The organism is Caldicellulosiruptor sp. DIB 104C (assembly GCF_028198085.1).
GTDB classification, from domain to species: Bacteria; Bacillota; Thermoanaerobacteria; order Caldicellulosiruptorales; family Caldicellulosiruptoraceae; genus Caldicellulosiruptor; species Caldicellulosiruptor saccharolyticus.
The window spans coordinates 2224517-2267397 of record NZ_CP116337.1 but is presented as its reverse complement, the minus strand read 5'-3'; the positions used below and the strand labels follow the sequence as shown (position 1 = coordinate 2267397).

36 protein-coding genes (1 of these 36 cut by a window edge) are annotated in these 42881 nt (G+C 36.2%); 30 read left to right on the top strand and 6 right to left on the bottom strand.

Going from position 1 to position 42881, the window contains the following annotated elements:
- The 27 genes from modA to PGC14_RS10970 all read left to right on the top strand — a co-directional run.
- Positions 1–647 (top strand): molybdate ABC transporter substrate-binding protein (gene modA, locus PGC14_RS11100; protein WP_271628946.1); only part of this gene is annotated, 647 nt, incomplete at its 5' end.
- 47 nt (positions 648–694) lie between these two features.
- Positions 695–1459 carry a molybdate ABC transporter permease subunit gene (locus tag PGC14_RS11095; RefSeq protein WP_271628945.1) on the top strand — a complete coding sequence of 255 codons (765 nt, stop codon included), beginning with the start codon at positions 695–697 and terminating at the stop codon, positions 1457–1459.
- A 36-nt stretch (positions 1460–1495) separates the two neighbouring features.
- On the top strand, positions 1496–2491 hold the full coding sequence (locus PGC14_RS11090; protein ID WP_271628944.1) for a pyruvate carboxyltransferase: 996 nt from the start codon (positions 1496–1498) through the stop codon (positions 2489–2491).
- A 227-nt stretch (positions 2492–2718) separates the two neighbouring features.
- Positions 2719–2931, top strand: coding sequence for a hypothetical protein (locus tag PGC14_RS11085; protein ID WP_271628943.1), 213 nt, complete (start codon positions 2719–2721; stop codon positions 2929–2931).
- 32 nt (positions 2932–2963) lie between these two features.
- Complete coding sequence (locus tag PGC14_RS11080; protein WP_271628942.1) at positions 2964–3989, top strand: type II TA system antitoxin MqsA family protein; 1026 nt, start codon at positions 2964–2966, stop codon at positions 3987–3989.
- A 187-nt stretch (positions 3990–4176) separates the two neighbouring features.
- A complete protein-coding gene (locus PGC14_RS11075) occupies positions 4177–5337 on the top strand; it encodes an ABC transporter substrate-binding protein (protein WP_422653045.1) in 1161 nt (386 codons plus the stop codon).
- A gap of 210 nt (positions 5338–5547) precedes the next feature.
- A complete protein-coding gene (locus tag PGC14_RS11070) occupies positions 5548–7647 on the top strand; it encodes a methyl-accepting chemotaxis protein (RefSeq protein WP_271629883.1) in 2100 nt (699 codons plus the stop codon).
- 178 nt (positions 7648–7825) lie between these two features.
- On the top strand, positions 7826–11221 hold the full coding sequence (locus tag PGC14_RS11065; protein ID WP_271628940.1) for an Ig-like domain-containing protein: 3396 nt from the start codon (positions 7826–7828) through the stop codon (positions 11219–11221).
- 104 nt (positions 11222–11325) lie between these two features.
- The gene (locus tag PGC14_RS11060; RefSeq protein ID WP_271628939.1) at positions 11326–13989 is read left to right on the top strand and encodes a hypothetical protein; all 2664 of its coding nucleotides are present in this window, start codon (positions 11326–11328) and stop codon (positions 13987–13989) included.
- Between the two features lie 26 nt (positions 13990–14015).
- Positions 14016–14987 (top strand): phosphohydrolase, encoded by a 972-nt coding sequence (locus tag PGC14_RS11055; protein ID WP_271628938.1) that lies wholly within the window; start codon positions 14016–14018, stop codon positions 14985–14987.
- Positions 14988–15011: 24 nt separating this feature from the next.
- Positions 15012–15575: a hypothetical protein gene (locus PGC14_RS11050; protein ID WP_127352763.1), complete on the top strand. Its 564-nt coding sequence runs from the start codon at positions 15012–15014 to the stop codon at positions 15573–15575.
- A gap of 215 nt (positions 15576–15790) precedes the next feature.
- On the top strand, positions 15791–16612 hold the full coding sequence (locus PGC14_RS11045) for a hypothetical protein (protein ID WP_271628937.1): 822 nt from the start codon (positions 15791–15793) through the stop codon (positions 16610–16612).
- 34 nt (positions 16613–16646) lie between these two features.
- Positions 16647–18644, top strand: coding sequence for an HlyD family efflux transporter periplasmic adaptor subunit (locus tag PGC14_RS11040; protein WP_271628936.1), 1998 nt, complete (start codon positions 16647–16649; stop codon positions 18642–18644).
- A 24-nt stretch (positions 18645–18668) separates the two neighbouring features.
- A complete protein-coding gene (locus PGC14_RS11035) occupies positions 18669–19346 on the top strand; it encodes an ABC transporter ATP-binding protein (RefSeq protein ID WP_271628935.1) in 678 nt (225 codons plus the stop codon).
- Between the two features lie 3 nt (positions 19347–19349).
- Positions 19350–20528 carry an ABC transporter permease gene (locus tag PGC14_RS11030; protein WP_271628934.1) on the top strand — a complete coding sequence of 393 codons (1179 nt, stop codon included), beginning with the start codon at positions 19350–19352 and terminating at the stop codon, positions 20526–20528.
- Between the two features lie 20 nt (positions 20529–20548).
- Positions 20549–23776, top strand: a complete 3228-nt coding sequence (locus PGC14_RS11025; protein ID WP_271628933.1) for an S-layer homology domain-containing protein — start codon at positions 20549–20551, stop codon at positions 23774–23776.
- Positions 23777–23914: 138 nt separating this feature from the next.
- Complete coding sequence (locus PGC14_RS11020) at positions 23915–24163, top strand: ribbon-helix-helix protein, CopG family (RefSeq protein ID WP_271628932.1); 249 nt, start codon at positions 23915–23917, stop codon at positions 24161–24163.
- A gap of 1073 nt (positions 24164–25236) precedes the next feature.
- Positions 25237–25992, top strand: coding sequence for a DeoR/GlpR family DNA-binding transcription regulator (locus PGC14_RS11015; RefSeq protein ID WP_271628931.1), 756 nt, complete (start codon positions 25237–25239; stop codon positions 25990–25992).
- 25 nt (positions 25993–26017) lie between these two features.
- Positions 26018–26950, top strand: a complete 933-nt coding sequence (pfkB, locus tag PGC14_RS11010) for a 1-phosphofructokinase (protein ID WP_011917940.1) — start codon at positions 26018–26020, stop codon at positions 26948–26950.
- A 4-nt stretch (positions 26951–26954) separates the two neighbouring features.
- The gene (locus PGC14_RS11005; RefSeq protein WP_011917939.1) at positions 26955–27404 is read left to right on the top strand and encodes a PTS sugar transporter subunit IIA; all 450 of its coding nucleotides are present in this window, start codon (positions 26955–26957) and stop codon (positions 27402–27404) included.
- Between the two features lie 18 nt (positions 27405–27422).
- Positions 27423–28784, top strand: coding sequence for a PTS fructose transporter subunit IIC (locus PGC14_RS11000; protein WP_271628930.1), 1362 nt, complete (start codon positions 27423–27425; stop codon positions 28782–28784).
- Positions 28785–28850: 66 nt separating this feature from the next.
- Positions 28851–29111 carry an HPr family phosphocarrier protein gene (locus tag PGC14_RS10995; RefSeq protein ID WP_011917937.1) on the top strand — a complete coding sequence of 87 codons (261 nt, stop codon included), beginning with the start codon at positions 28851–28853 and terminating at the stop codon, positions 29109–29111.
- 24 nt (positions 29112–29135) lie between these two features.
- On the top strand, positions 29136–30806 hold the full coding sequence (gene ptsP / locus PGC14_RS10990; RefSeq protein ID WP_039766686.1) for a phosphoenolpyruvate--protein phosphotransferase: 1671 nt from the start codon (positions 29136–29138) through the stop codon (positions 30804–30806).
- Positions 30807–30973: 167 nt separating this feature from the next.
- Complete coding sequence (locus PGC14_RS10985) at positions 30974–31939, top strand: acetylxylan esterase (RefSeq protein ID WP_011917935.1); 966 nt, start codon at positions 30974–30976, stop codon at positions 31937–31939.
- 144 nt (positions 31940–32083) lie between these two features.
- A complete protein-coding gene (locus PGC14_RS10980; RefSeq protein ID WP_271628929.1) occupies positions 32084–32869 on the top strand; it encodes an ABC transporter ATP-binding protein in 786 nt (261 codons plus the stop codon).
- Entirely contained in the window at positions 32859–34547 is a 1689-nt protein-coding gene (locus tag PGC14_RS10975) for a hypothetical protein (protein ID WP_271628928.1), read from the top strand. Before PGC14_RS10980 ends, PGC14_RS10975 begins: the two co-directional genes overlap by 11 nt.
- 67 nt (positions 34548–34614) lie before the next feature.
- Complete coding sequence (locus PGC14_RS10970; protein ID WP_271628927.1) at positions 34615–35412, top strand: CPBP family intramembrane glutamic endopeptidase; 798 nt, start codon at positions 34615–34617, stop codon at positions 35410–35412.
- A 71-nt stretch (positions 35413–35483) separates the two neighbouring features.
- Here the strand turns inward: PGC14_RS10970 and PGC14_RS10965 are convergent, their stop codons facing one another.
- The gene (locus PGC14_RS10965; RefSeq protein WP_271628926.1) at positions 35484–36632 is read right to left on the bottom strand and encodes a hypothetical protein; all 1149 of its coding nucleotides are present in this window, start codon (positions 36630–36632) and stop codon (positions 35484–35486) included.
- Positions 36633–36885: 253 nt separating this feature from the next.
- On the opposite strand from PGC14_RS10965, the gene PGC14_RS10960 reads away from it, so the two are divergent.
- Positions 36886–37161 (top strand): SHOCT domain-containing protein, encoded by a 276-nt coding sequence (locus PGC14_RS10960; RefSeq protein WP_422653028.1) that lies wholly within the window; start codon positions 36886–36888, stop codon positions 37159–37161.
- Positions 37162–37249: 88 nt separating this feature from the next.
- Here PGC14_RS10960 and rbr read toward each other — a convergent pair whose 3' ends face one another.
- The 5 genes from rbr to PGC14_RS10935 form a co-directional block, all read right to left on the bottom strand.
- Entirely contained in the window at positions 37250–37786 is a 537-nt protein-coding gene (gene rbr, locus PGC14_RS10955) for a rubrerythrin (protein WP_271628924.1), read from the bottom strand.
- A 23-nt stretch (positions 37787–37809) separates the two neighbouring features.
- The gene (locus tag PGC14_RS10950) at positions 37810–38220 is read right to left on the bottom strand and encodes a Fur family transcriptional regulator (protein WP_271628923.1); all 411 of its coding nucleotides are present in this window, start codon (positions 38218–38220) and stop codon (positions 37810–37812) included.
- 174 nt (positions 38221–38394) lie between these two features.
- On the bottom strand, positions 38395–40065 hold the full coding sequence (locus tag PGC14_RS10945) for a glycoside hydrolase family 13 protein (RefSeq protein ID WP_271629882.1): 1671 nt from the start codon (positions 40063–40065) through the stop codon (positions 38395–38397).
- A 149-nt stretch (positions 40066–40214) separates the two neighbouring features.
- Complete coding sequence (locus tag PGC14_RS10940) at positions 40215–40841, bottom strand: glycerol-3-phosphate acyltransferase (RefSeq protein WP_011917926.1); 627 nt, start codon at positions 40839–40841, stop codon at positions 40215–40217.
- Positions 40842–40843: 2 nt separating this feature from the next.
- Positions 40844–41941, bottom strand: coding sequence for a glycosyltransferase (locus tag PGC14_RS10935; protein ID WP_271628922.1), 1098 nt, complete (start codon positions 41939–41941; stop codon positions 40844–40846).
- Positions 41942–42304: 363 nt separating this feature from the next.
- Between PGC14_RS10935 and PGC14_RS10930 the strand changes: the two genes are divergently transcribed.
- The gene (locus PGC14_RS10930) at positions 42305–42550 is read left to right on the top strand and encodes a TM1266 family iron-only hydrogenase system putative regulator (RefSeq protein WP_039766711.1); all 246 of its coding nucleotides are present in this window, start codon (positions 42305–42307) and stop codon (positions 42548–42550) included.
- A gap of 21 nt (positions 42551–42571) precedes the next feature.
- A protein-coding gene (gene hydG / locus PGC14_RS10925; RefSeq protein ID WP_039766713.1) for a [FeFe] hydrogenase H-cluster radical SAM maturase HydG crosses the window boundary here: on the top strand, positions 42572–42881 show its start. 1124 nt of this gene lie beyond the right edge of the window; the window shows 310 of its 1434 coding nt (coding positions 1–310); its start codon is at positions 42572–42574; the stop codon falls past the right edge of the window.

Here is a 42881-nt window from a genome sequence, read left to right as displayed (position 1 = left end):
ATACTTTAGAAGCGGTTATAGAAAAAATAGCTGACCAGTTTGAAAAAGAGAAAAATTGCAAGATTGAAATGAATGTTGCAGGCACTCATGTACTTGTGACGCAGCTCAAAAGTGGCGCTTCTTGTGATGTATTCTTTTCTGCAGACAAAAGATACATTGATGAAATAAAAGGAAAGAGGTATATAAATAGCTACTTGACATTTGCTAAAACCATTCTTGCTATTGTCAGCTCATCGAAAAAGGTGAAAAGCTTTGAGGATATATCTAAAAAAGGTGTAAAGCTTTGCATAGCAGACCCTGTTTCACCAATTGGTATGTGGACACAACAGTTTCTAAACAAAGTAAAAAGCAAAGACCCTGCCCTGTACAAAAAGATTTTGCAAAATGTCATCTCACAAGAGTTTCAGATTACTGATGTTATCCAAAAAGTTAAGGCAATGCAGGCTGACGCAGGTGTTGTTTATTTCACAGATGCCATAAATTCAAAACTGGGTATTGTTTCTATTCCTGATGAGTACAATGTTCAGGCTTATCATTATGTTGGGGTAATCAAAACATCTGAGAAAAATAGGCTTGCAAAGGAGTTTATAAAGTTTTTAAGTTCAAAAAAAGTCAAAGCTATTTTAAAGTCAGCAGGATATGAATAGCAAAGAAAACCGATCAAGTTTCTTTTGTGAAAGCGTGTGAGCTTATTATGAAAAAGGTATTTATTCTTTCAGTTCCGTTTTTAATATTTTTGCTTTTACCTTTTTTAAATTTGCTTTTTGTTGTACCATACTCAAAACTTTTTAATATGATAACAAAAAAAGAGACCATCACAGCCTTTGGGCTTTCTTTTTTTACAGCCAGCATCTGCTGCATTTTAGCATTTTTAATAGGCACACCTTTTGCATACCTTCTTGCCAGTACAAAAAGAAGAATCGCTTTTCTTGAGCTGATAATAGACCTTCCAAACGTCCTGCCACCGATCTTGATGGGAGTGCTCTTGCTTCTTTTGTATGGCAAAGTCGGATTTGTAGGGAGAATACTTGACAAAGCTTCTCTTGAGATACCTTTTACCACCTTTGCAGTAATACTTGCTCAGCTTTTTGTTAGTATTGGATACTATTTGAAAGTAGCATACTCTTCGTTTTTGGCCATAGACAAACAGTTAAAAGAAGAAGGCTTCATTTTAGGGCTTGATGAGCTTGGAATTTTGTGGCGTGTGTACTTACCAGTTGCAAGAAAAGGGCTTGTGATAGGGATACTTGGCACGTTTTCAAGGGCGCTTGGCGAGTTTGGCGCAACAGTTGTCTTTGCGGGGAATGTCTTTGGAAAAACTCAAACAATCTCACTTTATTTGTACAAACTATATGTGCAAAATCAGGAGGAAACTTATTCTGTGAGTTTTGTGATGATAATAATTTCATATTTAATTCTTTACTTAACAAAGAAACTTTTGAACAACGTTGACTATTGAAAAACTTGACTATAAATCTGTTAGGATGTGAGAAAAATGGTAAGTGCAGCAAAAAAGAGTTTTCAAAATTTTGAAAAAGGCGCTCCTAATTACTTTAAAGAAATATTTCCATATGAGAGTATTCCAAGAGTTATATTTGATAGTATTTCTGTTCCCCTCAATATACCGTCAAAGCTATATGTAACAGACAGCACGTTCAGAGAAGGTCAGCAAGCTATTTCGTATATAGGAAAAGAAAATGTAGCAAAGATTTTCGAATATCTTCACTACATTGACAATGGCACTGGAACTATAAAATACTCCGAATTTTTTCTTTATACAAACTATCACAGACAGTGTGTTCAGGAATGCTTGAAAAAAAGATTCAAATTTCCAAAGGTAGTTGGGTGGGTGAGAAGTAAAAAAGAGGAACTAAAACTTGCAAAAGAGTTTGGACTTGATGAGGTAGGGATTTTAATGTCATGCTCAGACTATCACATCTACAAAAAGTTTCAAAAAACAAGGTCAGAAATTGCCGCCCAGTACATCGATGTTATACAAGAAGCCTTTTCACTTGGTATTACACCAAGAGTTCATCTTGAAGACATCACAAGATCAGATATTGAAAATTTTGTAATTCCACTTATGTTGGCAATTGAAGAGATGGCAAAAAAGTGTGACAAAAAGGTGTATTTTAAACTGTGCGACACTTTAGGGTTTGGTGTGCCATATGAGTATGCAAGCTTGCCACGAAGCGTTCCTAAAATTATTTACACAATTTCAAAGAGCACCAATATACCACCAGAGAGGCTTGAGTGGCATGGTCACAACGATTTTTACAAAGCTCAGAGCAATGCAGTCTGTGCGTGGCTATACGGTGCTTCAATGGTAAACTGCTCTATAAGAGGGATAGGTGAGAGGACTGGCATTGCAGCTTTAGAGGTTGCAATCTTGGACCTTGTCCAGATAAAAGCTGAAAATGCACCAAACTTAAATTTTGAGGCTTTAGATGAGCTTTTGGAGTTTACCTCAAGGTTTGAGGTTATGAAGTAAGCTTCATTATCTTATCCAAAGTTGAATATTGCCATCAAATAGTGGCAATAATAAAATTTATATGATATAATGAAAATGCAAAAAGTGTTTTTAAAGTTGCACGAAAGAGGGCGATTGAGATTGAAAAGCTAAAAGAAGAGGTTATCAAAAGTTATCTACTCGAAATTAAAAAACTAATAGTAGCAGGGAAATGGGGTTTTGTCAAAAGAGAGAAAAACATAAAATTCTTGAAAGAATGGGGTTTGCTAATAGACGATGTAAAGGACATATTGTTGGACCTTCAGCCAGGAGATTACGTCAAAGGACCAGAACAAGACCATCTTGATAATAAAGAAGGTGACATTTGGATTTTCAAAAACAACAGATACTTAGATGTTTGTAATATACATAAAACTAAGGTACAATCCACCAGAAGAAGTGGTGTGCATTTCTTTTCATGAGGATGAATCTCAAGAAAAGGGGGTGAAAAAGAATGATGAATAGGGCATATTGTCCGGAGTGTAAAAAGCATGTTGAAATTAAAGTTGAAAAAAATCTGGTTAGAGAATATAAAGGTGTGCAAGTCAATGTTGAAGAACATGTTCCGCATTGCAGTGAGTGTGATACTGAGTTGTTTGTGCCAGACATCGAAAACGAAAATCTAAAAAGGCTCTATCAACGCTATAGAGAGTTGACAGGCTTGATTACCCCTGAAGAAATCCAGAAGATAAGAGAAAAATATGGACTTTCTCAAAGAGAGCTGGGGCAGATACTTGGCTGGGGCAAGATGACAATAAACAGGTATGAAAGAGGAGCTTTGCCTTCTAAATCACATAGTGATATTCTTAAACTGATTTTAACATCTGAAGGGTTTTTCAAAGAAAAAGTGGAAGAAGCATTTAAATCTGGGAGAATAACTGAAAGAACATATCAAAAAACAATGGAGAAAATCAGAGACTCTCTTGCTGATTTGAAGAAAAAAATTATCTCTGCAGAGCTTGAACATCCAGAAGATATCTACAATGGATTCAGAAGGTTTGACTTTGAAAAGCTGGAGAATTTGATAAGCTACATTGCTGAAAAAGTTGAAAATTTATATTTGAGCAGTCTTAATAAGTTTTTATGGTATATTGATTTTATGCACTTTAAACGTTGTTTACGTTCAATAACTGGCTTAAGATACATCAAATATGCTTATGGGCCAGTGATTGAAAAATTCGCATACAAAGAAATAGCAGCATACCCAAGTGATAAATACACTATTGAGGAGTATGAGACTCCTGATGGAGCAATCCAAACAAAGATTAAGAGCAAAGGCAACTACGACTTATCAGTATTTACCCAAGAAGAATTGCAGACCATTAATATGGTCATTGATGCATTGAAAGATAAAACGTGCAGCGCTATTTCAGAGCTGTCTCACAAAGAAGTTGGATGGCAACAAACTCCGTTGCGTGAACTAATCTCATATGAGTACGCAAAGACAGTGAGTTTAGACAGTCAAGCACTACAGAAATAACATAGATTCCTGTTTCTAATATTCTTATTGACAAGTCTTGTTTGTTAAATTAAAATATTCTCAACACATATTATTAAGATATGCACAAAAGGGCAAAGGTGGTCTTTTGTAGAGGTTTTCCTTTGCCCTTTTTTGATACTGCAAAGTATATCTTAGGACGGGAGGATGGTTTTTCGTGAGAAAACTTATGCTCCAAAAAATTCTAATCATTGCATCTGCCTTAATTTTAATCTTAGGTTTATTTGCCTTTGCTTTTGCTTCAAGCTCAAAAACAGTAAGGCTTGGAGTAAATCTTGAGTTGTCTGGTGCTGTTGCACAGTACGGGCAGAGGACTTTAGAAGGCCTTAAGATGGCAGTTGAAGAGATTAATAAAAAGGGTGGAGTTTTAGGAAAGAAAATAGAGCTTGTTGTGTTTGATAACAAATCTGACAAGACAGAAGCGCTAAATATTGCAACAAGGCTTGCAACAAAAGAGAATGTTTTAGCCCTGTTAAGCCCTGTGACATCAGGTGCAACAAAATCTGCTTCAATTGCCGCAACAAGATACAGGGTTCCACTTGTATCAGCAACTGCCACAGATGATTCGGTCACAATTGACGAAAGAACGGGCAAGACAAAGGCATATGTATTTAGAATCTGCTTCAATGACTCATTCCAAGGAAGTGTTATGGCAAACTTTGCACTAAAAACTTTAAAACTAAAGACAGCGGCAATTATCTATGATGCCTCATCAGACTACAGCAAAGGACTTTACAAGAATTTTAAAGAGACATTTACAAAAGGTGGCGGAAAAGTGGTTGCCCAAGAGGCTTTTACAAAAGGTGAGCAAGATTTTAGTGGAATCTTGACAAAGATTAGAGACAAAAAGCCACAGGCTATATTTGTTCCTGTCTATTATGATGAGGCAGGGCTTATAATCAAGCAGGCAAGAGAGCTTGGAATGTGGATGCCAATTCTTGGCACAGACGGATTTGATGACCCAAAGGTTATTGAAAAAGCTGGCAAGAAATATGCAACAAACATCTTTTTCTCAACTCACTACTCATCACAGGATACAGACAAAAAGGTGCAAGACTTTGTCAGAAGATACAAGCAAAAATACAAGATTGAACCAAACACTCTTTCAGCTCTTGGATATGACTTGGGGTATTTTATGGCAGATGCAATAAAACGTGCAGGTTCTACAACTGACAGAGAAAAACTGAGAAGAGCCCTTGAGAATACTAAAAACTTTGTCGGCTTAACAGGCATTATTTCAATTGACTCAAAACACAACGCTAAAAAGTCTGCAGTGATAATTGAGATTAAAAATGGCGTGCATAGATTTAAACAGAAGTTAAATCCATAAGAAGTCCGTAAAAGAACCATATAAAATGCAAAAGGGGCTGGACAAAACTATTCTTTCTTCCAGCTCCTTTTTGTTTTCTTCTCTGATTTTTCAAAAATGATAGTTTAAAATTTAAACTCTCTTGACATTTTGCCTCTCAAATGATGTATAATCAAAAATATAATAAAATTAAAATTTTAGAAGGTGAGGAAATTGTCTAAAAAAGACCCAATGTCGTTTTTAAAAAGATTCGTATTTCAGCAGGGCCTTGCAAGAAAACTGAGTTTGCTTGTGGTGGGGATTTTGGTTATTCCTATTTTAATTATTGACATCATTTCGGTCAGGACTTCTGTAACTTCAGTAATAAACGAAAGTAAAAAGTCACATCTTGCTGCAACAGAGGCAAGCAGTCAGTATTTTCAACTAATCTTTGACACAGTCAGAGACCAAGCCCTGCAGCTTATGTCAAATGACGTCATTCAGAAGCTTTATTCAGAATCACGTCAGCTCACCTTAGAAGACTATGACAAGTACAAGCTGAAAACTGATGCTGATAAAATGATTCAAAACATATTTGTCACAAACATAATGCTCTCTGCAGCGTATATATTAGTAGACAAGGACAATTCTCTTCTTTACCCATATTTTTCTGCTGAGTATATAGATTTTAACAAGCTGAAATCGGCACGCTGGTACAAAAAGATTATGGAAGCAGATGGACCAGTATTTTTAGAAAATCACTATGAAGCATTAGATGAAGTAGCAAACCAAAAAAGCCAAACAATCCCACAATATGCTTTTTCAGTTGGCATGCCCTTTAAGGATATTTCATCATCCCAGACCTTGGGTGTTTTGATTTTGGATGTAAGCCTGCAGTGGCTAAGAAGTGCACTACAGTCCACAAATATCTCACAGCAGGGCGGTTATATGCTTGCAGTATCACCTGCTGGGAAGGTAATTTTGCCAAGCGAGTGGGAAACAACAAGAAAACTTACTCCAAATGCAAACACACCGTTTATTACCAAGATACTAAGTGAAGTTAAAGGTAAAAACACAAAAGGTACATTCCAAACAGTTTTTGATAACAAGCCATTTTTGGTTACATATTCACGCATTCCTGAGCAAGATTGGATAATAGTAAGTTTAGTTCCTGTTGAAGCGATGCTTGCATCTGCAAGCAGATTAGAGGTTATAATCATCATCCTTACAATAATATTTACAGTTGCAGCTCTTGTGATAGGAATTTATTTTGCTCTAAGGATTGTAAAAGATTTAGAAACTGTTACAAAGACATTTGCTATTGCTGAAAAGGGTGATTTGACAGTAAGTCTTAACATAAATAGAAATGACGAGATAGGCCTTCTTTCCCACAGCTTTAACAACATGGCAAAGAATATAAAAGCCTTGATTGAAAAAGGTGTAAATCTTAGCAAAGAGGTTAGCTCTGCAATCTCAACTCTTACCACAATTGCCTCCGAGACAGCTGCAGCATCAAATGAGGTTGCAAAAGCAATCTCAGAGATTGCAAAGGGTGCGTCAAATCAGGCAAAAGAAGCAACAAGCGTTGTGGAGACAGTTTCTAAGTTTGGAGAGAAAATTGACACAATTGTTTCATCCGCAAACCAAATGAGCACTCTTTCAAAGAACGTTGCACAGCTTTCGAACAAAGGAACAGAGGTGGTAAATACCTTAAATAATGTTACTCACGAAACTGTTCACATTACAAATACAATGATTCAAACAATCAATCAGCTTGCAGAGTATTCAAGGTCAATTGGGAAGATTATTCAGGTTTTAAGTGGAATTTCTGAGCAGACCAAACTTTTGGCTTTGAATGCTTCAATCGAGGCGGCAAAGGCAGGAGATGCTGGACGTGGCTTTGCTGTTGTTGCAAGCGAAATTAGAAAGCTTGCTGACCAGTCAAAAGAGTCAACAAGAGAAGTTGAGGATATGATAAAGAAGATTGTAACTCAAACAAAAGCTGCACAAGAGGTTGCAGATAAAGTAGAAAGTGTCATTGAGCAGCAAAATGGTGCTGTTGAGGATGTTGCTTCTGCATTTTCTAACATAAAAAGCGCAATGGATGAGCTTATAAAAGGAATTGAGAATATCACTGAGTCAATTTCTGCAATTGACAAAGAAAAAGATACTATTATTCACAGTATAGAAAATATCTCTGCTATTTCAGAGGAGACAGCAGCATCTTCACAAGAGGTTTCTGCATCGACACAGGAACAGCTTGCAGCAATAGAAGAACTTCGAGCCATGACAGAGCAGCTAAACAAACTTTCTCAAGATTTACAGGCAGCTATGCAGATATTCAAGGTTTAAAAAGTTTTTTGGGCTTTTGCAAAATTATTTCACCAATTTTACAGTTTGGTTACAAATGCTAAAGACCTATTGACTTATTAAAATGCTGTTGTTAAAATTTTAGCTGTAAGTGATGAGGCTATAAAAAAGCAAGAGCCTCATCACTAAAAAATCATACAAGGAGGTTTGGTGAGTAGTTATGAAAAAATTCAAAAGACTTATCGCTATTGTAACAGTATTGCTTTTTGCCCTATCAATAATTGCGCCTGCGTTTGCACAGGACGAAGCTACAACAGAAGAGACAGCTGGTTCTGTGTATGACCAGGCAGCAAAGATTCTCCAAGACAAAGGTATCTTGAAAGGTAATGAGCAAGGCGACCTGATGCTCGACAAGTCACTCACAAGAGCAGAGATCTTGGCAATGATTATCAGAGCAACAGGTCAAGAAGATGTTGTTAACGACTATGTTTATGCTGATGTTTATGCTGAACAATCATTCACAGATGTTCCAAAGGATCACTGGGCATTTGCATATGTTGAGGCAGGTAAAGACCTTGGCATTGTAAATGGCTACCCAAGTGGAACATTCAAGCCAGACCAACCGGTCAAATTTGAAGAGCTCTGTAAGATGCTTGTTGCTGCAAAAGGTGAGAGCCCAGCAGCTGGAACATGGCCAATCAACTATGTAAGAAAAGCTCTTGACCTTGGTTTCTTCAATGGTATTGAAGATGAAGTTGGAATCGGGACAGTTGTAATCAGAGGTCAAGCAGCGGTTGCATTCGCAAATGCATTCTTCCCACCAGAGAAGACAATAGTTGTGAAAGATGTTAAAGTTCTTGCAAATGATACAATTGAGGTTGCAGTTGATGTATACCTCAACAATGAGCCTGCAACACTTGAAGAAGGAGATGTAATTCCTCTTGATTTTGAGATCATGGATGCATCTGACGAGACAAAAACAGTAGCAGTAACTTTGATTGACACAGAAAAGTCTGATTTTGGTGCAGGCAAGATCGTTCTCAAGACAGCTGCTCAGACAGCAAATGCAACATACAAACTTTATTTCAAAGGCAAAGACACAGGTTTGAAGTTTGTAGCAGTTCCAGTACCACTTCAGGTTACAAAGGTTGAGGCTTTGAACTATGCAGAGTTGAAAGTTACATTTAATAAAGAGGTTGACAACACAACATATGCAACAACAAAGACAAATTACACAGTAAAAGTTGGGACAGCGACAGTTCCTGTTTCATATGTAACATTGGCATCTGACAAGAAGTCTGTGACATTGCTTCTTGCAAGTGCATTTACAAGTACAGATACAGTTACTGTAACAGTTTCAAAGGCTGTTGGAATGGATGCTGATTATACAACAACAATTACAAACTTTGTTGATACAACAGCACCAACAGTTGAGAGTGTAACTGGTGTAGGTCTTACAAAGATAATTGTTAAGTTCAGCGAAGCTGTAAAGAATGCTGATAATCCAGCAAACTATACTGTTGATGGAGCTTATACACCTGCAACAGTTCAGGTTGATGATGCTAAGAGAACAGCTACACTTACATTCTATAGCCCATTAACAGCAGGAACTCATACTATCCAGTTCAGCAGTAATATCAGAGACTATGCTGACTATGGTTTGGTAACACCAATTCAGAGTGTGCAGCTTTCAAGTGATTCAACAACGGTTTCAACACCAAGTGTTGTTGAAGCAACACAAACATATGTTAAGTTGAAATTTAATAAAGGAATTATTCAAGTTACAAGTGTATCAGTTTCACCAAGCGGTGCTCAGTATACAGGTTATTCAGTTGATGCAAATGACCCAACACTGGTTGAGCTTGACTTTGCAACAACAAATCCATTACCAGCATCCGGTGCAGTACTTACACTCAGTGTAGTTGACGTAACAGGGAATAGTGCTTCCAACCTTACAGTAACAGTTGTTCCAACTGTTGATGTAACAAGACCAACATATGTCAGCTACACAGTTGATAGCCAGAATACAATAAGAGTTACATTTAGCGAAGATGTATTGCCACAAGGAACATTCTCTTTGACAGAACCAGATGGAGAGGTTCTCAATCCAAGTTCAATTGCGTACTATGTAGACTCATATGGTACAACATATAAGAATCAGCTTGTTTTGACATTCCCAAGAAATATTGATACAGGAACATGTACACTCAGTATATCAGATGTAAAGGATACATCACCACTTGCAAATGTAATTGTATCGACTAATGTTTCAATCTCAATGCTTGACAAAACTGCTCCAACAGTTGCGTCAATTGTATACGATACATTGCCAATTTCAAAGCTTTACATCACATTTAGTGAAAGTGTTGACAGAGCAAGTGCATTAAATCCATCTAACTACACATTAGTATATTCAAGTGGTTCAACATCAGCGGTTTCCTCAATTTCAACAGCATACTTGTCACTCCTGAGCGATGGCAAGACAGTGCTTATTAACTTTGGTTCAAGCACACAGAGCAATGTAACAGGCGTAATGGTTGCAAATGTAGCAGACCTTGCAGGTAATAAAGCTGCTGCTTATGTAACAACATTGAAGGCATTACCAACAACAAGTCCATTGATTACATCTGCTGCACTTACTGCACAAAATCAAATTACGTTGTACTTGGATGGCAACTATGGTGGTAAACTTGCGTATATTTCACCTGCTGACTTTGTAATATACTACAACAGCAACGATGACCTCAGCAGCGCAGCAGATGATACTGTAGCAGCATATCCAATATCAGTATCTTATGACAGCAGTGCTAATACAATAACACTTACACTCAGCACAAACCTTGAAACAAATGCAAAGAAGAAAGATGCAAATGGTAATCTGAAGGATGTATATGTAAAACTAAATCCAAGCGGTGTTGTTACAAAAGATGTATTTGATAGAACAATTACAATGACAGCTTCTAACTTAGTTGTACTTGACAAGTGCGCACCAACTGTAACTGACGTTTCAGCAGGTTCACTTGGTGGTACAATCAAGATAACATTCAGCGAACCAATTGATGGAACACCAAATAATCTGTGGGTAACACTCTACAAAGATTCTTCAGTACAGCCATATACAAAGATTTCCAAGTCGGCTGATGGTACAGTGCTCTATGTTGGAACAAGTGATCCAAATGTAATTGGTGAGCTTCCTGCAGGAACATACAAGATTGTAATCAACGCAGGTTATATCAAAGACCTGGCAGGCAATACAATGAACTATGTTGCACCATATGAAGGAAAATACATTACAGCTGGTTCATCATCATCAAGCGGTGGTTCAACACAACCACCAGCTTCCAATCAACCAGTTATTACAGCTAAAGTTAAAGCATCACCTGTTGTATCTACAATCGGAATTGTAAATGTGTCTGTTGCAAATGCACCTGCAGATGCTGAAAAATACAGAGTATTTGATACTGCTGGTTCTGCGTTGACCGATATAGCTAATATTGGTTCTGACATAGCTATGTTCCCATACAAAGCACCTGGCACACAGGTAAAGGTTGTTCTTTACAAAGCTGACGGAACAACAGTTGTTGGTGAGTATATTGTTACTTTAGTACAATACTAAGGAGGTAAATAGACTGGCTGTATGGGGGATGTTTCCCTCATACAGCTGGTCTAATACCTAAATAGATAAAAAATTTATTGGAAAAGGGAGGTTCGAAGCATATTATGATTAAAAAAGCAAGAAGGTTTTCCAGGGTAGTTGCTGCAATAACTGTGTTGGTGTTTGTCTTAAGCACAGTGGCTTTTGCAGCAATACCAAACGGTACTCTTGTTGTTGGAAACAAAGCGTATGATTTGAACTATGTAGTAAATCCTGCAAACGAGAATGAAATTCGTCAGGCAATAACTACATCTGGAAATCAGATTTACTTTAAAGGTTATGACGGTAAATGGGTGGATTTGAACAATCAACCAGTAAGCTCCTCAGTAATACCAGCGGTAACTTACAAGGATAAAAATGGAAATACAACTCAATATGCAGCTGGGGATACAGATGTTTCTAATGAATTTTCATTAAAAATGTCAGCACTAAAAACACAACTTGTTGCAGATGGTGCAGATAATACTATTGTAAGTGTTGCTGTTTACAAAGGAGCTGAGCTTGATCAAAACTTTAAAGGAACTGTAAGATTTACTTCTTTGAAAGGTGCAACATTTGCAAAAAGCTTAGTTGCATTTGATAAAGGAATTGCATCAGTACAATTGACATCAATATCGTCAGCAACAGTTATACATGATACCATTATAGCTGCTATTGCTGATGCTGAAAACCAAGAATATATAGGAAAAACTGCACAGATAAGCATTGATTATGTTCCTGCATCGGCATCACAAGAGGTAGGTGAAAAGGTATTTATAACATATGCTGAAAGTGATAGAGCAAGTGATGTTTTTGTTCAATTTAACAAGCCATTTGATTTTACTAAGTTATATCAAGATTGGATAGTTAATGGTACAATAAAAGTTAATGGAAATAATCCTGTTGACATAATAAAAATTGATGATAGAACAGTTAAGTTAGTTTTGGACGAAGATCATGCATTAACAGACAACTCTCAAATAACAGTTTCTGGTATAAGCAGTGGAGTAAATGGGGCATTAATAGATGGATCTTATACATTTAATTTAGTAGATGCAAAGGCGCCAGAAGCAGTTGGCGTTACAAATCCTGATTATAGGACTATTGTAGCAGAATTTACAGAACCTGTTTCAATGACTGAAGCTGAAAAGGTGGCAAACTGGGTTTTGAATGGTCATCAATTGACATCAGCTGATGTTGCATTTATAAAAGTTGGAAGAGATGTAAATAATGATGGTGTTATAAAAGCAATTGATGTAGTATCGTATGATATAACAACTCACACTGATAATAGAAACTTTGTAACTATACAATTAACACCAACGGGAATGAGTTATTTAAAAGAGGCAGGCAAGGTTAATTTGTTGCAAGCATACAATATAATAGACTATGCAGGATTGACAGATGTAACAGGTCAAAACAAAGCAACAACACAGGAATTCACATTTACTACACCTCAACCGCCTGCAGCACCAACAATTTCAGATGTTGTAATGGATTCGCCAGAGCAGTTTAGAGTAAAATTCTCTACAGAGGTTCAAAAGAAAGATACTAATGGAACACCACTTGATGCAAATGATTTCAAATTTGAGTATCAAAATGGCGTAGATGCTAATAACAACCCTGTGTGGGTTACAGTTAACCTTGAAAATACTCCAACGCATGTAAATGACACAACAAATGGTATCTTTGCAGTTGTAACTCCTTTAAGCAATAAAGAGTATCTTATCGAACTTGAAGTTGATTGGACAAAGATATTGAATACTCTAGCAACAAATCATAATTACTATACACCAAATTATAATAAAGTGAAAATAACTGCATTAAAATCTAATATTGAGAACTTATTAGGTGTTGATATGGCTGAAGATCAATCAAAGACTGTAACAATGACACTTGATGCTCAATCACCAACAATTGCAGATGCAAAACAGATAATTATTAATAATATTCCGCAACAAGCATTTTATGTAAAAATGAGCGAACCAGTACAAATGAACACTGGCAATAGTGCAAAAGATACAAAAGAACTAACACCATCACAAACACAAGAGGCAGGTACTGGGATACCGACACCAACATTCCAGTTTGTAAGCGAAGATTTAACAAAAACGATTGATGGTGAATTGGGTAATCCAATAAATGATTCTGATACTGAATTTGTAGTTGTTCCAAAACAAACATTAGATGCTGGTAAGTGGACTATCTACATCAGGTCAATTTCAGATGATGTGGGTAATACTTCAGCAACAGTTAGCTATGTATTGCAAGTTCAAGGAGTTTCTTCACCAACTGGAGAAGCAAAGATTATCTGGGCTGATGCACATGATAATGTAGATACTGATGCTACTCCTGACGGAATTGCTGATTATGATATTGTTCACATTCAATTTGGAACTATAATGAGCTACGACGCGTTGAAGACAAACATTTATACAATAAACGGAAAGGTGTTACCTCAAGGTACAATGATTACATCAGAGATCCAACCTTATATGGATTTGAATAATGATGGAACACTTGATCAAAATGACTTGTGTGGAACAAGGGTAACAATTTGGTTGCCGAAGAATTTCCTTGGTAACATTAGTGATACTCCAGTTAATACTACCGACTATGATAATAGTAAACATACACCTGATATCCTTAATGTAAGCAAGACTTTGACTGATGAAAATGGTAATGCAATTAGTGGTCTAACAGAGGTTCAATTAACATATGTACTATCTGGATATTCAATAAAACACTAATTGTTCTTTCTTTAGCAAACATAAGGGTGGGTATTATTCATACCCACCCTTATGTTTTATGGCTTTATAATAAGACTCTGTATTTAGCAACTCAAACAGAGATAGGGGATTATATTCATGAGATAGGAGAGAGATTCAGAAAACTCTACGGTAAAGAGTATGATATTACTCCTGAGCTGATTTGTTCTATATACAAAGGAGAAAATATAGAAAATCCTGATTTCATGTTTCTAAGAAAGTTTATGGACAGTGAATTAGACTGTGACAAGATGGATTATCTTTTACGAGATTCACTTTACTGTGGAGTAAGCTATGGAAAGTTTGATTTAGAAAGGTTAGTAAACACTCTTACTATTTGGAAGAATGATGAAGGCATACTTCATCTTGCTATTGAAAAAGGCGGAATGCATGCTTTTGAAGAGTTTGTTCTGGCTCGATATTTTATGTTTACACAAGTTTACTTTCACAAAACTCGAAGGTTCTTGGATAATATGCTTTTTTCTTTTTTGAAGTCTGTTTTGAAAGAGGGTAAATATCCCAAAGATATTAGCGAATTTTTAGAATATGACGATGTAGCTATCTGTGAACTTATCAGAGAAAAGAGCAAAGAAAATGAATGCGCAGAAAGACTTTTAAAGAGAAAGATAATGAGCTGTATTTATGAAACACCGCCTCATGCTAACAAAGATCAAGAATCTATTTATAATTTGATAAAAAACAGTCTCATACAAAAAATTGGCAAAGAAAATCTTCTTTTTGATTCGGCTGACAAAATGATTCATCAGATACCTGTAAAATATGAACTTGATAGTGAAAAAGCAATCCCTATAATAGACGAGAAAAACAAAGAAGTGATGTCTATAAGTATTGCTTCAGAGGTTATAAAAAAGATGACTGAACCAATAAATATAAAAAGGATATATGTTACTGAGGATAAAAAGGAAGAAGCAGAGGAAATAGTAAATGAAATACAGAATATGATGAAACGTTCAAATTAAAAAGGGGAGGGAGGTACCTACATTATGAAAGAAAATAGAGACCTGATATTGTGGTATTTGATAAAAGAGTTTACTAAACATTGCTCACGTACAGGAAACAAAGTAGGTAAGAAGTTTTTGCAAAAAGTGGTGTATTTGCTGCAGAGAAAGGGATTAAACCTTAACTATAATTTTTCGATTCACTATTATGGTCCGTACAGTAGCCAGTTAGAATATGATATACACAGATTAGAAATGAATAGATTAGTACGAATTGATCCAAAAGATGGATACACTCATGAAATAATTCCTGAAGAAGTATCTGATGATGAAAAATATTTGAGCCATCATGATATAGAGATGATAGACTCAAAAGAGATTAAAGATTTAATAAAAAACTTGTCGAGCTTTAACGCTTCTGAATTGGAGTTAATTGCAACAGTGGATTACGTGATAAATCAACTAAAAATTCGAGGGACTGATGAGCTTAATAAAAAAGAAATTATAGAAAAAGTGAAAAGGTTAAAAGGCAATAAATACACCGAGAAAAAAATAGAGGAAGCCATTAAGTTTTTAGAAGAAAACGGTTTTGTAAAAATAGAGGGTTAGACTGATGAAAAAGATAATGTTATTATCTTCGCTAAATTTTTCTGGTTATGACTAAAAGCGAGGTGGGTATTTAGCCCACCTTTTTTATTTTCCTCATTTCACAATTTCCACATTTCATTAAAATTTGTTTATAAAAATTTAAAAATTTATTCACAAATTATTGCTAATATATTTTAAAGAGGAAAAATCTTCATAGAAGGAGGCAGAAATAGAAAATGAGAATGCCAAAAAGCCTAAAAGCTTATATGTCCCTTATGTTAATATTGACTTTTATAATTGCAGTGTTGATCTTACCATGGAATATATCATATGCCCAATCGAACAGTGCTCAAAATTCCCAGCCAGATTTAATTGGCGTTGTAAAAAGTATCTCTGGCAGTAAAATCACAATCTACATCGCAAAGCTCTCTTCTCAAAGCGATGGTAGAGGATTTGGAAGAGGTAGAATTGAGCTGACTAACAAGACACAGACAATCACAGTTTCAAGCAAAACATCAATCGTAACAAGAGTATTTCAAAATGGTCAGATAACAGAGAAGAAGTTATCCACAAAGGACTTAAAGGCAAACAACATCTTGTACATCTGGTATGCAGATAGCAAAAAGAAAACCATCTCAAGAATTCTTGTCCAGGGTACATACAACCCGTATCAGACACCAGAAGCTATTGGTATTGTCAAAAAAGTTGAGTCAAACAAAATAACCATAACAGTTGCAACAATACAAAGACCACAGCCAAGGCAAAACACATCAAACAATCAACCTCAGCAAAGAATGGCTTCTCAAGTACCTCAAGGTGGAATTAGCAGAGACATGATGAATCTAAAGCTATCAAACCAGACAAAAACAATAGCAATTTCAAAGTCAACAGTAATTGTTACAAGAACATTTCAAAATGGTCAGATGACAGAAAAAAAGCTGACAGTCAAGGATTTAAAAGCAAACAACATTGTCTACATCTGGTATTCTGACAGTAAAAAAACAACTGCAAAAAGGATTATGGTTATGGGAACATACAGCCAGAGCAGTTCAAAGTAAAAAAGCAGAAAAGTGTGAAAGGAAGGGTGTGCATATGGCATTTAAAATTAAATCATTAAAAACTCCAAAGATTAAGATTGGGTTTAAAAACAAAGCTGCAAAAAGGATTATAGTTTCTATATTAGTTGTAGCCATATTAGCGGCAGGTGGGTTTGGTATTTACAAGTTCATTCAGGGCAAAAAGGATCAAACGCAAACAGTTCAGCAGAGAACGGCAAGAGTGACGCGAGGAGACATAACTGTCACCGTTTCGGGCTCTGGGCCGATTGAGTCTGCTCAGAGTGTTGATTTGACATCTACTGTCAGCTCAACAATAACAAGAGTCAACTTTAACGATGGCGACACAGTCAAAAAAGGAGATATCATATTTGAGCTTGAAAGCCAGGATGCAAAGGACAGGATTGATTCAATTAAGAGCCAGATTGAGGATGTAAGCTCTTCAATTGCAGATGTTCAGGAGAGCATCAAAAACCTTGTTATCACCGCACCCATTTCAGGGTATGTTAAAAATCTGAATGCTCAAGAAGGAGACAGGGTTTCAAAAGGTTCAACCGTTTTGACAATAATTGATACATCAAAGCTGAAAGTTACATTACCATTTTCAGCAGCGCTTTTCGGCAAGGTCAAGATGGGTGCGCCAGCAGTTGTTTACATTCCTGATATTTCCCAGTCAATCCAGGGCACAGTAAGCTATCTTGGGAACACAACTTACACAAATGACTACGGTGGCAAAGTTTTTGATGTTGAAATAACAATCTCAAACCCCGGTGCACTGCAAGAAGGCATGAAAGCAAGTGCTGAGATTAAAGCAGGAAATGATGTGTATCTTAGCACACAGGATTCAACCTTGGAGTATGTAAACAAAGAAAATGTCAGGGCAAAGGTTGATGGTGAGGTTGAGGAGATTTTTGCAAGAAATAACCAGTTTGTTGAAAAAGGTACAGTCTTATTAAAGCTTTCAAACGATGACCTGTCAAAGCAACTCAAGAACTATCAGACACAACTTAAAAACTTGCAGGAGCAGCTAAAAGAGGCAGAGAGTAATTTAGAAAACTACTACATCAAAGCACCATTTGATGGAGTTGTAACCAATATAAACTTTAAAAAGGGTGATAGTATAAAACCAGGAGAAACTCTTGCAACTGTATTTGATAACAAAAATTTAGTATTTAGGGTTGACATAGATGAGCTTGATATTGCTAAAATAAAAGTAGGACAAAAAGTAAATATAACAGTTGATGCACTGCCGCAGACACAGACAGATCCGCTGACAGGAAAAGTAGCCAAAATCCCGCTTGAGGGAACAACCCAGAACGGTGTTACAACATACTCTGTTACAATTTCTATTGACAGTCCAAAAGACCTTAAAATTGGCATGAACGCAAACGCAGAAATAATAGTAAACCAGAAACAAGATATTTTGATGGTGCCGCTTGAAGCTGTCCAGAAATTCGGCAACAGGTACTTTGTGTTTGTAAAAAGCTCAAGTCAAAATAGCTCTCAAGAAGGGCAAAGTGGCGGATTTTTCCCACAGAGAGGTTTTGGAAATAGTCAGCAAAGTCAAAGCTCAAAACAGGACTTACAAAACTGGCCACAAAGGCAGCAGCAAGAAGGAAGCAGCACACAAAATACGCAGCAGTCGGCAAACAGCCAGTCAAGAGGTTCATGGTCACAAAATAGCCAGGGTACAAGCAGTTTTTCCCAGCAGCGAGCAAGAAGGATGGCAAGTTTGCTGGGGAGCAGCTACTACAAAGGCGCAGTTTTGCGACCTGTTGAGGTTGGTATAAACAATGACTCATACATCGAGATTGTAAGCGGACTTAGCGAAGGCGATATCGTTGTCCTGCCACCACTTTCAACAGGCTCAACAAGGACACAGACGCAAACTCGGCAGGGATTTAACATAATGGGCGGGTTTGGCGGACCAGGTGGTGGAATGCCAGGCGAGTTCAGACAGTTCAGACAAAACCGAGGTGGCACCGGCACAAGGAATCAGTCATCTGGTTCTCAGGGGAGTAACACAAACAGGTAATTAAAAAGAAGGTGAAAGCTTGCTATGATTGAACTTTATGATATTTACAAAATCTACAAGATGGGCGAGAATGAGGTGTATGCTTTAAACGGTGTTAGCTTGAAAATCAACCCTCACGAGTTTGTTGCAATAGTTGGACCATCCGGCTCAGGAAAATCAACTCTTATGAACATCATAGGCTGTCTTGACACACCAACATCTGGCACATACATACTGGATGGTCATGAAGTCAGCAGGCTAAATGACAACCAGCTTGCAGAGATTCGAAACAGCAAGATAGGCTTTGTATTTCAAAACTTTAACTTAATACCACAGCTCACAGCTCTTGAAAATGTTGAGCTTCCTTTAATCTACAAAGGGACTCCAGCATCAACACGTCACAAGCTTGCCAAAGAAGCTCTTGCAAGGGTTGGCTTGGAACATAGAATGCATCACAGACCAAGAGAGCTATCTGGCGGTCAGCAGCAGAGAGTTGCAATTGCAAGGGCGCTTGTCACAAGCCCGGCAATAATTCTTGCTGATGAGCCAACAGGAAACTTGGACTCAAAATCAGGTGCTGAAATAATGCAAATATTTAAGGAACTTCATGCACAGGGTAGTACAATTGTTTTAATTACACACGACAACAACATAGCAGCTCAGGCAAGAAGAATTGTGCGGATTCAGGACGGTCAAATAATAGAGGACAAGGAGGTGAGCTGACAGGTGGCTCAGTTTGCTTTGGCTTTCAAGATGGCAATAAAGAGCATCCTTTCAAATAAGCTAAGGTCTTTTCTTACTATGCTTGGTGTCATCATCGGTATCTGGGCGGTGATTGCAGTTGTTGGGCTTGCCCAGGGAAGCACCAAAAGCATAACAGACAGGCTTCAAAGGCTTGGGACAAATCTAATACAGATAAATATTACAGGAAGAAACAGCAACAGAAATGTCACGTATGAAGAGCTTCAGCAGTTTGCCGAGCAGCACCAAGACGACATTGAGGCAATAGCTCCAACTGTATCGAGCTCTGTCACGCTCAAGTATGGGACAAACACCCACGATACAACCCTGGTTGGAACAACAGCAGACTACAGCCTTGTGAGAGATGTCAACGTCAGCCGCGGAAGGTTTATTTTGCCCATTGATGTGGACTACCGTCAAAAGGTTGCGCTTGTTGGGACGTACATCGTAAAGGATTTGTTCAACGGACAAAACCCTATAGGGCAAAAGATAAAGATAAACGGGCAGATATTCACAGTTGTTGGTGTTTTAGAAGAGCGTGCAAATTCACAGGAGCAGTCAGACGATGACCAGGTGATAGTCCCTGTAACAGTTGCACAAAGGCTTACACGAAACGCAATAATCCGAAACTTTGCAATAAAAATCACAGATGGCAACAGAAGCGAAGCTGTGATGAACTATCTCAACGATTTTCTCATGAAGATTTATAACAACTCTACAGCTTTTAGAGTTTTCAACACAGCCCAGCTACTTGACACCTTAAACAGTGTGACCCAGACACTCACACTCATGCTTGCCGGGATTGCTGCAATTTCGCTGATTGTTGGTGGAATTGGCATCATGAATATCATGCTTGTGTCTGTGACAGAGAGAACAAGAGAGATTGGAATCAGAAAAGCAATCGGCGCAAAGAGAAGAAACATACTTGTTCAGTTTTTGATAGAGGCATCTGTTGTGACAGGGCTTGGTGGAATAATCGGGATTATTTTGGGTTATGTAACAATCAATTTGATGTCAAAGCTGAATGTTGCAACAGCAATATTTTCGATACCGTGGGCAATATTGGCATTTACAATATCACTTGCAATAGGCATTGTGTTTGGACTGTTCCCAGCATCAAAAGCATCGCGCCTCAACCCGATAGAAGCGCTAAGATACGAATAAAACTGGAGGGGATATGAAAGATGAGAAAAAAGTTTTTGACAGCCATTTTACTACTTGGTTTTGTGCTTATAAATTTTAGTTTGTCATCTGCTTTCGCTGCATACAAGGATATTCCAGCAAATGCAAGCTACAAACAGGCTGTAGAGAAGTTAAATAAGCTTGGAATTCTTGTTTACAAGGACTATTTCAAGCCAAATGCTGCTGTCTTACGCGGTGAGTTTGCAGCTGCGATTGTCAAGATCTCAAACGCAGAGGATGAGGCAAACCTTCAGAAAGGGTATTCACAGTATCCTGATATAAAGCCGGCTACTGCGCTTTGCGGATATGTCAATTGGGCAGTAAAGAAGAAATACATGACACCAATGGCAGACGGCAGATTTAATCCAAACGGCCCGATTACCTTTGCCCAGGCAACAACTGCTATTGTAAGGATGCTTGGGTACTCTGACTCAGACCTTTCTGGCATCTGGCCACAAAACTACATTGACAAAGCATCTGAGCTTGGGCTTATAAAAGGAATAAACCTTTCTGCTTCGCAAAAGGTTCCGCGCTGGGCTGTAGCATTGATGTTATCAAGGCTTCTTGACACTGAGGTCAAAAGCGGTGGAAATCAAGCTCAATCTACCCAGTCAGCTTTAAGTGGAGTATCAGCATCAAACCAAAGCAGCAGCGGCATAAAATTTTCTGAATATGTTGGGCTTTACAAATCGTATGTTGTACTCGATACTGGCAAGACATCATCAAAGCTTCTTCCAAATGAGGTTTTGACAGATAGCGGAGTGCTTGTGAATGCAACAAAAACGCAACTTGAAGTTGGGAAAAAGTACATGCTTCAGGTTGATAGCAATAAAATCACGAAAGTGTTTGGCACAGAAAACTACTCTTTCCAGATTGTCAGCACAAAGGTAAGCAGCAAGACTGTATATTACAAGGAAAGTGGAAAGACAAAATCAATAACTTTGCCCTCTTCGGCAACATACTATTACAACGGCTTAAAGCAGAGCTATGATGCAATTGAAAATGTTCTAAAACCGAACCAGAAAATAAGCTTTATATATTCTGAAGATAGGAGCAAAGTGGACTTTGTTGTAATTTCCGACATATATGCACAAGAGATTTATGGAAACTACGATGAGGTTTTGATTTTGGCAACTCCCAAAACATCATCGGCACTGGATGCAAACCAGGTTCAGACAGACAAGGGAATATACTTTGTTGCATCTTCGATAAAACCTGAAAACCTTGAAATTGGAGCAAAGTATGGAGTGTATATAAAAGATGATACAATCACAGTAGCTTTGCAAAAGGTATGGGTATCTGACAAGTTTACCATCAAAAATATAGATGATTACACACTTGATGTTGAGCAAAACGGCAAGACACAGAAGATTCAGCTATCAAGCAAACCTGTATATTACTATCAGGGGACAAAACAGAGCTATGAAAATCTGCCAAGCATTTTAAAAGAAGACCAGATACTTTATGTATCAAAAGACCCTGACACAGGCAAGGTTATGGCATATGTTATTCAAGACCCATACGGTACACAGTACGGGAATTATATTGAGGCAATAGTTTTGCAGGATGCACTTTTAAACTCAAGCCTTGAGACCAACCAGGTTATGACTGACAAGGGCATCTTTTACCTTCCATCTGCTGATACAAAGCTTGAAATAGGTGCAAAGTACGGACTTTATGTTAAAAACGATAAGATAACTCTTGTTGTAAGGAAGTTGAATAATACTCAGCAATATGAGGTAACAGATGTTGTAGGTGATACTAACATCAAGCTAAAAGGTACTCAGGGGCAGGAGAACATTATTCTGCCTCAAAAGCCGGTTTATTATTACAATGGTGCAAAAACAAACTACCTTGAGCTCAAGAATGTGCTAAAAGTGGGTCAGAAAATCTATTTTGGTTTTGCAAAGGATGGCAAGACATACGAATACGTTGTAATTCAGGACCCATACTCTCTTGAGTATGGCACATACACAGAGGTCATAGTGATGGCAGATAGCATTTCGTCGAGCAAGCTTGCAACAAACGAGGTTCTAACAGACAAGGGCATATATGTTGTGGGAAGATCTGCAGGAAAGCTTTCTGTTGGTGCAAAGTATGGTGTGTACATCAAAGATGATACAATCACCAAGGTTGTGAAAAAGCTTAACAACGTGGAGTCAGCGGAGATCACGGGAGTGGTTAGTGATACAAATGTAAAGCTCAAAAAAGGAAGCAGTGAAAATACCATGTTTCTTCCTCAAAAACCTACGTACTATTACAATGGAAATAAGCTCAGCTATGACCAGCTAAAGAGCATTCTCAAAACAGGTCAGAAAATCTATTTTGGCTACAACCAGACAGGAAGTTCGTATGAGTATGCAATCATCCAGGACCCATATTATGATGAGTATGGAACATACATGGAAGTTATTGTAATGGGAACAAGTAAGGTAACAAAAGGTCTTGCAGAAAATGAAGTTTTAACAGACAAGGGCATTTTGACCCTGCCGTCAAACCAGAACGCAAGCTTAGAGCTTGGCGCAAAATATGGGCTTTATGTTGATTCAGATAACGATATAACGTTTATATACAAGAAGTTCAACTCAACAGATGGCATGACAGTTGTGTATGCTCTTGGAAGCAAAGTAACAGTGGATAAAGGTGGAACACAGGTTGAGATGACTCTGCCACAGAACATAACCTACTACTATAACGGCACAAAGATTGACTACTCACAGGTGCTTCAGAAGATGCAAAGGGCAACATCGCTTGTGTTTGGGATATCAACACAAAAGAGAGGGTACGACTACTGTGTAATATTTGACCCGGTATACAGCAAGCCATACCTTGCAAACGAGCAGACATATCTGACCTTAAAAGCAGGTGATTTGGATATAAGTGGTAGCAGTAAAGTTATAAAAGACGGGGATGTTGTGGATTACAGCTATATTCAGAAAAACGATGTTGTCTACGCTGTGACAGACATCTGGGGCGGCAACAAGTTCATACTTGTTGTAGATGATAAGGTTGAGGGTTATATCAAGAGCTACCAGCCAACAAGGTTCACACCAAAGTCTATTGTTGTGAGCGTATATGACCAGGCGTCAGGAAAGCTTGTAGACAAGACATACGAGGTGAGCGAAGACTTTGACCCATTTGTGCTTCTTTCTGACACCTTCAAAGTTGGTCAGAGAGTGTACCTCATCTTAGGGTACGATGGCAAAGTTGTGAGCATGGTAAATCCATAAAAAAATATTTATTTAACTGGCTTATGGTAAAAGGGACTGTTCCAAATTTTTTGGCACAGTCCCTTGTTTTTATTTTAAGAAAATTTTTTCAATGCAGTATACTATTAAGTAGATAAATTAATCTACGAGGTGATGATTATGGCAAATAAAACGACAACAATAAGAGTGGATGTTGAAACATATAAAAGTTTAAAGAAACTTTCAGAGCAGCTCAATCAACCAATGCAAAAAATAATTCAGGAAGCCCTTGCAGAATACAAAAGGAAAATTTTACTTTCAGCTACTGCTGAAGCTTTTGCAGTTCTTAAAGAAAACAGTAAGCTGTGGCAGGAAGAAGTTGAAGAAAGACAACTGTGGGAAAATACATTGCAGGATGGGATTGAATAATGAGTGCAAGAAGAGGAGAAATATGGATGGTTTGGGTGAGAAGGTAGCATAGAAAAGATAAAGCCATTGTCATATTCAATTTTAAATCGGGTTTCCTCTTTTTGGAGGGTCAAAAATTCATCGTATGTGTAATATTCATATTTGTTTAAAAAGCTTGTTTCCAACTTATACCCACCTTTGCTCAAAACACAAACTTTTCTCTTTAATAATTGTACCACAAACTTTTTACTCTGTACCATATTAGAAAATTGGCTTGATAAGCCTTTATACTTAAACAAGGCGTATAGATTTTGTTGCAAAAAAACAATTAAAAAAGGATTAGAACCGACCTGAGTATATTTGAAAAATACTTTGCCCTGACAGGTAAAATTGTGTATAAGAAAAAGGGAAAACATGGCAGGAAAAGCAAACTTTAGGAAGTGAAAAATTTTTTAAATTTGCAGAAGATAAGATACTGAAAAAGATAGGCTACTTTTTTGTCTTGAAGCCTGCGAATATTTACACTAAGATATTTTCTAATATAACTTCTAATTGAGCAAAAAGCTGTTTTATTATAAGTCGAGAAAATTGGGGAAAATCTAGGCAATTTAAAGAAAAATATAGTTTATGCCAGAAAATTGGCGAAATAATATATCAAAAAACGATTTTGACATTCTAAAAATACAGGATAAAATTTGCATAGAAATTTCCAGGGACAAGTTAACATAAAAAGAGGTTTTTGTTAGTATGTTCTTATATGTTTTTTAATATTGACAAGATTATAATTTAATGGAAAGTTGACCTAATACGGAAATAATACAAATTCAAGGGCCGCTAAGCGTGAGCAGCGGTCCTTTTTAATTTGCACAATTAATTTATTCTATCTTTAGAGTTTTTTTGATAGACACCTTATACAATATTAGTTCGCTTATTTTGTTCAAATTTTACGTTTCTCTATGTAGTCTGCCAAAAATTTTTGTTTAAAATAGCTTGACAAGAAAACTTTCATATCCTATAATAAAATCAATCACAAATGAGCATATTAAGTCACAAATAATCATAAAAAATGAGCATAATTGAGAAAAGGTGATACTATGTTTGCAGAAGAGAGAAAAAGCAAAATAGCCCAGATGATAAAAGAGGGAAAGAGTGTTAAAGTAAATGAGCTGGCTAAACTATTTGGTGTGTCAGAGTCAACAATCAGAAGGGATTTGAATGAGCTTGAGAGTCTTGGGATTGTCAAAAGGACTCATGGTGGGGCAGTAAACAATTTTGCAACTACGTTTGAGCTATCATTTGCTGAAAAAGAGGACAGATTCGCAAAAGAAAAAGAATATATAGGAAAGCTTGCTGCAAAATATATTGAGGATGGAGATACTATAATCTTAGATTCAGGAACTACAACTCAATACATAGCAAGGAATATAAAAGCAAAAAATGTAATAGTAATAACAAATTCGGTTAATATAGCAAATGAACTTTCAAACAGAGAGGATATTGAAGTAATTGTTACAGGTGGGGTGATAAGATCAAAGACAAAAGCTTTGGTTGGAGATATTACTCAAAGTACTTTAAAGCAGTTCAGATGCGACAAGGCATTTATTGCTGCAAATGGTGTATCTATTGAGTTTGGTGTTACAACTCCCACTCATTTAGAGGCAGCTGTAAAAAGAACGATGATAGAAAATGCAAAAGAGGTGTTCTTAGTTGCAGATAGCTCAAAATTTGGGCAAGTCACATTTGCTCTCATTTGTCCAGTTGACAGATTAAATTATATTATTACTGACAAAATGGATGAAAAGCAAAAACAGGAATTTAAGGCGCTTGGGGTTGAGGTTATTACTGAGTAAAAATTTTGCAAGGTGGTAGATAAAATTGATATACACTGTTACATTAAATCCTGCAGTTGATATGACAATATACATCGATAGGCTTGAAAAAGGACAGGTAAATAGAAGCAACCACTATATGATTGATGCCGGCGGCAAAGGGATAAACGTGTCTAAGGTTATAAAGGCTTTAGGGGAAGAGTCAATTGCTTTGGGCTTTCTTGGTGAAGAGAATAAAGAGTGGTTTTTAAAGTACCTTCAAAGGTTTGGAATAAAAAATGACTTTATATTTGTCAAGGGGCTTACACGCACCAATATAAAGATTGTTGAATTAGAGACTAAAGAGTACACCGATTTGAATCAACCCGGATTTGAGATAACCGAAAATGATAAACAGTCCTTGTTTGAAAAAATAGAAAATACAGCTAAAAAAGATGACATTTTTGTTCTATCAGGAAGCCTTCCTGCAAATGCCGATGAAGAAATGTATTTTGAGATGATTGAAAAGCTAAAGCAAAAAGGGGCAATTGTAATCTTTGATGCAGAGGGGCAAGCTCTAAAAAGTGGTGTTGAGGCAAGGCCAGATGTCATAAAGCCTAACATCCATGAGTTTAAAACTCTTTTTGATGTAGATGAGAACGATATAAATTCGGTTATAGGATCAGCAAAAAAGCTAATTGAGATGGGGCTAAAAATTGTTTTGGTTTCAATGGGTGCAAATGGAGCAATTTTTGTAAGCGAAAGTACAGCCTTGTATGCAAAACCTTTCAAAGTTGATGTCAAAAGTACAGTGGGTGCTGGTGACTCAATGGTTGCAGCAATAGCTTATGGTATTTTTAAAAAGATGTCTGAGAAAGAGATGTTTAGGCTTGCCTGTGCTTGCGCAGCGGCAAAGATATCAAAAGAAGGTGTTAGAGCACCTGAGAAAAACCAGGTAGATTACTATTTTAAAAAAATAGAATTAGAGAGGTTGGGATGATGTTATGGATATAAAAGAGTTGTTTTCACCAAACCGACTATGTTTTGATTTAAAGGCTAAAACAAAGGAAGAGGTTATTGATGAATTAATTGACATTCTTTACAACGATGGAAAACTTACAGATAAAGAAAAATTCAAAAAAGCTGTAATGAAAAGAGAAGAAGAGTTTTCAACTGGAATAGGAATGGGAATAGCAATTCCACATGGGAAGGATAGTTCTGTTTTAGAGCCTTGTATAACTTTTGGTGTATCCAAAAGTGGAGTGGACTTTGACTCTATGGACGGAAAACCTACTCATATTTTCTTTCTGATTTCTGTCCCTGATAACGCTGCTGATACACATCTTCATGTGTTAAGCTTTATTTCAAGAAAACTTATGCATGAAGATGTTAGGGAAAAACTATATAATGCTAAGTCTTTTGATGATCTTATTAAAGCTTTTGAGCAAAATTAAAAAAGGAGGAATTAAAAAATGAAGATTGTGGCAGTAACATCTTGCCCCACTGGGATTGCTCACACGTACATGGCAGCAGAGGCACTTCAAATGGCGGCAAAAGAGCTTGGGGTTGAGATCAAGGTTGAAACAAGAGGGTCTGTTGGCGCAGAAAATGAGATAACACCGGAAGACTTAAAAGAGGCACATGCAGTAATACTTGCATGCGACACAAAGATTGATGAAGACAGATTCCAAGGATTGCCAATTGTACGAGCAAGTGTGAAGGATGCTATCAAAGACCCCAAAGGGCTTATTACAAAGGCTATGAACATGGAGAAGAAGGACTATGTTGATAAGGTCTTTGAGGCCAAGAAAGAAGCAAAAGAAAAAGCAACTGGTGTTTACAAGCATTTGATGACAGGTGTTTCTTATATGATTCCTTTTGTTGTCGCAGGTGGCACTTTAATTGCAATATCCTTTGCGTTTGGTATCAAAGCTTTTGAACAAAAAGGAACACTTGCAGCAGCGCTCATGGACATAGGCGGTGGTAGTGCGTTTTATCTCATGGTTCCAATACTGGCTGGCTTTATAGCATTTTCAATTGCAGACAGGCCTGGCCTTGTACCAGGAATGATAGGTGGGCTTTTAGCAAATAAGCTTGGAGCAGGTTTTTTAGGTGGCATTGTTGCAGGGTTTGCAGCCGGGTATTTAGTTGCATGGCTTAAGAAAACCATAAATCTACCAAAAACAATGGAAGGTTTAATGCCGGTATTGATCCTGCCTGTTTTGTCAACATTGATTATTGGTTTGGGTATGATATATGTTGTAGGCGAACCTGTTGCAGCTTTAAATAAAGCAATGACAGAATGGCTCAAAAGCATGAGCAGTGGCAGTGCTGTTTTACTTGGAATTATTTTAGGTCTTATGATGGCGTTTGATATGGGAGGACCTGTTAACAAAGCCGCATATACTTTTGCGGTATCAACTTTGGCAGCAGGTCAGCCATCAACAATAATGGCTGCAGTGATGGCAGCAGGTATGACACCACCACTTGGTTTGGCACTTGCAACCTTGATAGCAAAGGATAAATTTACAACAGAAGAAAGAGAAGCAGGAAAGGCTGCTTTCTTCCTTGGAATTTCATTTATAACCGAAGGTGCAATCCCGTTTGCTGCAGCTGATCCACTTAGAGTTATTCCATCTATAATGGTAGGTTCAGCTGTGACTTCTGCCTTGAGCATATTGTTTAAAGCCACATTAGCAGTGCCTCATGGTGGAATATTTGTTTTGCCAATTCCAAATGCAGTTGGTAATTTGCCATTATATGCAGTTGCAATTTTGATAGGTACCATTGTGACAGCACTTATGGTTTCGGCCTTGAAACCTAAAAAGGTATAAAGGTAGGGCAGGGCAGCCTGCCTTTTCTTCTTGTAAAAATAAATTTTATGCCTTGGAGGGAATAAAATGGTTGAGGCAAAAGTTATTCTGCAAAATCCAACAGGACTTCATGCAAGACCTGCTAGCATATTTGTCACACAGGCGGCTAAATTTAAAAGTGATATATTTATCGTCAAAGACGGCAAAGAAGTGAATGCAAAAAGCATATTAAATATTTTGGCAATAGGAGCCAAAAAAGGTGATGAGATTACTTTAAAGATTGCTGGTGAAGATGAAAAAGAGGCTTTAGATACTTTAGTAAAACTTCTTGAAGGTTTGAATGAGTAGAAAAAGATGGAGGTATAAATATATATGATCGCAGGAATACCTGTATCAGAAGGAATTGGAATTGGGAAAGCTGTAATTGTCAAAAAAGAATATAGCATAAAACGCTACAGCGTTGATAATACCGAAACAGAGATAGAAAGATTTATAGAGGCTATTGATAAAGCTAAAAAAGAGATTTCAGATATAAAAAAGCATGCAGAGCAAACTCTCGGCTTAGATAAAGCCATGATATTTGATGCACACCTTTTAATTCTTGATGACCCTGAGTTTGTCAAAATGGTGAAAGAAAAGATACAGCAAGGCACAAATGCAGAGTGGGCAGTTGATGAGTCAGCAAAGTTTTATGAAAGCTTGCTCTTGAGCTTGGATGATGAGTATATGAGAGAGAGGGCAAGCGATATTAAGGATGTGTCTAAAAGGCTTATCAGAATTCTTAGTGATGAAAGTCATTCAGAGGCAGATTTAAAAAATCTTGCTGAGGGTAGTATTATTGTGGCTGAGGATTTGACACCTTCTGAAACTGCTCAGATGGATAAAACAAGAGTAGCTGGTTTTGTAACTCAACAGGGTGGAAAGACATCTCACACAGCTATAATTGCCCGAACATATGAGATTCCTGCAATAGTAGGTGTAAAAGGTGCTCTTGAGAAAATAAAAGATGGTGATGTTGTAATTGTAGATGGATATCAAGGCACAGTTTTAATCAACCCTGATAAGCAGACACTTGAAGAATATGAAAAGAGAATGAACGAGGAAAAAAAGAAAAAGGAAAAACTAAAAAGATTTGTTGCAACAGAAGTTAAAACTAAGGATGGCAAAAGAATTAAGGTGTATGCCAACATCGCTCTTCCTGATGAGGCTGAGATTGCGATAAAAAATGGCGCAGAGGGAATTGGACTTTTCAGAACAGAGTTTTTGTTTATGAACCGCAGTTCACCACCTTCAGAAGATGAGCAGTTTGCTGCATACAAAGCTGTGCTTGAGAAGATGGAAGGGAAGCCTGTTATTATAAGAACATTGGATGTTGGGGGAGACAAAAATATTCCGTATTTGAACATAGAAAATGAGCTCAACCCATTTTTAGGTTACAGAGCAATAAGGCTTTGTTTAGGTCATAGGGAACTGTTTAAAACCCAGCTAAAAGCGCTTTTGAGAGCATCAATTTATGGGGATCTAAAAATAATGTTCCCTATGATAACCACTGCTGGCGAATTAAAAGAGGCAAAAAGCATTTTGCAAGAAGCTAAAGAAGAATTGAAAAAACAGGGAATTGAGTTTTCAGAAAAAATAGAAATTGGTATAATGATTGAAACTCCTGCTGCAGCACTTGTTTCAGACATTCTTGCCGATGAGGTAGACTTTTTCAGCATTGGCACAAATGACCTTATTCAATATACACTTGCAATTGACAGGACAAATGAAAAGGTCTCATACTTGTATGACCCATTAAATCCTGCAGTTTTGAGGTTAATTAAAATGACAGTTGAAAATGCGCACAAAAAAGGAAAAGAAGTTGGGGTTTGTGGAGAGATAGCTTCTGATGAAAAAATTGTACCAATATTGATTGGGCTTGGTGTTGATGAGCTTAGCGTAAATCCTGCAAAGATTTTGAGTATTAAAAAAAGAATATTAGATGTGATCTACGGAGCTGAAAAAGATAAAATAAATATGTACTTGCAAAAGGCTAATAATTAAGGCTGTTGCCGAAAAATGCGTGTAACAGCCTTTTTATTTTTGATAAGAGAATGGACAGATTTTATCAAAATATTGAGACAAGCCTAAAAAAATTAAGATATAACTGCTGCCACCAGTAGTTGTAAAATAAAAGATGAGAACAAAAACGAAAGGTGGTAGATTCAGTTATGGTATTTGATATGCCGCTTGATCAGCTCAAAACCTACATGGGAACAAATCCATGCCCGCCCGATTTTGACGAATACTGGCAAAAAGCTTTAAAAGAGATGGACGATGTTGATCCGCAGGTTGAAATTGTAAAAGAAACTTCAATTGAAGCACCTTATGCAGAGTGCTACAACCTCTATTTCACAGGGGTAAAAGGTGCGAGAATAAGATCACAACTTATAAAGCCCAAAAAGATTGAAAAACCTTGCCCAGCAGTGTTAAGTTTTCATGGATATGCTTGGTATTCAGGTGATTGGAGCGACAAGTTTGCTTTGGCAGCAGCTGGTTTTGTAGTTGCTGCAATGGATGTGAGAGGTCAAAATGGCTATTCAGAAGATGTTGGCGGGGTCAAAGGAAATACTGTCCATGGACATATTATAAGAGGCTTAGATGGAGACAAAGAAGACCTTTTATACAGACAGATTTTCTTGGACACAGCTGAGCTTGCAAAGATAATTGCCAATATGCCAGATGTAGACAGCAGCAAAATTGCCGCAATGGGATTTTCACAAGGTGGTGGCTTGGCACTGGCGTGTGGTGCGCTTTCACCTTATGTATCAAGAGTGATATCAGTATATCCTTTCTTGTGTGATTACAAAAGAGTGTGGGAGATGGACCTTGCAAAGGATGCGTATGAAGAAATTAGAACATATTTCAGGTTTAGAGACCCTCTTCATGAAAGGGAAGATGAAATATTTACAAAACTTGGGTACATAGACGTTCAGCACCTTGCAAAGTGGATAAAGGCAGAAGTTTTGATGGTAACAGGGTTAATGGACACAATATGCCCGCCATCTACTCAGTTTGCTGCGTATAACAAGATTCAGAGCAAAAAGCAAATGCTAATTTATCCTGACTTTGGACATGAACAGATTTTCTACTTGAATGACAGAATATTTATGTATCTTATGGAGATGTTAGAATGAGGATAAAAGAGAGTTGAATAATAATGCTTATTAGGGCTAAAGCTTCTGGATGGGGAAACAGAGGTTTTAGCCTTTTTGTTTTTAAACGAAGCTAATTGTGGTATTATTATTTTGTAAAAACAATTGATTTCAAAGGTGATAAAATTGAGCAAAATTTTGTCTGTAAGTGAGCTTTACATGGACTATGGTCAGGGAAATGTGCTAAATGGAATCAGCTTTGAAGTTGAGGCTGGGCAGATTATAGGGTACATCGGACCAAATGGAGCAGGCAAGAGCACTACAATTAAAATCTTTTTGGGGATTATTACAAATTACAAAGGCAAGGTTGAGATTTTTGGTGAGGACATTAGAGGAAAGTATCTTTACAAAAAAAGAATAGGATATGTTCCAGAGGTAATTGAGCTTTATGAAAGTCTTACGGCAATGGAATACTTAAATTTTGTGGGTCAGCTTTACGGTCTTGATGAGGAGACAGTTAAAAAAAGATCGTTAGAGCTCATTGAAATTTTTGATTTGAAAGATGCTATAAATTCAAGGCTTTCTACATACTCAAAAGGTATGAAACAAAAACTTGCAATTATTTCAAGTTTAATTCACAACCCTGATCTTTTGTTCTTTGATGAACCCTTGACAGGTCTTGATGCAAACTCAGCAACAATCTTCAAAGAGCTTATGAAAGAACTAAAGAAAGAGGGCAAAACCATTTTTTACTCTTCTCATATTATGGAAGTTGTTGAGAAAGTGAGCGACAGGATTATTCTCTTAAACAAAGGTACAATTGTTGCAGACGGTCCTTTTGAAGAACTTGCACAGAAACTTAAACAAAGTAATTTAGAGCAGCTTTTCAATGAGCTAACAGGATTTACTAATCATCAGGAGATTGCAAAAGAAATTGTAAAGGTAATGAAGGGTGAAAAAGATGAGAGATAGTATTGCAGTGAGACTGTTGGATTTGTTTTTGCCTTTTATAAAAAAAGCAGGTATTGATTATGCCACTTTAAAAATTCTTTTGCGATACAAATTTTTAGTGGCAAAAAGAAGTGTGCCCACCCTGCAGAAGTCTTCTGTTGCAGATAAATTGTCAAAGATTTTCTATATCATTCTTCAATTTTTCATAGGTTTTATCCCTGCGGTGTTTCTTTTAATCAACAGTACAATGTTTGTGAGGATTTCACTTAACATTATGATTTTGCTTTTTTTAGTTGTCTCAACTATAATATCAGACTTTTCGTGGTTTATATTAGACATTACAGAGAAGAATATTATTTTGACAAAACCGGTTGATGATAAGACATATGCTTTTGCGAAAACATATTTTATTGTTGTTATGCTTTTTTCAAGAACATTTTTGATATTTCTTCTTTCTTTAATTTTGGGGGCTATAAAGTATAAATTGGCATTCTTCATTCTATTGTTGTTAATCTATCTGCTTGTACTTTTGTTCTCATACTGCTTATGTAACCTTTTATATGCAGGTATTTTAGTGTATTTTGATGGTGAAAAGCTAAGAGATGTCATAGTGGGTTTTCAGATTACTTTGATGGTTGTTTTTACTATTTTTTACCAGCTGTCGGGGCAAATATTTGAAGCAGTTGTAAAAGCCAATTTTTCAAAAGTACATTCTTGGTGGCTGTATATTTTACCAACATCATGGTTTGCAAGTTTATTTGAGTATTTGTATGGAAGCAATAGAAGTTTATTGAATCTCTCTTTCGGGGTTATGGCAATAGTAATTACACTGTTTTTGGTATATCTTCATATTTCTTATACAGGCAAGATTTTAGAAAAAAATCTTGTAAAACTAAACGCAGGTGAGATTGAAGTAAAACCAAAAATCTACAAAGTGGGATTTATAAGCAATGTTTTGTTAAGAAATGGGGTCCAAAGAGCTTCATATATATTTGCAAAAGCTCAGCTAAAAAGAGACAGGTACTTAAAAAGCAGTATATATCCAAGCCTTGCATCATTTTTGGTAATTGCCATAGCGCCGGTAATAAGAGAAGCTTTTCAGAAAAAATCGGTCCTTGATGTTATTTCAAAAGAATTTTTCTTTTATTATTCAATGTATGTTTTTATAACAGGTATGATTTCGATATTTCAGATGGTACAGAGAACAACCAACAAAAACGCTGCATGGATATATCAGGTTTTACCGATAAAAAAACCTTTTGATATTAAAAAAGGAGCGTATTTAGCTTTTGTCTTTACAATAGGTGTTAGACTATTCATTATACTTTCAATAATACTTTTTGTTTTAATACGTAATTCAATAATTGACTATTTAACAATGTTTTTTGTATTAATATTCTTTTCTCTTTTAGTATTTCCACTTGCAACCCAGCAAATGCCTTTTTCAAGGGCAGTACAAGAGCCGACACAGGGCAAAAAAGGTACAGGGCTTTGGTATTTGGTGTATATGGCTTTAGGTACTGGCTTAGGATTTGTCCACTATTTTTGGCTTAAAAAATATAAACTCTATTTTTTAATAGGATTAGTAATAGTTGATGTTATTTTGTGGCTTGTTAGATTTGAAATTGCGAAAGATTATGAGAGGGAAGAGACTATAAAGAACAATGAGAAAACCATTATTCCTTACAAAAGGTGGTAGAGATATTCAAATTAATTTTTGTTATGTGGTAGTTGAATCAATACTGTAGAAAGGAAGGGGCTGAAGAATGATTTCAAGCACGTTAAAGGAAGTGGTTAAATACATTGGATTGTTAGTGCTAAGTACTATTGTGATGGCGGTTATAACTTTTATATTTAACAACGATAAATCTGAAAACATAATTTCTCCTATTATATATTACATCGGGACTTTCCTGTTATTTTTAGTATTTACAACAATTTCTCTGAAGAGAAGAAAAATAAATATTTTAGAGATATGTAATTTTCGAAAAATAACTTTTAAAGATGCTGTTTTCACAATAGTGTTGGCAACAGCTTATTCATTTGTTATTAGTGCTATTTATACTATTTTAGACTCAAAAGGTATAATAACTCCTTTCAGAGAAGAATATGAAAATTCGATGCAAAGATTTATTGACAACACTAAAACAGAGCTGGTAATATTTGCAATTGTGATAGCAGCACCATTTTTTGAGGAGTTAATGTTCAGAGGTTTAATTTTTGGTACGATGCTTAGAAATCAGATAAATATATTTTTAGCAGTAACTGTTCAAGCACTACTTTTTGGATTGTTTCACTTTGATTTATATCAGGGAATGGATGCTTTTTTTGCTGGAATATTTTCAGCGTTTGTTTTGTACTGTACAAATTCAATATGGAACTCTATTATATTTCATGCTGTTAGTAACTCTTTTGGACTTATTAGTTTGGTGTATAACATAAATGAAAGTACAGAAAGTTACTTGCCAATAATGTATTATATATTTATGCTATTAATTGGAATTATCTTAATGTACGCGCCAATGAGATATTTTTTCAGGAGAAAATCAGAAATAAAAAATTAAAAAATAAAAATAAAGAGGAGTTATTGCATCTTAGAATAACTCCTCTTTTAGTTTTAAAGTCTTAAAAGATGTTATTTAGTAATAGAAATTCCAGCCATTTTGAATATATTTTCAACGTTTTTCATCATTGTTTCAAAATCTTTGTCTGAAAGCTTGCTTATATCTACACCCTTCGATATATCAATCTTTGTTATATTAACTGGTTGATTTAGGGAATTGATAACACCTTTTAAATCAAACATTACCTTTAAATTGTTAGAATCTTTTAAGTAGAAATACAACCTTTCACCTTTAAAATTGTTTTTGCTGTCAACCATCATTCTATACTGCAGAGTAAATGGAGGAATTTGTGGACTCATTTTATCTAATTGGTAAACAACCTCTTTTATTGACTGTGAATAATTAGCTTCAGCTTGCTTTATTATTTCATCAATGTTTAAGGTAGTAGTTTTATTTAACTGCTGAGCATTTAGGATGGCTTGTGAATCTTCAAGTATTGTCTTTGCAACGTTTAAAACAAACTCTTTTGTTGCCTTGTCATCAGCAGCTTTTGTCAAAATGGCTTTTAAAAGGTCAATGGAAGAGTTCTTATTGAATTCGAAAATAATCTCATCACAGTTTTCTTTCTTACCATTGCTAAATGTAAGTTCAACTTTTTGGCTAGATAGCTTTGCACAAGATGCAAGTTTTGGTAAAACAACATCTGCATAGCTTGCAAGAAGAGCTTGAAGCTGAGGATTGTTTTGAATATCAAAAAGTTTTATATACTTGTTTACATCAATCTGTACAGGCATATTGGCATATGCTTCGCTTAGCTTCACATAAAGTGGCTTTGAATAAATTTGTGGGAAGTTATACGCAACATATTCTTTGTTAACATAAATTGAACCTTTTAAAAGTTCTTTATTATTGTAATAAAGAGCAATTTGCATACTACTTTCGTATTTTGAGACATCTGAAACAACTCTGCCTTTGATGTACATCTTTTTGAAAAACTCTTCTAATTTTTTGTTATCTGCTGTTGCATTGTTTCCTGCAGAATACCTCAAATCAATTCTGAACTCTTCATCAATAGTTTTGCTACCCTGAGCCTGAGCATAAGCTAAGCCCGCTTTAAAAAGAGGAGTAGAAACCGTTTGAGAATATGCGACACAGCTTAGAAGTAAACTCAAAAGCAAGACAAATACAATACTTACGTTTAATAAGGTTTTCCTTTTCAAAACATTTACCCCCTCGCAGATTTTGATTAAAAAACTGTGTATATGTCAAGTATATACAATAGAAGTTAAACTGTCAAGAAATTTTTGAAATAACAAATAAAACCGTGGAATATCTCTCTAAGTCATTTGATTTATTAAATTTCAAAAAATCTCTTTACACCTTCTTTACAATTTAATCATACTTTCTTCACATTAAAGGGGTATTATAATATTGAAATCAAAAAACTAAATTGTGAAAGGAGATGAAAATCACATGATGAGATATTTCTATAGAGATTTTGACGGTCTTTGGGGATTTCACATGATTGGAGGATGGATAATGGGTATACTGTTTCTAATTATCTTTGTTGCTTTGATTATTTATGTTGTAAATAAGCTGAGCCATATATATTTGCAGACTAAAAGAGATACTTTGTCAAAATCAGAGGCAGATGATGAAGCATTGCGAATTTTAAATACCAGATTTGCAAATGGCGAGATATCTGAGGAAGAGTATGAGAGAAAGAAAAAGATAATTTTAAACAGATAGCAAACAATGACAAAAATCTACAAAATTTTAGGCTGTCGCACATTTTTACTGCGACAGCCTATTTATTAATTTTGTCAACTACTTATCATTAATAATTCTCAGCTCTAATTTCAAAAAATGACTGTGGATGTTTGCAGGTTGGGCATACCTTTGGAGCTTCTTTGCCAACATGTACATAGCCGCAGTTTCTGCACTTCCAAACAACAACATCGTCTTTTACAAATACTTTGCCGTTTTCAACATTTTCAAGAAGCTTTCTGTATCTTTCTTCATGCTTTTCCTCAACCTTTGCAACAAACTCAAATGCAGTTGCAATCTCATCAAAACCTTCTTCTCTTGCAACTTTAGCAAACTCTTTGTACATCTCAGACCATTCGTAATGTTCACCTTCTGCAGCAGCTTTGAGGTTTTCTTGAGTGTTACCAATTCCGTTTAAGAACTTGAAAAATAGCTTTGCATGTTCCTTTTCATTTTCAGCTGTCTCTTCAAAGATTGCTGCGATCTGCTCATAGCCCTCTTTTCTTGCCTGTGATGCAAAGTAAGTATATTTGTTTCTTGCCTGAGACTCACCAGCAAATGCTGCCCATAAGTTCTTTTCTGTCTGCGTTCCTTTCAAATCTTTCATTTCAAAACTCAACCTCCCAAAATTTAATTTTTTTTATTTTTACAATAAGGGCAGGTGCCCTTATAGTAGACGTAAATCTCATCAACAATAAATTCAGAAGAAAGAGAAGATTGAATAGAATCTGGTTTTACTGAAAAATCATAAATTTTGCCACAGCTTTTGCACTGAAAATGACCATGCACTGATGTATCTGCATCAAAGCGTGCAATATTTTCTTCAATTGTAATTATCTGTGCAAGTCCTTTTTCTACAAATAAACTTAAAGTGTTGTACACAGACGTTTTTGAAAGTGTAGGAATCTCAAGGACCAAGCTACTGTAAATCTCATCTACTGTTGGATGAGTTTTGTGATCTGCCAAGTATTCGTAAACCTTAAGCCTTATCAGCGATGGTTTTATTCCCTTTTGTAATAGCTTGCGTTTTAAAAAAGCCAAATCAGAAATTTTTACTTCCCCCTTGTGGATTTAATTTTAGATTGTACTTATTACAATTTTATTATATTTTCAACATTAAAATTTGTCAAGTAAAATTTTTTATAAAAAGTAAAGAGGGCTGTTGTTTCAATCTTCTTTTACCTTTTTTAAACAGCCCTTTTGAAAGTCACCCTCTTATATTTTATATACCCTTGCTTCATAGGGTTTTAAAACAATTTTTTCTTGAATGTTATCATCTACTTCATAGTTGCTAATTAAAAGCTCAGGTTTTTGAGTAAATATTTCTTTTGGTGCTAAAAACTCACTTTCTTCTTCGGAAAAGTTCATGACAACAAGAAGCCTTTCACCTTCATAATTTCTTGTATATGCAAAGATCTTTTCATCGTCCTCATAAAGCATTTGTACATCGCCATATACAATGACAGGATGCTTTTTTCTAAGTTCAATCAATTTCTTATAGTAATAAAACACCGAATTTTTATCTTCCAAAGCTTTTTTAACATTTATTTCCTTATAATTTGGATTTACCTTTATCCATGGGGTGCCTTTTGTAAATCCTGCGTTTTCAGAATCATCCCACTGCATTGGTGTTCGTGCATGGTCTCTGCTTCTTTTATTTAAGATTTCTAAAAGCTCTTCATCTGATTTTCCAAGCTTTTTCATCTCTTTGTACCAGTTGAGTGTTTCGATATCTCTGAACTCATCAATACTTTCAAACTTGCAGTTTGTCATACCAATCTCTTCGCCTTGGTAAATGTAGGGTGTTCCTTGCCATGTGTGAAGCAGGGTTGCTAAAAGCTTTGCAGATTCAACCCTGTATTCTTTGTCGTTTCCAAAACGTGAGACCATCCTTGGCTGGTCATGGTTGTTAAGATAAAGTGAATTCCAGCCCTTGTCTTTTAATGCCAAATACCACTTGTACATTATCTTTTTCAAATCAGTAAGTTTCCACGGTTTTATGTTCCACTTGCTGCCGCTACAGTCCATATCCATATGTTCAAAATGAAAGAGCATATTAAGCTCATTTCTGTCATACTCCACATATAGCTTTGCAATTTCGGGTGTGACAAATGGGGTTTCGCCAACTGTCATGATATCATATTTGCTAAGAACTTCTCTGTTCATTTCCTGAAGATATTCATGCACTCTTGGACCGTTGGCATAATATCTAAAGCCAATTAGACCTCCTTGCTTTTCACCTTCTTTATCATCTGGCAGCCCTTCAACTTTTGAAATGAGGTTTATTACATCCATTCTAAAACCGTCTATGCCCTTGTCAAGCCACCACTTCATCATTTTGTAAATTTCTTGTCTGACTTTTGGATTGTCCCAATTAAGGTCTGGTTGCTTTACAGCAAAAAGGTGAAGATAATATTCTCCTGTCAGCTCATCGTATTCCCAAGCAGGACCACTGAAAAAGGATGTCCAGTTATTAGGTGGCCCTCCATTTTTGCCAGGTCGCCAGAAATAAAAATCTCTGTAAGGATTGTCTTTTGATTTTCTGGACTCTAAAAACCATTTGTGTTCATCAGAGGTGTGATTTACTACTAAATCCATCACAATTTTTATTCCGCGTTTATGAGCCTCTTGCAAAAGCTTGTCGAAGTCTTCCATTGTTCCAAATTCATCCATAATATCATAATAGCTACTAATGTCATATCCATTGTCGGCATTTGGAGATTTATAAATTGGATTTAACCAGATTACGTCAACCCCAAGCTCTTTTAAATAGTCAAGCTTCTGGATAATTCCTGGCAAATCCCCAATTCCATCACCGTTTGAGTCATAAAAGCTTCTCGGGTAGATTTGATAAACAACAGCTTCTTTCCACCATTTTTTATGCATACGTTTGTCCTTCTCCTTTCTTAGCATCTGTTGAATTCTCTTATTTAAAATTATACCTTATTATTTACAAAAACAGAAGTCGTTGTTTAGGATATAAAACATTTTCAGAAGAAAGGTTACTAAATGTTGAACAATTGGCTATTAATAGTTTATTTCTTCAATTCATGCTCTTTGTTTGTAATAGCAGAGTAGAATGTTGAGAGCTTTTCTTTATTCTTATAGACCATAACAAGCAAATTTAAAAACCAAAGTGTCAAAAGGTATGCAGAAAAATCAAGAAGATAAAGGTAAACACCTACAATCAAAAATCCTAACACAACCATGAAAGCGTCTTCTTCGGTTGTGGTAGAGCCGCCGTGCTTTAGCTTTTTTGCGATTACAAAAAGAAGTGCTAAAACAATTGCATAGAAAAAAGACACTCTAAACTTGGTTGTTGCACTCCACACTCCAAATGTAGTTGCAATGGATTTTCCTCCTTTAAATCTCAAAAAAGGCGAAAATGCATGTCCCAAGATTGGTGCAATTGCAGCAGGGATAATATATGACTTTGGCAGGTATCCCTTTTCAACAAAATAAACAAGAGGAAAATAACCTTTTGCAAAATCGAGGAATACTCCCAAAAGCCCAATTTTAACTCCAGCTGCCTGAATTAGGTTAAAAGCTCCTGGATTTCCGTCGCCAACTGCTGTTATATCCTTTTTAACAAGCTTTCCAAGCCAGTAGGAGAACATCAGCGACCCGCAGAAAAATTCCAAAAGAGTGATTGCAGCAAGCATTTTCATTTACCCCCTACTTTAATTTGTCTTCCTTTCCAACAGATGCTGCCCAGGAATTTTACTTGATAGAATGAATATAGAATCATCAGCAAAAAATATGCGGTAGGAATAAAGTGAAGTATAGGAAGCAAAATGCCAAAATTGCCTATATATATTTGAAGGTATAATATTTGAACAACATAAAGAATATAGCCTATCAAAAACTGGATTGCTAAAGGATGATGAATGTAGAGCAAAATGGGTGTTAAAAAACCTGTTAAGACAAGTCCAAAAGCCCACAGGGCAATTAAAAAGACTGTCTTTGTGTTTAAAAGCTGCATGCTTAAAGCTGCACTTTTTGCTATTCCTTCAAGCTGGCTTTTCATTCCATTTGGATACATTCTAAATGCCACAACATCGTATCCTAAAAAATTTTCAACTTTTATTCCATTTTCGCAAAATAGCTTGCCAAGACTTAAATCATCTGTTACTCTATCGCATATACTTTTATGCCCGCCTACCTTTTCGTAGTCTTTTCTAAAAACTGCTATACAAGAACCATACATTCCTTTGCTTCTGCTCTTTCTTTCATATGGTGACATAAAAGCAAACACACCGAGAATATTAACAATTAAACACAATCTTTCATAAAACTGCTCTGTCTTATGATATGGTATAACCGAAATTGCACCATTTGTTGAAAAAAGGGTTTTTACAATTCTTTCTACACCATCTTTGGATAATCTCACATCAGCATCTAAGAATATCAGTATATCACCTGTTGAGTTTAAATACCCGTTCCAAAGAGCCCAATTTTTACCTGTCCAGCCTGGAGGCAAAGGAGGATTCTTAATTAATTTAACGCCAAATTCCCTGGCAATCTTAGAAGTATTATCTTCAGAAAAATCATCTACAACTATTATTTCATCAGGAACAGTAGTTTGGTTAAAAAGGCTTTTGAGCAGGTAGGGCAGATTTTTCTCTTCATTCCGAGCAGGTATTATTACCGAAATCTTCTGATTTAGTTCAAGAGACTCGTCCTTAGAGTCTGCTAGAAATATTTTTGAGAAAAGGAGAAATCCCGAAGCTATGCCCAGGATGGAGATAATAAAAAATATCATAAAAAAACCAGCTCCTTTTTAAAAGGGAGAGTATCGCTGAGCGTGTTTATTTATTATATTATATATCATTTGAGTTATTGTTTAAATGAAATAATATCAACAACCTTCTTTCTAACATCTTGAGTTTACAAAAAAGAAAAAATTCTCAATAGTACACTTTTAATATTCTAAAGAGTATGTTATAATATTAACAAATAAAATATTTGCTCCTGACTTAGAGGGCAAAATGGCCTGATAAGGAGGGGATGTAAAAGATGAAGAGAAAGATATCCACCTCTTTTGGCTAAAGATAAGGCTTTGGACACGTAAAAGGTCAGGAGAGGTGGATTTTTTATTTTTACATTAAAGGAGAATGGTGCTTTTATGGAAAGAAGGATTGGTGTTATTGGAATTGTTGTTGAAAACAGAAAAGAGGTGGCAGATAAGCTCAACAAAATCCTAAGTGAACATGGTGACATTATTGTTGGAAGAATGGGTATACCTTATAAAGAAAGAGGGCTTTGTGTAATCTCGCTAATAGTTGATGGGACAACTGACGAGATTGGTGCGCTCACAGGAAAGCTTGGTGCTTTGAACGGTGTTAAGGTAAAAAGTGCTCTTACAAAATAAAGATTGGAGTGTGGTTTGAAAATGTTCAAAAAAGACCAGTGGGAAAGAGCTGAATTTATAAATGATGAGATGGTTTTTGAGATTCTTGAAAAGGGAAAACAAAACCAAGATAGGGCAGAAGATATAATTCAGAAAGCATTGAATCTGTATGGGCTTGAGCCAGAAGAAGTTGCAGCACTTCTTTATATAGATGATAAAGACCTTTTAGAAAAACTTTTCAAAGCTGCAAAGCAGGTAAAAGAGAGAATCTATGGCAAGAGAATTGTGCTTTTTGCACCACTTTACATCAGCAACTTTTGCGTAAATAATTGCCGCTATTGTGGTTATCACA

Excerpts from the sequence above, each read along its gene's own strand:
- PGC14_RS11045 (WP_271628937.1), top strand. The coding sequence starts at position 15,791 with ATGAGAATGCCAAAAAGCCTAAAAGCTTATATGTCCCTTATGTTAATA.
- PGC14_RS10935 (WP_271628922.1), bottom strand. The coding sequence starts at position 41,941 with ATGATATTTTTTATTATCTCCATCCTGGGCATAGCTTCGGGATTTCTC.
- PGC14_RS10930 (WP_039766711.1), top strand. The coding sequence starts at position 42,305 with ATGGAAAGAAGGATTGGTGTTATTGGAATTGTTGTTGAAAACAGAAAA.
- PGC14_RS11080 (WP_271628942.1), top strand. The coding sequence starts at position 2,964 with ATGATGAATAGGGCATATTGTCCGGAGTGTAAAAAGCATGTTGAAATT.
- PGC14_RS11025 (WP_271628933.1), top strand. The coding sequence starts at position 20,549 with ATGAGAAAAAAGTTTTTGACAGCCATTTTACTACTTGGTTTTGTGCTT.
- PGC14_RS11065 (WP_271628940.1), top strand. The coding sequence starts at position 7,826 with ATGAAAAAATTCAAAAGACTTATCGCTATTGTAACAGTATTGCTTTTT.
- ptsP (WP_039766686.1), top strand. The coding sequence starts at position 29,136 with ATGATCGCAGGAATACCTGTATCAGAAGGAATTGGAATTGGGAAAGCT.
- PGC14_RS11060 (WP_271628939.1), top strand. The coding sequence starts at position 11,326 with ATGATTAAAAAAGCAAGAAGGTTTTCCAGGGTAGTTGCTGCAATAACT.
- PGC14_RS10970 (WP_271628927.1), top strand. The coding sequence starts at position 34,615 with ATGATTTCAAGCACGTTAAAGGAAGTGGTTAAATACATTGGATTGTTA.
- PGC14_RS11000 (WP_271628930.1), top strand. The coding sequence starts at position 27,423 with ATGAAGATTGTGGCAGTAACATCTTGCCCCACTGGGATTGCTCACACG.
- PGC14_RS10960 (WP_422653028.1), top strand. The coding sequence starts at position 36,886 with ATGATGAGATATTTCTATAGAGATTTTGACGGTCTTTGGGGATTTCAC.
- PGC14_RS11090 (WP_271628944.1), top strand. The coding sequence starts at position 1,496 with ATGGTAAGTGCAGCAAAAAAGAGTTTTCAAAATTTTGAAAAAGGCGCT.
- PGC14_RS10945 (WP_271629882.1), bottom strand. The coding sequence starts at position 40,065 with ATGCATAAAAAATGGTGGAAAGAAGCTGTTGTTTATCAAATCTACCCG.
- PGC14_RS11050 (WP_127352763.1), top strand. The coding sequence starts at position 15,012 with ATGAAAGAAAATAGAGACCTGATATTGTGGTATTTGATAAAAGAGTTT.
- PGC14_RS11040 (WP_271628936.1), top strand. The coding sequence starts at position 16,647 with ATGGCATTTAAAATTAAATCATTAAAAACTCCAAAGATTAAGATTGGG.
- PGC14_RS11015 (WP_271628931.1), top strand. The coding sequence starts at position 25,237 with ATGTTTGCAGAAGAGAGAAAAAGCAAAATAGCCCAGATGATAAAAGAG.
- rbr (WP_271628924.1), bottom strand. The coding sequence starts at position 37,786 with ATGAAAGATTTGAAAGGAACGCAGACAGAAAAGAACTTATGGGCAGCA.
- PGC14_RS11005 (WP_011917939.1), top strand. The coding sequence starts at position 26,955 with ATGGATATAAAAGAGTTGTTTTCACCAAACCGACTATGTTTTGATTTA.
- PGC14_RS10975 (WP_271628928.1), top strand. The coding sequence starts at position 32,859 with ATGAGAGATAGTATTGCAGTGAGACTGTTGGATTTGTTTTTGCCTTTT.
- PGC14_RS11075 (WP_422653045.1), top strand. The coding sequence starts at position 4,177 with ATGCTCCAAAAAATTCTAATCATTGCATCTGCCTTAATTTTAATCTTA.
- PGC14_RS11035 (WP_271628935.1), top strand. The coding sequence starts at position 18,669 with ATGATTGAACTTTATGATATTTACAAAATCTACAAGATGGGCGAGAAT.
- PGC14_RS11095 (WP_271628945.1), top strand. The coding sequence starts at position 695 with ATGAAAAAGGTATTTATTCTTTCAGTTCCGTTTTTAATATTTTTGCTT.
- PGC14_RS11020 (WP_271628932.1), top strand. The coding sequence starts at position 23,915 with ATGGCAAATAAAACGACAACAATAAGAGTGGATGTTGAAACATATAAA.
- PGC14_RS11070 (WP_271629883.1), top strand. The coding sequence starts at position 5,548 with ATGTCGTTTTTAAAAAGATTCGTATTTCAGCAGGGCCTTGCAAGAAAA.
- PGC14_RS10940 (WP_011917926.1), bottom strand. The coding sequence starts at position 40,841 with ATGCTTGCTGCAATCACTCTTTTGGAATTTTTCTGCGGGTCGCTGATG.
- PGC14_RS10995 (WP_011917937.1), top strand. The coding sequence starts at position 28,851 with ATGGTTGAGGCAAAAGTTATTCTGCAAAATCCAACAGGACTTCATGCA.
- PGC14_RS10985 (WP_011917935.1), top strand. The coding sequence starts at position 30,974 with ATGGTATTTGATATGCCGCTTGATCAGCTCAAAACCTACATGGGAACA.